The following is a 56,328-nucleotide window of genomic DNA, read 5'->3' on the forward strand; positions in this document are numbered from 1 at the left end:
TGGACGAGAGTCTAGTGGCAATGGCGGAGAGGACACACCCGTTCCCATCCCGAACACGGAAGTTAAGCTCTCCAGCGCCGATGGTACTTGGGCATGAGCCCCGGGAGAGTAGGTCGTCGCTAGGCTTTTCACTTTGGGGAGTCGCCAAGCGGTAAGGCAACGGACTTTGACTCCGTCATGCGAAGGTTCGATCCCTTCCTCCCCAGCCATACTTTTCAACTTGATTCTTTAATCAGGATCGTGGTATTCTAAATAAGCAATTTGCGGAAGTAGCTCAGCGGTAGAGCATCGCCTTGCCAAGGCGAGGGCCGCGGGTTCGATCCCCGTCTTCCGCTCCAATTTTCCTGTCTATTCGGGGCCCCCGCATAGCGTGACCCGGTGCTTGCACCGTGGCACGACTTGTACCCTGTGGGTGCAAGTCGCTAAGTGCAACTTTATGGGGTGTATCCGGGCCTATAGCTCAGTTGGTTAGAGCGGCCGGCTCATAACCGGTTGGTCCCAGGTTCGAGTCCTGGTGGGCCCACCAGCGAGTGTTGTATGAAATATCGGAGTTTAGCGCAGCTTGGTAGCGCGCCTCGCTTGGGACGAGGAGGTCGGGGGTTCAAATCCCTCAACTCCGACCATTTCTTTCCCAATAAACTTTTCCATTGCGGGCGTAGTTCAATGGTAGAACTCCAGCCTTCCAAGCTGGTCGCGTGGGTTCGATTCCCATCGCCCGCTCCACAGAAGAAAGACCCCTGATGGGGTCTTTTTTGTTTCCCAATCCCACAAAAGCAGATTCAGATTCGAATAAATTTGATGTAAGCGGCAAAAACCTCAGGAGATTGTTGTTCTTGACCGGTTTAACTTGTTTCAACAGGTTCCGCAACCGTTTGATTCAATTTGTCGTATGGTATAATGGACAAGTATTTTTAGATGGGATTTTGCAAAGGGTTTCGGTTTGAAAGGAGATATTCCATGAAACAGTGGTGGTATACGGTAGGCGGAGCGGCTGTTGGTGCCGCATTGGTCGGAGCGATTTGGTTCTTTCGTGCTGACGGTACGGTTCTTGCGACTGTTGGGGATCAAAAGATTACGCAGCAACAATTGCAAACCGAACTTGAAAAACTGGGCGGCAGCAGAGTGTTGCTCCAACTGATAAATGAACAAGTGGTGGAGCAGGCCGCCAAGAAAAACAAGATTGTTGTTTCGGATCAGGAAATCGAGCCCGAATTGGCAAGATTAAAAAAACAGTTTCCGTCAGAAGAACAATTCAAACAGTCATTGGAGATGGATGGAATCACGGTTGACCAATTAAAGGATCAGATTCGGTCCCATATCCTTCTGGTAAAGCTGGCCAGCAAGGATGTGCAGATCACCGAAGAAGATTTGAAGAAACATTACGAGGAACATGGAAAGGAATATGGTGAACAGGAGAAAGTAAAAGCCCGTCACATTCTGGTCGATACGGAAGAAGAGGCCAAAGCAATCCGGGATCGTCTGATCAAAGGGGAGGACTTTGCCAAATTGGCGAAAGAGAAATCCAAAGATCGGGTGTCTGCTGAAAAAGGCGGCGATTTGGGGTATTTTGAACAGGGTGTGATGGCACCCGAGTTTGATAAAGCGGCTTTCACATCCAAAGTGGGGGATCTGTCCGAACCGGTGAAAACCCAGTTTGGGTACCACATCATTCAGGTTGTGGAAAAGAAAGAGGCAAAAATACCTGCTTTTGAAGAAGTCCGATTTCAGATGGAACTGGGCGTGAGAAAGGAAAAGGGAATCCCAGCCGAACAATTGCTTCCCGAGCTTCATAAACAAGTCGACATTAAGATTTCTTCCGACCAATACAAAGATGTGCTCAATCAGCCATTGTTGCCTATTCAGTAGGGTGAGACCGATTTATAACCAAACGTAATATAGAATTAAAATTAATTCATCTTGAACCTGGTCGAACCCTCGCGAAAATTAAGTGATATTTTATTAAATGTTTGACATAATAAATAAGATCTTTATAATGGAAATAGGAAGCTTTTTTAACTGGGGGTTCGAAGAATGAAGATGACTTTGGGACAGAAGATAAAGGAGCTGCGTATCCGGAAAGGATTCACACAAAGTGAGTTAAGCGAAGGGCTTGTCACTCCCAGCATGATTAGTCAGATTGAATCTGACAAGGCGAATCCTTCCCATCAATTGTTGACTCAGATTGCGGAAAAGTTGGAAACGCCGATTGAATATTTCCTGACCGACGTGGAATCCCAGTTGGAAAAGATCAGTGCGTACAAACTCGCTCATGCGGTAATGCAAAAAGGGGATTACGAGGAAGCGATCACTTTGCTTTCCCAGATGGATGACGCACCCTCGACGCAAATTTCCGTCTTGGATATTCAATATGACCTTGCCTATTGTTACATGAGGATCGGGGAATTGGGAAAAGCTACTCAACTGTTTGAGGGGTGCCTGGATGCAGCCATTGTCAGCAAGGACCTGCTGCAAATGGTTCGGATCATGAACCAGTTGGGCTCCATTGCCATTGCCCAAAAGAATTACCCAATTGCCCTTCATTACCTGAAAAAAGCATATGACCTGGTCAAGAAAGAGATGGATTCCGATCCGTTCCTCATTGGGGATATTGCCTACCAATTGGGAAAAATACACAGTCAGGCTGCTGAGTGGGATCTGGCAAAGGAGTATTTTGAAGAGGCGTCCGCGGTCATGAAGGATTCTCATGATATCCGGCGAATTGCGGATGTATATCTGGAGCTGGCAAGAACCTATCGCGAGAGCGGGAACTTTGAACAGTCCCTGCATTATGCCCAATCCGCTTCCGGATTGTACCAGGCACTTGATGCGTTGCAAATAATCATTGAAGCCGAAGCCCAGACAGGAATAGTTCTTGGCGAAACGGGTGCCACCGATGCCGGCATCGAGGTTCTGGACCGCTGCATGACAATGTATGAGAATTACGGTTTCAAGAACAAAACCGGTTCTGTCCATGCGGCACTTGCCCGCGTTCTGTTTCAGGACAAGGAGTTTGAGAAAGCGATCCATCATTGTCAGAAAGCGCTTGAGTATACTGAGCCGGGCGATCTTGACAATGTAAGCATCTACCGGATGCTGGCAACAATTGAATTGGAGAGGGACAACTATCAGCAGGCTCTTCAGTGGATTGACAAAGCTGCGAAAATCGCTGAGAAGAATGGGGCGTCAGCGGAACTTGTCAAAGTGTTTGCCGTATACGGGGATATCTTCAAGAAGCAGGGCAAGTACAAAGAAGCGATGGAGTCGCTTGAAAAGATGAACAAAGCAATGGTTGAAGACCTGCGGGACCGCAAAGTGATGGTATAAATGTTACGCACCCAGGGAAGTGGCCTGTTCCTCCGAACGCCGCTTCCTTTCTTTTTGCAAAAGATCCTGTTTGATGCTGTTGGCCAATTTTCTGATGATCCAGCCAGCCAGGACCAAACCTGTTCCCAAAATGGACAGAACGAGTGCGTTCAGGAGCCGGAATTGCCAATCCTCCGCAGGCAAGAAAAAAGTGGTGCAAAGCAGAAAGACGGTCAAGAAAGAACCTGCGCTCATCGAGTACCATTTCCACTTGGGCTGAAACACGATACCAAAAGCAACCAGCCAGGCAGGTGAGAACAAAAAAAAGAAAACGGCCAGATAGAAGGAGAACAGGTTCAGAATCATAACCCATCCCACCATCGCATTCGACAAAATTACAAGTGAGCTTACCAAGGCGACCATCACCGTTTCCGAAATAAACTTCAGAACCGCTTTCTTCATCCCTATCCTCCCCACGGGTTTCCTATACATAAGTATGGGAAATTTATGGGAATATTAATCCTTTTTGGGGAAGTTCAACCGATTCAAACAATTTGTCTTTCTTTTCTTGCTTTCTATTGTCTGATACAATGGTAAAGCATTCAAGTTTGAAAGGGTTTCATGGGAGGAATCGGGATGCAACTGAATAAGCTTCGTGGTGACAAGACTTTGGAACAATTGTTTGAAGCCGTTCTGGCGCTGCAAACAGTTGAAGAATGCTACCAATTCTTTGATGATCTGGCCACTGTCAATGAGATACAATCCCTGGCACAACGTTTGGAAGTGGCCCGCATGCTGCGGAAAGGGCATACCTACAGCCAAATTGAAGCGGAGACGGGGGCCAGTACCGCAACCATCAGCCGTGTAAAACGATGTCTTAATTATGGCACGGACGGGTACACCTTGATCCTGGACCGACTGAATAAATGAGCGCACTGCAACATCCCTGGAGTACCTGGCGGCATGTGGTCAAACTGGATCCGGACAAGGAAATCGGAAATGATGAGCTGATTGAGTTGGGGCGTTCCGGAACGGATGCAGTGCTGGTCGGTGGCACACAGGGGATCACATATGAAAAATCGTTTCTGTTAATCAAGCGACTCCACCAGTTTGCACCTGACCTATGCGTATGGCAGGAAATATCCGATCAACACGCGGTAGTCCAGGAGGTTGACGGCTTTGCCATTCCGGTCGTACTGAATGCGGGATCTGCTGAATGGATCATCGGGCGCCATATCGATGCATTGGAGCGATTCGGGTCCATGGTCCCATGGCAGCGGGTGGTCCCGGAAGGATATGTGATTCTGAATCCGGAGGCAGCAGCGGCCCGGTTAACCGGTGCTTTATGTTCCTTGTCACCGGCGAAGGTAATCGCCTACGTGATGGCAGCTGAAAGGATTCTGGGAATGAGCACCATCTATCTGGAGTATAGCGGTATCTATGGGGACCCAAAGCTGATACGACAGGTGCGGCAGATCAGCGGTGCCCACCTCGTGTACGGCGGCGGGATCGATTCGGTGGAAAAGGCCGTTGAAATGGCGGAGATAGTGGATACGATCGTGGTTGGAAACGCAATCTACGACAAAGGAATTGACCTTGTAAGGGAAACTGTGCTTGCAGTACGAAGCCTAGACTTGTAAATCAAAACCCCGACATACGGTGGTATCTTGCACCTGCACCCCGTCATGACGGGGTTTTTGCTTGAGACGGAGTATTGGTATGCAATCGGTGGCTGGAATGCAAAAGTAAAACGGCCCACAACGACGGATGGTTCGCCATGGACCGTTACGCGGTCAACAAGTTATTGTTTCCTTATTGTGAAATTAATTTGAACACGTCTTGGAAAGTGACAATCACCATCAGGCCCAACAGGAACAGAATCCCAATCAGATTGATGGAAGCTTCTTTCTCCAAAGGAATTCTCTTTCCGCCACGAAGTCCCTCGAGGATCAGGAACATCAATCTTCCTCCGTCCAGACCGGGGATCGGCACAAGGTTCAAGACAGCCAGGTTGACTGACAACAGGGCCATGATATACAGATAGTTGGGGAGGCCTGCTTCCGAAGCTTTACCGGTAATCTGAATGATGCCTACAGGCCCGGCCATATCCTTGAAAGCAAACTGTCCGGTAATCAATTTCCCAAAGCCGTCAACCGTCAGATAGGTCAGAAAGCCTGTATGTTTGACCGCTTCGATGGTATTGGGAACAACGCCGCCAAATTGCTGGTAAACCGGGGTTCCACCGATGCTGATTCCTACCATGGGAGGCTTGTTCCCTTCCCGGACGGGAGTCAGCTGCAGATCCACCGTATTGGAATCGCGAAGTACTTGAAGGGAGACCAGCTTTCCTTCATTGGCCTGAATTTCTTTGGTAAAGTCTTCTTGGGTAACGATTTTCTTGCCGTTAATCGTGAGCAGGACGTCATTCTCACGCAGACCGGCTTTCTCTGCCGGTGAGCCACTGACCACCCCTGCCACGTAAACATTCTTGATCTTGTCGGTAGGCAGCCCGTAGAAATTGATCAGCAGGGCCAAGATGGCAATGGCACCGAGAAAGTTCATGATCACACCGGCGACAATTACCAGCATCCTGGCAGCAAGCGGCCGGTTATTGAAGTTATCCGGAGCGCTGGCCGCTTCCGGATTATCCTCGCCAAGCATTTTTACGTATCCGCCGATCGGGATCCAGTTCAGCCGGTAAAGGGTTTGTCCCCGTCTGAACTTGACCAGCGGACTTCCGAACCCTACTGCGAATTCTTCAACTCTGACTCCTGTGGCCCGCGCTGCCCAGAAATGTCCCAACTCATGAATGAAAATCAGGATCCCCAGGGCAAGCAACGCCATAAGTATATTCATTGGTTTGACTTCACTCCTTATCGAGTCTAGGGTGGACTCCGTTGATTCAATCTATGCACCATGCAAGATGGACATTCTGGCAAGAATTATATACGGTTAATAGTATACCATATGAGGGGGTGAGATGTATGGCTGCTGTCACACTGCGAATAGTGCCTTGCAGCAACAGACAAGAAATGGACAAAATCGTGGAAGCGGTAAAGGCACGGTTGGCGGCAGGAGAGCGGGTGGAGCTTGAGACCTGCTTGCATACTCCGAAATTGAGATCCCCTGTATACCAAACAGCAAGAAATTACGGCGGCATAATCAAAGTGGTTCTTCAGTTGGGTGAAATTGACCGTAAGTTGAAAATCCCCACTTATGCGGAAGATGTGGATCAGATTGAGGTCTCGGGCAACACGGTTGTTGACGAGGATGCAGCAGAATTCTTCCGTCGACACGAAAAGAACCTGATCAATGACCCGGTGAAGGTATTCAGGGACTTGCAGCAAAGCGGTCACCTGCTTCGCTATATACCGGAATACAAAGGGGCTATCGGTCTTGACCAGCACAGTCCCTATCACACGTACAGTGTTTTCGATCATATAATGGAAGCCACCGCCTATGTGGCGGGCACAAACCTGAAAATGGTCTGGTCCGTGCTGCTGCATGACATCGGCAAAGGGTATCCAGGCATCAAGCAATTCCTTGGCGTTGTAGTTGAACCATATGCATCCTATTCGAAAAAAGACCGTGTGGTGATTGAGAATGGCGAGCGGATCCGCGAAGGACTTGATTCGGGAGAATCCTACAGGGTAAACGGGGAGGCAATCCCCAAGCAGTATATCAGGACCGATCTCGTAGGACATTTCTACGACCATGAGAATGTAGGCGCACAGCTGGCGTTGCGAATACTCCCAAGAATCGGCTATACAACGGAGTTTGCCCATGAGGTCGCCGCACTTGTCCAACTGCACATGACGATGCCGCGGGATATGGACACGATCGCACCCAACGTGTTAAAAAAATGGTATGCCAAAGTGGGGCGGTATGCGTCCGATTTGATGATGATCCGGATGGCGGATGACAAAGGAAAATAAATGGGGTTCCCGGGCAGGACTGGGACCTTTTTTTGTTGAACTAATAATGCTACAATGAAATGTAACGCGAACGTTTGTTTGTGTCAATATAGATACAGGCGGTGGAGAAATGATTTCAACCGGTAACTCGGAAGCGATCCTGCAGGGACTGAATCCTGAGCAAAAGAAAGCAGTGCTGCACAAGGATGGCCCGTTGCTGATTCTGGCCGGTGCCGGATCAGGCAAGACCAGCACATTAACCAGGCGCATGGCGTATTTGATCCATGAACACCGGGCGGCACCCTGGTCGATCCTGGCCATCACCTTTACCAACAAAGCGGCCAGGGAAATGAAGCAACGGGTTGAAAAATGGGTCGGCTCCGCTGCGGAAGACATGTGGGTATCCACGTTCCATTCCATGTGTGTCCGAATCCTGCGCCGGGAAATTGAGAAAATCGGCTACACCTCTTCTTTCACCATTCTGGATTCGGCAGACCAGTTGACTGCCATCAAGCAATGCCTGTCCGATCTGAATCTCGATCCGAAGAAGTTCGAGCCGAGGTCCATCCTGGCCTCCGTTTCCGGAGCCAAGAACCGCCTGCAAGGCCCGCAGGCGTTTGCCAAACATGCGAAGGGATTGTTTGAACAGGTTGCGGCACAGGTCTACGAACGGTATCAGAAATTGCTAAGATCCAACAACTCATTGGATTTTGACGATCTGATCATGAAAACGGTGGAGCTGCTGGAAACGGATCCGGCAACACTTGAATATTACCAGAAGCGATTTCAATATATTCATGTGGACGAATATCAGGATACGAACCATGCCCAGTACAAGCTGATCAAACTGCTGGCGGGGAAACATCGCAACCTTTGTGTGGTGGGCGATTCGGATCAGTCGATCTATGGCTGGCGGGGAGCGGACATCTGGAACATCCTGAACTTTGAGAAGGATTATCCGGATGCGACTGTCATTAAACTGGAGCAGAATTACCGCTCCACAAAAAGGATTCTGGCTGCGGCAAACTCGGTAATCGAGAACAATACCCAACGGAAAGCGAAAAATCTCTGGTCGGAAAAGCCGGACGGAGAGCAGATTGTGCTGCACCGTGCCATGAATGAGCATGAAGAAGCGTACTTCATTGTCGACCAGATTCACAAGGCGCTTGATGAAGGGTTCAGCTACCGGGATTGTGCGGTTCTGTACCGAACCAATGCCCAGTCCCGGGTTCTGGAAGAAGTCATGCTCAAGTCCTCGATTCCTTATTCGATTGTCGGCGGCATTCGCTTCTACGAACGGAAGGAAATCAAGGATGTCCTTGCCTATCTGCGCTTGATTGCCAATTGGAACGACGATATTTCCCTGACCCGTATCATCAACGTGCCCAAACGCGGAATTGGGGACGGCACGCTGGATAAGATCCGCAACTATGCGGCATCACAGGGAGTCTCAATGTTTACCGCCATGATGGAAGTGGAACAGATCGGGTTATCGGGGAAGATTAAGAAGGCGATTCAGGATTTCGTGTTGATGATCCGGAACCTGGCGACACAACAGCAATACCTGTCCGTTACGGAACTGACGGAAGAGATGCTGAAGATGTCGGGGTACAGGGCCGAACTGAAGGCTGAGAAGACAATTGAGGCGGAAACCCGGCTCGAGAACCTGGACGAGTTCCTGTCTGTCACCCAGGAGTTCGAGCAACGCTATCCCGGTGAAGGATTGATCTCCTTCCTGACAGACGTTGCTTTGGTGGCGGATGTGGATTCGGTGACCGGAGATGCGGACTCTGTCATTCTGATGACCCTGCATTCGGCCAAGGGGCTTGAGTTTCCCATCGTGTTTCTGGCCGGGATGGAAGAAGGGGTCTTCCCCCACAGCAGAACACTGGATGATCCGGACGAGATGGAGGAAGAGCGGCGGTTATGTTATGTAGGGATTACGCGTGCGGAGGAGAGACTGTTCCTGACGACCTGCTTCAGCCGGACGTTGTTCGGGCAAACCCGCATGAATGCGGAGTCCCGTTTCCTGAAGGAAATTCCGCAAGAACTGGTTGAAGAGTTCGGAGCTGCCCGTTCCGCAAGAACGGCGGGAGGGTTTGCCGGAGTCTCACGGGGAGGATATGCATCCAGTGCCGGATATGGAACCAACACTGCCGGCGTCACCAGAACGCCCAGAACCGGCAGTATCGGAACGCATATTCCGAAAGGTTTCGGGGCCGATTTGTCGATTGCTTGGGAGATTGGCGACAAGGTAAGGCACAGGTCCTGGGGAGATGGTACAATCATTGAAACAACAGGTGATGGGGAAGACCTGGAGTTGACCGTTCAGTTTGCTCCGCCGACCGGTGTACGCAAACTGCTTGCCAAGTTTGCTCCTATCACCAAAGAATAGGGCTTGAATCCTATAAAACCAAGTCATTAAAGCGGGAATGTTGGAGGTAACTGCATGTCGCGCGAACAGGCAATTGCAAGAATCGATGAACTGAGATCCATCATCAAGCAGCATGATTACAATTACTATGTCCTTGATCGGCCCACCATCAGTGACGTTGAATATGACAAGCTGATGCGGGAACTGATTGCACTCGAAGTTGAACATCCTGACCTGATCACGCCTGATTCCCCCACACAACGTGTGGGAGGTATGGTGCTGGAAGGATTTGAGAAGGTAACGCACCGGACACCCATGCTGTCACTTTCCAACGCCTTTGGTCCGGATGAACTGAGGGATTTTGATCGCAGGGTGAGATCTCTGGTTCCCGGAGAAACATTCGGTTATGTTGCGGAATTGAAGATTGATGGACTCGCTGTGTCCCTCCTCTATGAGAACGGTGTTTTCGTTCGGGGCGCTACCCGCGGGGACGGGGAAGTGGGTGAAGATATCACGGCCAACCTCAAGACAATCAAGGCGCTGCCGCTGGTGCTTCCACGCCCCCTGACCATGGAGGTTCGGGGGGAAGCGTATCTGCCGAAACGGGAATTTGAAAGGATCAACCAGGAACGGGACGAGGCGGGGGAGCCGCCTTTTGCCAATCCGAGAAACGCAGCTGCCGGTTCCCTTCGCCAGTTGGATCCGCGTATTGTGGCCGGCCGCAACCTGTCGATTTTTGCATATGGAATCGGATTGATGGAAGGGGAGACTGTCACGTCCCATGCAGAGGCGCTAAACCTGCTGCATGATCTGGGGTTCAAAGTCAACCCGGAGCGACGGGTATTGGCGGACATTGAAGAGGTAATTGAATTCGTTCAATCCTGGACGGCAGAGCGGAGGGCGTCTTTGCCCTATGAAATTGACGGAATCGTGGTCAAGGTCAATCAAACGCAATTGTATCCCCGACTCGGGACGACGGCCAAGAGTCCACGTTGGGCCGTTGCCTACAAGTTTGCCGCCGAACAAGCGGAAACAACCCTGAGTGATATAATTGTCAATGTAGGACGCACCGGAGCCGTAACACCGACGGCAATTCTGGACCCTGTACGGCTGGCCGGAACCACCGTTTCCCGGGCGACCCTGCACAATGAAGATATTATCCGCGAATTGGGAGTCATGATTGGCGATACGGTAGTAGTGCAAAAAGCGGGGGACATCATCCCCGAGATCGTGCGAGTGGTAACAGAGCGAAGAACCGGCGACGAAAAGCCGTTTCAGATGCCTACCCATTGTCCGGAATGCAATGCGGAGCTGATCCGTTTCCCCGGGGAAGTGGCGCTCCGCTGCATCAACCCGCAATGTCCCGCACACAATCGGGAAGGGATCATTCACTTTGTTTCACGGGACGCGATGAATATTGACGGATTAGGGGAACAGATTGTAACCCAGTTGTTTGATAAAGGGTTGGTCCGTGACCCCGGTGATCTGTATTATCTGACAATGGACCATCTGCTTCCGCTTGAACGAATGGGGAAGAAATCGGCACAGAATCTGTTGGATTCCATTGAGAAATCAAAAAGCAATTCGGTGGAGCGGCTGATATTTGGCCTGGGGATCCGGTTCGTCGGGGAGAAAGCCGCCAAGGTACTGGCGGATTATTTCGATACTCTTGATAACCTGATGAAAGCTGCAACAGATGAACTGGTGGCCGTTCCGGAAATCGGTCCCAAGATGGCGGAGTCCATAAGGGAATTCTTTGAGCAGGACAGCGCCCGTCAGGTTATCGAAAAGCTGCGGACCGCAGGAGTGAATTTTGCATACCAGCGTCCGGTGGTTCTCGCGGCGGAAGATTCGCCATTTCTGGGGAAGACTTTTGTACTGACCGGAACTCTTTCATCGCTGGACCGCAAAGAGGCAGGCCGCCTGATTGAACAGAGGGGCGGTAAGGTAGCGGGATCTGTGTCGAAAAATACGGATTATGTGATTGCAGGCGAAAAGGCCGGTTCCAAGTTGAACAAAGCAAGGGAACTGGGCGTGGAAATATTGGACGAGGAGACGTTCCTGTCATGGCTGCAATAACAAAAAAAAACCACCTGAGAGGTGGTCAACGGGGAGATTACTTCTTGGCGGTTGCTTTCTTGGCAGCCGCTTTTTTTGCAGTGGACTTGGAGTTGGCTGTTGCAACTTTCTTGGTTGCTGTCTTAGTCGCAGTGGCCTTCTTGGTGGTTGCAGCAGTCTTCTTGTCCGCCGAGGTTTTCTTAGTACTGGTTGATTTGGCGGCCGGTTTCAGTGCAACAACCTTTGTTGCGGAAGATTTATTTGCGGTTTCGGCCTTCCTCGATGCAGTGGATTTGGTCGCGGTTTTTGCAGCAGATTTGGTCGGTGTCGTTTTCACAGCAGAAGAAGCTTCTTTCTTCGTAGTCGCTTTCTTTGTAACTGCCATTATTTGGTCACACCTCCTACCCCATTATTCGTCGGCTGGGAGGTGTTCACCTTTTTCTGGAAGGAAATAATTTATGTATAAGACATGCCCTCCTTCTGTTATCACCTTCTATCTTTTTTTGCTGTTTTGAAATTTGTTTGAGAACAATATGAGTGTCCCTGTAGCCACAGAGGCATTAATAAATACTATATTTTGGGGGATGGATAAAGTTGGATTCAGCTGAGCATATATAAGATGACATGAAAGAAGGGAGGATATTATGCATCTAAGTACCCGCAATCAACTGAAAGCGACGGTAAGGTCTGTTGAGCAGCAGGTGTATGGACGACTGATGTGCGGAAAGCCCACCGGGTTGCCCACGCATTGGAAGCCGGAACTGTTTGGGTAAACTGTTACAATGCGTTTGACGCAGCCGTTCCGTTTGGAGGTTATAAACAATCCGGCTTCGGACGTGAAATGGGAAGCTATGCGCTTGAATTGTACACCCAGGTTAAAGCGGTCTGAATGAATGTTGAATAATCAAATCTCGATGAACCTCCCCGTTCCGGTTGGAACGGGGTTATTCTCAATGAAGACGGTGTTCCGATCGTGAGGACGTTTCACTTTTTAGAATCTCAGCCACATAAGTGTGATAGCGGTTGTAAAGAGCCTTCCCAAAGAGGACGACAAAAAAATTCAGTTCTTGATCAAAAAGCTGCGCAAACGTTTTTCCAACAGTCCAACTGACATCTTCATCAGAGGAATTGTCAACAGCCTCCGCGTAAACGTGGAGACGGGACAGTAGTCCTTCCAGAACGACCGGTCCGGTTGGACTGGATGTGGCCGTATTTTTAAATAGTTCATAGTAGGCGTCGAGAATGGCATTCCTCTTTGGACTATCACCGAGAGTGACGGTAGTTATATAATCGACCGCAAATGCCCGTAAAAAAATGATTTCAAAGTAGGCTCTGTCGGTCAGAAGACCGTCCAGTATTTTTTGCAATCTCACAATTATGTCGCGGGTATCTTCCAGTGAAGAGAGAACAAATTGCAGAAGAATGCTGCCTTTTTCAATGACTTCGACTTCATTTTCAGTCGTCATGCCAGTCCCTCCTTGATTGGCTTTAACCCGACAGGATTATGACGGGATGGGATGGGTGCGCCAATGAGTCAAGAATTTGGTTACGTTTTCAGGTTGGGGAGTATGAAGCAATTCTGTCGGAGAACCCTGTGCGGCTATTTGTCCATTGATTAAAACAACGGCTCGATGAGTCAGCCGCTCTATATCGCGAAAGTCATGACTTACAAGAACGGCGGTGGTTTCGGTTGTACGCAGAATTTCAGCCAGATCTTCACGCAGAGATTCTTTTGTAGGAGCGTCCAATGCCGAAAACGGTTCATCCAGGAACAACACTTCCGGTTCAAGAACGAAAGCCCGGGCCAAGCTGGCCCTCTGCGCTTCCCCACCGGACAGGGAACGCGCATACTGTTTCTCAAGATGGGCAATCCCGAAACGGTCAAGCCAATTTTTTACACGAGGCTGAATCTCGCGTTTTGGCACCCCGCGTATTTTTAATCCTGCAGCCACATTTTCGAATACGGATGTGTTGAACAGCAGCGGTTCCTGAAAGACGATTGCGATTTGGCGCCGGAGGTTAAGCGGAACTTTGCCTGCAATCGATTTGCCTTGAAAATGGATCAATCCTGAGGACGGCCGTTCCAAGAAGGAGAGGATTTTTAGCAGACTGCTTTTTCCGGAACCGTTGGGCCCCACCAGCCCGACCAATTCCCCTTTTTTCAAATGAAAATCGATTCCCTGCAGAATCACTTTATCGCCCTGCTGCCAATGAATGTCTTGTGCGGTCAACAAAGTGCTACACCCCCCGTTGTTTCTGCTGCAGAAGTGTTAACCACAAGGTTACGAGGTACGCCAACAGGATGAGGATGACACTTAAAGCAATTGCCACATCAAAATTGCCTTTTGACACTTCCATGACTGTTGCAGTGGTCAGTACGCGTGTCTGTCCTTTGACATTGCCGCCCACCATCATGGAGGCTCCCACCTCGGAGACGACAGCTCCGAAGCCTGCAATCACAGCAGCCAGGAGAGAGAAGCGAGCCTCTTTTACAAGAAACCAGAGATATTGGATTCTTGTGGTTCCCAGCGCTTTAATCTGAAGACGCAATTTCGGATCTATTTGTTGAATCGCTGCTGCCGTTAATCCGATGATAATGGGGGAAGCGATCAAGGCTTGCGCAACCACTATGGCGTAAGGTGTATACAGCATTTTAAGCCAGCCAAGCGGTCCGGAGCGCCAGAGGAAAATCGTCACCCAAAGGCCGACAACTACAGGAGGCATCCCCATACTGGTATTCACCACGCTCATGAGGAATCGCCGTCCCGGAAATTGTGTTAAAGCCAAAAGGGTTCCCAACGGAACCCCAATTGCCAGACTGATCAAAGTTGCCGTGCCGGATACCTGAAGAGTCAAAAGGGTAATCTTAAACACTTCAGGGTCTCCGGTGATCAACATATGGAAGGCTTTCTTAAGTCCTTCCCAGATTAATTCCATGATGTCACGTCCTTACTTGCCGATGTCTTCTTCTTTCTTGCCTGCATCCGGGAAGAAGAGGGATTGCCCGTACTTGTCTTTGCCGAAGTCCCCGATTTTTTTCTGTGTATCCGGATTGATCAGGTAGTCAACAAACGCTTTGGCCCCGTCCTTGTTGACTTTTGAAAATTTCTCCGGATTCACCTGCATCACATGATAAATGTTCAAAAGCGATTTTTCCCCTTCGACAAGAATGTCCAGTTTCAGGTTCTTTTTCGTGGCCAGATATGTAGCACGGTCGGTCAGTGTGTATCCGCCTTTTTCAGATGCGACATTGAGAGTTTGGCCCATACCGGAACCGCTTTCCTGGTACCAGGCGCCTTTCGGTTCGATTTTTGCTTGCTTCCACAACGACTTTTCCATCTTGTGCGTGCCTGAATCGTCACCGCGGGAAACGAAAATGGACTGGCTGTCTGCAATGGCCTTCAATGCTTCGGCAGCTGTTTTCTTCCCTTTGATCTTCGCCGGATCAGCAGAGGGTCCGACAATCACAAAATCGTTGTGCATCACAAGTTGGTAGTTGGTGACATCTTTATTGTCAACCAATTTCTTTTCGGAGGATGGTGCGTGTGTCAGCAGAACATCGGCTTCGCCTTTTTCTCCCATTGTAAGTGCTTGACCGGTACCTACCGCAATGGTTTTGATCTTGTATCCGGTTTTCTTTTCGAAGTCCGGTACCAGTACGTCAAGCAAACCGCTGTCCTGCGTACTGGTTGTGGTTGCGAGGATGACATCCGGATTAGACGGTTTGGCTGGTTGGGCAGCCGGTGTTTCAGGTGCTTTCGGAGCTGCAGTGCCACAACCGGCAAGCATCAGCACAGCAGCTGATGCAGCAAGAAAGTTGCGTACTCGTGAAAAGCTTTTGTTCATGTTAGTTCCCCTTTCCATATCTATAAAAGTTTTTGTATTTTTTCATGTAAAAAACTGTCAGGCAAATGACATGATGGTACCCGTGAGAGAAGTGTCGTAACCCGCTTGACTTCGAACCGCATTGTGAAAAGCGGGAGAGCGCAAAACTGACAGGATCTGCTGCCATTCCGGGGAGCGGGTCGTTTCCCCCAAACAAACAAGATCGTACCTTTCATGGAACAGGGGTGCAAAATCGAGTCCCATCCGAATGGCGGCGGCCTGCACCCCGATTCCCCCATCTGCTTCTCCGTTGGCAATGCGGCAGGCGACGCCGAAATGGGTACTTTCTTCAATTTCGTATCCTTCAATGGCCGCCGGTGAAATGCCGGATGAACGCAGGTACGAATCGAGTCGCAGGCGTGTTCCGGATCCTTTTTGCCGGTTGACGAATCGAAGGCCGCGTTTGGCAATATCTTCCCAGGTTTGAAGTTTTAGCGGATTGCCGGGCTGCACAATCCACCCTTGTACGCGTTGAACCAAATTCACAACGGTGATAGGTTCGCCGGGGAGAATGTATTGAATAAACGGCAGGTTGTATTCTTCGGTTTTGTCATCCCAGAGGTGTACGCCTGCAATATCCGCTTTTCGCTTATAGAGAGCGATCAATCCTTCCATGCTTCCTGTAAAAGAAGAGGAAAGAGAGATTGGGACGGCAGAGTGCTTCAAAAACTCGATGAGCAGTTCAAGAATCGGATCGTGGCTGCCGATAAAACGCAAACCTTGGAGAACGGATGCGGGAAACTCATCCTTGGCGGACGATGTTCCAATCGGCCGAGTTTCTTGGGGGTTCCCCCGGAGATAGCGATCAAGTGAATCCGGGTCGATTCGAAGTTGGCGGCCAATTTTTTGCGCCGGAAGTTTCCCCCGCTTGACCAGCTCGTAGAGGGTGTATTTAGAAATCTTAAGGATTTGGGCCGCTTCTTCAGCTGTTAAAGGCGCCTTACCGGTCATGGGCTACCTCCTTTTCCAGAGAACTATTTTCAGTTTATGTGAATGCGAAATTGGAGTCAATCAGTTTTGTTTGGTTTAGTTGGTTTTGGTTTGGTTTAGTTGGTGTAAGTGTAATAGTTTACTTGACTGTTTCGGCCGGTGAGGGCATGTTAGAAAACGAACCGACAACCGTTTTAAAGCGGATTCGTTTTTATCTGGGCCGAACCCTAAAACACAAACAGCCCCCTTGTGAATTTGCAGAGCAGATACCACTGTCCGGCCATGCTCAACACCATCACCGGAATCCACCACCGCTTTTTCTCCAGCAGCAATCCCCAAATTACAAACAGCGGAAAGATCACAATCACGAACCGCGGGATGCTGTAAAAATAAGAGTGCTGCACGCTGGGAGACAACAGGGGCACAATGGCGGCAGCACCTGCATACAACAGGTAACTCCGGCGCATGCGAAGGCGCTCTTTCCATAACGACACAAGAAGCAATATCAGTTCCCAATAAACGGCAAACATTTCAATCTTACGGTTTACTCTCGGCCACCCCGTGCGGGGTCTGTCAAAAACATCCAATGTTCCCTGCCACAAGGTCTGCCACGGCCACATAAAGCTCCGGCCCCAATGTTTCTGGGCATGAACAAACCCGAGAGGATCCCCGATCCGTCCCCATAATAGCAACATGTAGCTTGCAATCCCCAGAGGAATCAATGAAATCCACAACAAGTCGCTCCGAATTTCCCTCCATTGAAACTTTCGTGCTGCCAAGTACTCATAGATGTATGGCAGTGCCAGAAGAATCCCCGTGTTCCGCGTCAAGGATGCAAGGAAACCGAAGGCGCCTGCCCACACCCATTTTCCCTGCCGGAGGGTATAGAAGCATCCGACCGTCCACAGGAGAAACAACGACTCCGTATAAGCGGCGGAAAAATAAAACGAGGTAGGAAACCCTATCAAAAGCAAGCCGGTCGTGAAAACCACCCGGGCTGAATAATCCTTCGCCAGAAGACGCACAAGTAAGTATAAAGCGAATAAAAAAGCTGCATTGGAGATAAACAGTCCGGCAGCATTGTAGGACAGGCCCGCCCCATCATGCAACAACCGTATCAGATATGGGTACAAAGGGAAAAAAGCTGCCGGCTGCTCATAATTGTATCCTTCCCTGGCAATTCGGACATACCATAGAGAATCCCAACGAACAAAGTTGTCCAGCAGGGCAAATTGCAAAAATCCGACCCCTTCGGGAATTGAAACAAATCTGCGGACAAACACTAAACTTCCACAGACCACGATGAATTTATGTGCGAGAAAAAGCGCAAAAGTATAAAGCCAAGCTTGTCGCCGGGTCACGTTGTTCACCTCATTCGCCAGATACACAGGAGGGCACCGATGATAAGTATCATCATACCCACTTATAATGAGAAAGCTAACATTCCCATTTTGTCCCGTCGCATTCGCGGGGCGCTGAACGGGGAAGCGTACGAGGTAATTTTTGTGGATGACAGTACGGATGATACGCCGGCTGTTCTTGCAGAGATAAGCGGACGGTATCCGGAATTCCGCTATATTCACCGCGAGCGGGAAACAGGGTTGGCCACCGCAGTGATTCGGGGGTTTGAAGAGGCGAAAGGGGAGATTCTTGCGGTTATGGATGCCGACCTGCAGCATCCGCCCGAGCTTCTGACGGAGATGCTGGCCAGTATCCAGCGGGGTGCCGAACTGGTTTTGCCCAGCCGCTTCCTGAGCGGTGGCGGAGATAAAGGCCTCCGGTTCCACAGGAAAGTGGTGGCCAAAGGGGCGCGTCTGATCGCGCAGCTTGCCCTGAAGCGGGTACGCAGGGTGACGGATCCAATGAGCGGTTTTTTTATGCTTCGCAGGCATGTTTTGCATGGAATTGAATGGAATCCCATCGGTTGGAAAATCTTAATAGAGATCCTGGTCAAAGGGCAGTATTCCTCTGTGGCCGAAATTCCCTATGAGTTTCAACAGCGTCAAGGTGAGCAATCAAAAATGAGTCTGCGAGAACAGATCAATTATTTGCGGCATGTGTATCGTCTTGTCAGGAACAGCCCGGAAGACCGGCGGCTGTTTATGTTCCTGCTGGTGGGGCTGTCGGGTGTGGCTGTCAATCTGTTTAGTTTTGGGATTCTGTATTCGATAACTCGTTTCTCCGCTTTGTGGTCAGGCTTTCTCTCATCTTTGTTTGCCATGACTTCCAACTTTCTGCTGAACGATACGTTTACGTGGCCAGGGGACAAGCTGGGATCAGCAATCGTTAGATACATCAAATACGTTCTGATCTCCACAGTTGGAATCGGGGTGAATCTTGTGACCTTGTATCTTTTGCACTCAAGGTTTGGCGTGAATGCTCTGGCATCCAACGCGATCGGAATTGCGGTTGCCACCGGATGGAACTTCGGGATGAACAGCATATGGACCTGGCGGGAGGCGCTTAGACATGTCAGAATTTAACGTAATTGTGATGGCAGGAGGCAAAGGGGAGCGATTCTGGCCGCTTAGCCGGACGCAGTGGCCCAAGCAATTTTTGACGATTGCCGGAAACCGGTCGATGCTGCAGATGACGGTAGACCGTCTGCGCAAACTGGTTCCGTTGGATAAGATCCACGTGGTTACCAATTCCAACTACCGAAATCTTGTACTGCTGCAACTGCCGGAACTGCCTGAAGCGAATATCCTGCTGGAGCCGGTCGGACGGGACACAGCCGCCTGCATCGGGCTGGCCGCTTACAAGATTGCCGCCTTGTATCCGGACAGCGAACTGTTGATTGTTCCGGCAGATCATTATGTGGAAGATGAAAGGGAATTTGTCCGAAGCATTGAAAAAGGGCGCAGTGTGCTAAGGGCTACCCGAGGCATTGTAACCATGGGGATTAAACCTACGTATCCAGAAACGGGGTACGGGTATATGCAGGTGTCGCTCCGGGATGAGGACCGTTTTTTCTCGTCGTTCAAGGTGGAGCGCTTCCTGGAGAAGCCCAACCGGGAAACGGCCGAATACTTTATTGACCAGCCGGATTATTTCTGGAACAGCGGGATGTTCCTGTGGCATACGGATACGATCAGAGACATGATTGGCCGATTTTTGCCCGACTTGTACAAGGGTTTGGAAACCATCCGCCCGGCTCTCGGCACAAAGAACGAGCAAGCGGTGCTGGAGCAGGTGTATCCCCGGCTGCCGGCCATCTCCATCGATTATGGCGTTATGGAAAAAGCGGACAACATCCGGATGGTCCCCTGCGATTTCCGTTGGAACGATGTGGGCAGCTGGGGGGCTTTGGAGAAAATCTCACAGCGCGACATGCACGACAATGTGATTCAGGGAAACGTGGTGAATCTCGACACCTATGACTGCATCATTCACAGCAAAGGGAACAAGCTGATCGCCACGTTGGGAATCCAGGACATCATTATCGTGGACACGGAAGACATTACACTGGTGTGCTCCAAGTACCGGTCCCAGCATATCAAAGAGCTGATCAAGGAATTGAAGAGGCAGAAGATGGAGGCGTATCTGTGAGGAACTTGTCCGTATCCATGGCACACCCCCTTTTGCTTCCAGTTCAATGCAGGAAACAAAAAGGGAGGGTGTCCGGGTTACTTGCCGCGGATGAATTGCCGCACGCTTTGGCGGTAGCGGGGACGGACCCGCACAAATCGATATCTGGCCGAATACCTTCCAAGGTAAAAGAAAACAGGAATGGAAATGAGTGCAAGAGCCAGTTCCACCTTCATTTGGTCGCCCTCCTCCTCAGACACGGGTATGGATGTTAGAGCATATGTTGGGGATATTTAAAATATACCTACTTTAATCGCTGTCGGCTGTCTGATATAATGGTAGGGATTATCAGACTGAGGTGGGAGGCCAGTTCAATATGCAGCACGTATTCACGTTCACTCTTGCCTTTCTCATCGTCTATGCCCTTGTTCCCGTTATGCGCAATCTCGCACTGAAGACAGGATTTGTTGACGTGCCGAACCAACGGAAAATACATAGAGATCCCATCCCGCTGCTCGGAGGAGCGGCTATGTTTGTGGGCTTTTTTGCCACCACCATGGTGATGGGAGAAATTAACCGGGAGTATATTGGATTGGCTTTGGGAGCCCTGGTGATTTTTCTGGTGGGGCTGGTGGACGACTACGCCAAAACCAGGGGCAAGGATTTTCCGGCGCTGCCCAAATTCGTGGGACAGTTGCTGGCCGCTACTGTCCTGATCTCTTTCGATATCCGGATTGAGGGAATCACCGTCCCTTTTGGCAGCGGGGCGGGTTATTACGAATTTGATACTTGGCTGTCGGTAGTGGGCACCCTGCTTTGGGTTGTGGGAATCACCAACATGTTCAATTTCCTCGACGGAGTTGACGGGTTGGCGGGCGGCATTGCTGCCATTTCAGCCACAACGCTGCTGTTCATATCCCTGTTAAAAGGACAAACCACAAGTGCCATGTTTGCCGTAACACTCATTGCCATTTCGCTGGCTTTTCTGCGCCACAATTTCCATCCCGCCCAGATTTTCATGGGGGATTCGGGTGCGACATTCCTGGGATTCACCCTGGCTGCGATTGCGGTGGAAGGGGCATTCAAGGCGGCGACGCTGGTGTCGGTAGCCGTTCCCGTCCTGGCGCTGGGTGTGCCGATCTTTGATTTCTTCTATGTTACGATCAAACGAATCAAGGAACATCGGCCCATTCACAAAGCGGACAAAGCCCATACTTTCCACCAGTTGATGCGATCGGGCATGAACCAGATTCAAACGGTGGCGTTCCTGTATCTGCTGGGAATCTGTTTCTCTCTCGCATCGATTATTGTGGTGTTGGTCAACAGGTGAAGGTGATTTCAATGGAATCAGCATTACGGAAAGCGGCGAATGTGTTGATTGTGGTACTGGCGCTTGCGGTGATAGGGGGACTGGCCTACTGGATCTGGTGGGGCAGTACCCGGTTGCCGGTTATCGAAAGAGCGCCAAACTGGACCCTTGCCAATATTGAAAGCGGACAACAGGAGTCGCTCCAGTCATTGGGCAACAAAGTCAAACTGGTGGAGTTCATTTTCCTGAACTGTCCCGATATTTGTCCGACCACAACCGTGAATATGGTCGCCATGCAGGAGGAATTGAACAAACGGAAACTGTTTGGTTCCGATGTGGTATTTGTGGGAATCACCTTTGATCCGGGACGGGACACACCGGAAGCGATCAAGAAATACGCCGACACCATGCAGGTTGACTGGAAGGGTTGGAAGTTCTACAGGGGAACGGAAGCGGAGACGCAGAAAGTTCTGGCGGATTACAAGATCTTTGCAGAGAAACAGCCGGACGGAAGCTACGTCCATCCTGTAAGGTCCCTGTTCCTGATCGACCGCAACAACAATATTCGCAAGATCTACTCCATGGGAGAGAAGATGGATAAAGAAGAGGTTTTGAAAGACATCAGGCAGTTGGCTAAGGAATAACATCCATTCAGAGATGTGGGGCTGTCCCAATATGGGACAGCCCCTTCGTTTGTTTTGCCGCTTTTCTTAGTTGACAATCTGAACCAACTCGCATATTCTAACATTAAAATAAATGTTTGAATGAATGGTGGCGAAATGGATGAGTCAATACCAGCCAACAGATGTTTGTGAGATTTTTTGTTATGACGAGGCAAAAGTGAACAGACTGCGCGGTCAAACTGAGGTTCCGCAGGGCATCTCATCGATTTTCAAAGCGTTGGCGGATGATACCCGCTTTCGCATTGCATATGCCCTTTCGCTGGAAGATGAATTGTGCGTGTGCGATGTGGCGAATATTATCGGAACAACGGTCGCCAACGCGTCCCACCACCTGCGGGTTTTGCGGAACAACGGTCTGGCAAGCCACCGGAAAGAAGGGAAGATGGTGTTTTATGCCCTTGCTGACGCTCATGTGAAGACCATAATCCGCATGGCCTTTGACCATTCTCAGGAGATGCGCCCCAACGCGCACCCGGCAGGAAGATAGGGGGACATTGTGTTGAGACTTCATGAGGATCGTCACGACCACGATCATCACAATGACCATGAACACGGCCACGATCATCACCATCACCATCATGGATTTGGGCATCATCGCCACGGTGGGGACGACAAGCGGTCTTTGACAATCGCGTTGACCATCACCAGCATCATTCTGGTGGCGGAGGTAATTGGAGGTTTTATCACCAACAGTTTGGCTCTTTTGTCAGATGCCGCCCACATGTTCAGTGATGTGGCTGCCTTGGGACTGAGTTTGCTTGCCCTTTGGTTTGCCGCAAAGCCTGCGACCATGGAACGGACCTTTGGTTTCTACCGGGCGGAGGTGCTGGCCGCTTTACTGAATGGGATCACACTGATTGTGGTATCGCTGTTTATCTTTTGGGAAGCGTATGAGCGCTTTCTCCATCCGCCACAAGTGCAGAGCGGCTTGATGATCACTGTGGCAACCATTGGTTTGGCGGCCAATCTGGTGAGTGCGTGGGTGCTTTCCCGGGGAGACCGGCATCACCACAACCTGAACGTTCGGGGTGCTTTTCTGCACGTTCTGGGTGATGCGTTGGGGTCGGCAGGGGCCATAGCGGCGGGAGTTATTATGCTGGTAACCGGTTGGTATTATGCGGATCCGATTATCAGCGTAATGATCGGGCTGTTGGTGCTGATCAGTTCTTACCGTTTGTTGCGGGATACGGTGCATGTGCTGCTTGAAGGAACTCCCACCCATATTGACCTGCGGAAGGTAAAACAGACGATGTCTTGTGTAGCCGGAGTTCAACAAGTTCACGATTTGCATGTCTGGACCGTTTCCTCCGGTTTCATCAGCATGAGCGGGCATGTGGTAATTGACAAAGAACGGGACAGCCAGGCGGTACTTCATGAATTGGGGGCCGTGCTCAGGGAAAAATTCGGTCTCGCCCACACGACCATCCAGATTGAGACAGAGAATCTGCACCCTGAGAAGGATCATTGCACCCATTGCTGACGGAACGCATAAAGACTGTTCGATGAAGAACCCAACGGGGGTGGAGAGAATGGCAACTGCAGAGGGAATTCAAAAACAATATCGCCTGACAGGTCTCTCCTGAGCGAGTTGTGCCGCGAAGATCGAGCGGCATGTCCGGGCGTTGCCTGGCGTCAAGGAAGCGAATCTGAACTTTGCGGCAGCCAGATTGTCGGTGGTGGGAACCATCTCGGATAAGGAACTGCAAAGGGAAGTAAAGAAAGTGGAAGACGTCACCCTCAATCCGGTGGGAGCCCCTCAATCAACAGAGAAGCGAACCTTTTGGGAAGAGAATCGCAAGGCTGTTACCACAGGGCTTTCGTTGGTGGCGCTGGTACTGGGATTCGTATTGGGAGCCGAAGGGGGGGCAGGGAAGGGGTTATTGCTTGCGGCAGCCGCAGCAGGCGGCTATGCAGTGGCTCTTAAAGGAATTCGCAATCTGCTCCGGCTGGAGTTTGACATGAATGTGCTGATGACCACCGCCATCACAGGGGCGATCTGGATCGGGGAATGGAAAGAAGCGGCTGTCGTGGCCTTCCTGTTTGCCGTCAGTGAGATGCTCGAGTCCTATTCCATGGAGAAAGCACGGCAATCGATCCGCTCTCTCATGGATATCGCCCCGAAGGAGGCGACGGTGATCCGCAACGGAGAGGAAATTCCAATACCGGTTGAAGAACTGGCGGTTGACGATACGATCCTTGTCCGACCGGGAGAAAAAATCCCCATCGACGGGATCATTATGGAAGGACAGTCTTCTTTCAACGAGGCGGCCATTACAGGAGAATCAATGCCGGTTGAGAAATCGGCAGGAGATGCCGTATATGCCGGAACCCTGAACCAGCAAGGGGCTATTCGTGTTCGAGTAACAAAACTGGCAGAGGACACAACGATCGCCAAGATCATTCACCTGATGGAGGAAGCACAGAACCAGCGGGCACCGGCGCAAGCCTTTGTCGATAAATTCGCCAGGTACTACACACCGGCGGTGATTGTCCTGGCTGTTGGGATTGCCCTTATACCGCCCCTGTTCTTTGCGGGGGAATGGAACAAGTGGATCTATCAAGCATTGGCGCTGCTGGTGGTTGCCTGCCCCTGTGCGCTGGTAGTGTCAACGCCCGTTGCCATTGTGTCGGCAATTGGTTCGGCAGCCAAACATGGCGTGTTGATCAAGGGCGGGGTGTTTCTGGAGGAAGCGGGAAACCTGAGGGCCGTGGCGTTTGACAAAACAGGCACATTGACCAAAGGGGAACCTGTTGTTACAGACCTTCTTCCGTTTGATGGATGGCACGGGAAGGAACTCCTTCGCATTGCCGCCAGCTTGGAAAAGCTATCGGAGCATCCACTGGCGAAAGCTGTCGTGAGACAAGCGGAGGCACAAGGGATCACCCTGCAACCGGTCCTTGAGTTTGCCGCCATCCCCGGGAAAGGAGCAGCGGGAACCATTAGCGGGGAATCTTATTATATCGGGAACCCCCGCTTGTTTGAAGAAATGCATGTCGATATCTCACCGATTCAGGAGTCTGTTGCCTCTTTACAAGCCCAAGGCAAAACGGTTATGATTCTTGGAACCGGCACCCGGGTTCTCGGCTTGCTGGCGGTGGCTGATCAGCTCAGGGAGAACGCAAAGCATACCGTTGACGAGTTGAAACAGGCTGGCATCAAGCAAACGATCATGTTGACCGGGGACAACCGGAGAACAGCGCATGCCATGGCGGAGCAAGCAGGTGTGGATGAACACTACGGAGAGCTGCTTCCGGAGCACAAGCTCGCGATGGTGAAGCAATTACGGGAAGCATACGGCAAAGTCGCCATGGTGGGCGATGGCATCAATGACGCACCGGCTCTTGCAACCGCAACTGTAGGAATTGCGATGGGAGGTGCCGGAACCGATACGGCGCTGGAAACGGCCGACATTGTGCTGATGGCCGACGATCTGTCGAAACTTCCGTTCACAATCCGGTTAGGGCGTCGTGCTGTAAGGATCATCAAACAAAACATCACCTTCGCGCTGGTTACCAAATTGCTTGCGGTTCTGCTGGTCTTCCCGGGTTGGCTGACGCTCTGGCTGGCGATACTGGCCGATATGGGAGCCACGATTCTTGTGACATTAAACGGTATTCGCTTATTGAAGAACAGGTAAGAGGGGCGGTTGCCCCTGACTTTTTTCTGTGTTGGGAGGCATGTGCGGTGCAAGTTCGTGTGTACACAAATGTTCCGGCAGCTCTTGGGGCCGATTTTTTGAAGGAGAAGAAGGATCTTGTGCTGCTGGATGTCAGGCAGCCGGAAGAGTATGAGGCAGGGCACATTCCAGGTGCGGTGCTAATCCCGCTTGGTGAGCTGGAATCCCGGATTGACGAGTTGGACAAGGAAAAGGAATATTTGGTGATCTGCCGCAGCGGCAGACGCAGTGTGATGGCGTGCCATCTGTTGAATGAACGGGGGTTCGACAAACTGTTCAATCTGCAGGGGGGCATGCTGGAATGGACAGCGGAAGTGACAAGAAGCCAGAGATGATTCCTCCGACTTCACCTTTTCCAAAAGTTTGGTGGGATGTTTCTATGACCGTGGTTCGGTTTACATAATACATCCAATGAAAAATAGGACTGAAAGTCAGCCTTATTTTTGATTATTTGATTTTCACATCAAGAATAGGGGGGATTTTCAGTCTTATTCGGGTGAGTTTCGAGGTGTAAAAGTAAAAACTAGCATATAGGACTGAATAAAAGTCCTATTTCTGGGTGTTCCTTTGTCTCGACAAGATAAGCCTGATATTCAGTCCTGTTTTTTCTTGCCTTTGCAGTTGCGAGGCAATCACAGCACACCGAACCCTCCCTCACAACAGACAAATACTCAAAAACCGGGTTCGGAATTGGGTCAGAACGGGTTCGATCCCGGTAAAGATGTAGAATAAGAGCGCCGCCCTTGGCGGCTTTTTATGTCGATATTTCTCGGGAAATGGAGAAACAGAAGCAAGGATTTGGACGCGATCCCTCGAATATGATTATTGACAGAACAGGGGGCGGACATATGGCGAACCAACCGGATATCTGGGGACCTTCCGGGGTTGCATGGCTGGAAGCAAACATTGGATACGATTGGCCGGAATCCCTTGTCCTTGCTTTGGAACAGAAATGGGAACAAAGTGAGGAATGGATTCTGCAGTGTCATCCCTGGAAAGCGTTTCTGCTGATTTTGCGCAATTATCTGACGGGGGACTGGGCCGTGGCGGAAGGCAGGCTTCGTCGATTGATCCCTGTGTTGGCAAGGTACGGAAATGCGAATCAAATGGCTGCTTCTCTTTCCTTGTTGGGCTTGCTTCGTTTGGATCTCCAGGGATGGGAACCCGAACTGGAAGCTTTGCACACGCAATTGAAGGATGAACAGACTGCAGGGGGAGATCTGGGCGAAATACTGGCACGGTTTTTCTTTGCCCAGGCCGCCGTTATAAACGGGAGATTGTCCGATGCAGACGATTTTTACAAAAGAATGTTGCACGGGGAAGCAGTAACGGACGAGGCTGCCAAATGGGTCTTGGGCCGCGTATTCGAAAAAATGGGCTTGTACCTGTTGAGAACGGGTACCCATCCAATGAAAATGGAATGGCAATTGGCAACAGACCAGTGGATCAAACAATTCCCTTCCTCCTTGATCACAGACAGATTGCAACGCTTAGATTGTCATCCGGTTATGGCATGGCGGGACTCAACAGCAGCGCAAACCCTGACTGGAAATCTGGCAGGGATCTTGATCGACCGGGAAACGGAAGTGGCCAGGGAGATTCTTGAAGCAAAGAATTCCTTGCTCCCCGAGAAAGTTGCATTGGCGAAGTTTCTGGCCAAATCCTACGGAGATCCTTTTTGGATCGGTCAGGCCGATCGATTGACCGCATCGGAAGCGCCCCGGCCTTCTATTGAGACGGGCTCCGGCAAGATGGAATGCCGGTTTACTTTCTTTGGCACGTTTCAGGGGTATCTTTCCGGTGGAGAGGAGCTGTTTCCCCGCCGTTACGGCCGCAAGAAAGTAAAACAACTGCTGGCGCTGCTCCTGCTGCAGCCGCGTTACCGCATGGTCAAGGACGTACTGACAGACCGGCTATTCGCCGATGAAGAGAATATTCATTCCGGCAATTATTTGCATGTGCTTATGCACCGGCTGCGGGAATTGTTCGCCAGAGCAACGGGTGTCCCAGACAATTGGGCGATGATTCTGGACGGAATGGTTGCGCTGAATGAGAACCGGATTGGCGGAATCGACGTGGAGGAATACCGGAAACGGGCATCGGTGGGCCATCAGTTGTGGTTTGACGATCCTGCGGCCGCATCCGAGTTGTATGACAAGTCGATTGGGATGTACAACCCCGTTGTGGCACCCGAGTTTGAATATGAGGACTGGATAGCAACGCTGCGTGTGGAACTGGCCAACCATCAGAAACGCATGCTGAGAAGGTTATGGGAATATGCCAGGGAAAACGGGCAAATGGAAAGGGCTGTCCACTACGGCGAACTGTTGCTGGCGGCCGATGAGTGGGATCTGTCCGTTCTCCGACAGCTTTGCAAGGATTGGCTGCTGGTTGGAGACAGAAAAAGGATAGCGGATACATGTGAACGCTACATCCACTTGTTGGAGAGGGAATCGGAAGAGATTCCCGTCTGGGTGCTGGAACAGGCCAGGAGTGGGCAGGGCAGGTAGCCGGTTGTGAGATGGGTAGGGAGAGTAGGGGGAGAACATCCGTGGGCAAGTTGCAAATTCAATTTCTCGGGCTCTTTGTCAAGGTGGCAGCCCTGGGGGCGATCATATCCGCCATCGGGTTGTTAAACGGGGACAGTCTCGAGTACATGCTGCTGTACAGTTTCAAAATGATCAGTCTGTCGAGCATCGGCTTTGTTCTGATTTTCATGACGATTGTCAAATTCTTGCTGGGCAGTCTGTTTGACGCATTTGAACAGAAACTCTCCGCCAAAGATATTTATTCACCTGAACAAACAGTCAGAATGGCTCAGGTTTGTATCCGTTTCCCCTTCAATCTGTTTCGCGGATTCCTGACTTTCGGAATCCTGTTCGCTGCTCTGTATCTGGTGGCCGAATGGTGGGTGAACAATTCCTACCTTCATTACCGGGAGTGGGAATGGGCCTGGTTCTTCAAGAACTTCCTGTTCAAGACCGCACTGGTATGGCTGTTGGCTTTGATGCTCTATAACGGATCCCGCAACATCTTGCGGCCCGTACTGTCATGGTTGGCCGAAGCCAACCCGGTAGGTTTGGGATTGACCATGTCCTTTCGCTGGCGAATCATTGGCGTGATGACTTCCCTGACGGTCATGATGGGCATGCAATACATGTATCTGCAGATTGGCCTTGCAGGCAACGAACGTCTGCTGCCTGCTTTGTTGGGTTTCTTTCTGCTGTTTCTGGTGCTTTCCTATGCTTTTGCCCGGTCGGCGGTGGATGATGTGGTGAAGGATATCGACCAGGTGCGAACCAGTCTGGCGGAGTTTAACCGCCTGGATTTCCCGCAATCCACCCGGCGGTTGAAAGTGGAAAGCGCCGACGAAGTGGGTGATCTGAAGGTTCAGTTTAACTCGCTGCAGGAAAAAGCGGAGCAATACTACGAGAGAATGTCGCAGGAGTTGGCTCTTGCCAACCGGGTGCAAACTTCCTTGCTGCCGTCCTCTCCGCTAGCCGCGGGGTTAGTGAGGGTGGAAGGACGTTCCGCAAGCGCGGCCGACCTGGGCGGTGATTTCTTCGATTATGCGATGGTAGACGAACAAACGGTGGTGGTGATCATTGGTGATGTGTCAGGCAAAGGGTTGCCCGCCGCCCTTGTGACGTCAACCGTGTTGGGATTGTTTCGGGCGGAACTCCAGCATGGCGGGACACCTTCCGACCTGCTGGACAGAATGAACAGTTCCATCAGCGATGTGCTGATGCCTGGAATGTATGTAACAGCGGGTATTCTGGCGATTCATGCAGAATCGGGGGAGTACAGTTATGCGAGTGCCGGCCATCTGCCACCTCTTCTCTTATCGGCCAAAGGGCTGACCGAATGGGAGACATCTTCCCTGCCGCTTGGGATCGACCGGCATCCTCCAATTCCCGAACTTACAGGTGTCTTGGAACCGGGTGACCGCGTGGTGTTCTATACAGACGGTATACTGGAGGCGAGATCGCCATCAGGGGAACTGGCAGGATTTGAAACGGTACGCCAATGGGTGCAAGCGGGGAGTCGGACAGCCGGGAATTTGCTTCAGGTGGTTGCAGACGCTTTGGACACACATCGTTCCTCGGCGATCCGACAGGACGATGAGACGATTGTGGTGCTGCATTTTGGCGGCTGAAACCAGGATCGGGGAAACAGTAAGTCAATGGTTAGCGAGCCTCGATATACTCAAGACAAAATGGTTTGAGGCGGAGGTAGGGGTTGTGGAACAGAAAGCCAAAAAGTGCATACAAACCTCATTTCCCAGCCGGCTTGGAACGGAAAAAACGGCCATGGAGCTGATTGAACCCTTCTTGCAACAAGCGGGAGCCAGCTTGAGCCGTTTGGAAGACATCAAAACTCTGGTGTCAGAGGCGTGTCTGAATGCAATTGAGCATGGCAACGCCATGGATGAAAGGAAAAGCTATCGTTTGGAACTGCAATACGAAGACAATTGTCTGACGATAAGGGTTGAAGACGAGGGCGGACGGAGCAGGTGGAGCAAATCGCCGCAGTTTCAGCCGATTGACCGTGTGATGGAGACTGATGGGGAACCCCGGGGATGGGGGCTGCAAATCATTGACCAGTTGGCGGACGCCTGGCAATATCACGTTAGTGACCACGGAACACGGTTTGAGATAACAGTAAACATGCAGGCAGAAGGGGGAGGCGGTCTCTCTGAATACCGGAGTTAGATTGAGTACGGAACACAAAGGGGATATCTGGGTCATTCGCATTCAGGGTGAATTGACGCGAAATGAGGAACAGCCGTTTTTTCAGGTGTATCCCTGGTTGAACCAGACTGAGGACACCAAATACATTCTGTTTGACATGACGGGCCTGCAGTATATCAACAGTGCGGGGATTTCTCTGCTGATCCGGTTTGTCAGGGAAGCGCAGCAGCGCCAGCATTCCTCGTTTGCGTTTGGAGTATCCCCCCATTATCAGAAAATCTTTCGCATAGTCGGTTTGACTGCCTACATGGAGTTGTTTCCGGACGAGTACAGCGCCATGGAAACGCTCAATGCCCGAAGTTCCTTTGAACAGTAAGCGAAAGGATTGCCCTGGTGTTGACCGGGGTTTTTTTGTGTGTTCGGTAAGTCAACGGTAACTGGCTGGTAATTTTCTGCCTTTATACTTCCTTTAGATTTAAAAAAATTATCATATATTGGAAAGGAGGGTAAAACTCTTGCTGACACTGCTGATTGTCATTCACGTACTGGCAGCGGTCATCGGAACCGGTCCGGCTTCGCGTTTCCATTGATCATGCAATTTGCGAAGACGGGGGATCAAATCCGATGGGCCTACCAACTCTTGTTTAAGCTTGAAAAATTCCCGAAAACAGGTGCAGTTCTGCTGCTGGCAAGCGGCATCGGAATCATGTGGATGTCCAACACCGGATTTCAACACGGATGGCTGAATGTCTCGCTTGGATTGTTTGTGTTGCTTGAGATCCTTGCAATTGGCATTGTCCCAAGAAAGATGAAACGGATCGCTGAATGTGTGCTGGCAAGCACCGGTGAGCGGATTCCGGACGGGTATGAAAACTTGGTGAAGGAAGCCCGCCCCTACCTGATGTCTGTACATTTGCTGGCTGCTCTGATCCTGGTTCTGATGATCAGCAAACCATTCTAGGGGAGGATTCACAATGAGAAAAATGATTCTGTCTTTCACGTTTGCAGGACTGTTGTTGGGAAGTATTTCCAATCTTGGAGCCGCCCATGAAGGGCAAATCCATCTCAATCTCAATGGTACCAACGTGGATGACGCATCGGTTCACATGATGCCAAACAACCGGATTTACGGATCAGTTGAAGCATTTGCCAGACATTACAATGCATCATTTGAATGGAAGGAAGCGACAAAGACCCTTACACTGAATGGAAAAACGGTTACTGACAAATACGGGGCGGCCCATGTGGTAAAAGGTGTAGTGACCGCACCCATCCGGGCGCTGGCGGAAACGCTTGGCGAAGACCATTTTGCAATCGGTTGGGATGAGGCCAAGACCACTGTCAACGTATCGATTCTTCCTGCAGGAGTAAAACCGCTGGATGGAGGTTATGTGGTTCCGCAAATGGGGGAACATTGGGCGGATCCGAAAAACCTTCCGCTGGGACCGATTTTTGGCATCCATAACGGAAAACTTGTCTTCTTGGAATACATGCCTGACAAGGAACTGAACAAGACGGTCAAGGATATACCGGGAACCGGCGGCGTACCGATTCCTTCTTCCGTGGATCATGCGGACATCGACTGGAATCCCAACGGACATCCAGGGTTTCTGGTTCCCCATTACGATATCCATCTGTATTTTATTCCCCGTTCCGAGCAGGATCTGATTGGCAAATAGCAACTCCTGGCTGCCGCGGTTTGACCGCGGCAGTTTCTTTTGGGCAGGTCGAATCGCATGAAACGGTAAGAACCGGGTAAGTGACCGGTAAGCCTGCGGTAATTCAATGATTCTATACTGCGGATGTGAACTGTGAAGAGCAGATCTGCAATGGGGTAAGCAAGACAACAAGGGCAAGGAGGAGAAACAGGCATGGTGAGAAAGAAGTTTTGGGCTGCCATGTTGGCGCTGGCAATGGTTTTTTCCATGATCCTGCTGCCGGCCCCGGCAAAAGCGGCCGAACAGATCCAATGGGGGGAAGTCCAAAAAGGGGTCTATGATCCGTTGCATCCCTACACCCTTTTGTGGTCGGGAGATGTGCTTTCGCAAGGCGGACTTAACCTGAAAACAATGAAGTATTCGAGCAAATCCAAAGAAGTGGATATTGTGATGAACCAGTATGGGGACTTGGGAGCCACCGGGATCCTTGAACTGGAGGGCCAGGACCTGGAAGATCCCACAGACAGCGATCTGGCCGGTTACACCAACAGTGTGGACATGCAACAGGGGAAAGTGTATCTGATAGTTCTGCAGGACGGGTCTTTGGCCAAGATTCGGATTGACCGGATGACCCTGCCGACCAAAGTCTATTTTTCCTATGTGTTTGAAAAGCAAGGCGGTGACAACAACCAGGGTTCCAACGACAACCAGGGCGGTAATCAAGGCACTTCAGGCGATGAGATTCCCACCTATTACTTCGAGGAAGGTTCCGCCATCGAAATTTCCTGGAAGCGCTACTCCAACGACAGTTACTACATTCTGTACCGTTCCGACAACGGTGCCGATTATGTGAAGCTGACCGACTTTAATCTGTACGAGAACAGTTTCGTCGACAAATACGCTCTGGCCGATCATACGTACTATTACCTGATCTACTCATATGACGCAAACAACAAGTATATTGGAAAAGTGGGCCCCATGCGCGCCATCATCACCAAGAAGTCCGGTAGCGGAGGCAGCGGTGCATCCTCCCAAATCATCCTTCAGATTGGCAGCTATACAGCCAGGGTCAACGGTGTGGAGAAGTCGCTGGATGTAGCTCCCTTTATCCTCGACGGCAGAACGATGGTTCCCATCCGGTTTATCGGGGAAGCGCTGGGTGCACAGATTGACTATAACGCTGCGGAGCAGCGGGTGACTCTGACGCAAAACAACGGGAACACCATCATGCTCTGGATCGACAAATCGGAAGCGAGTGTCAACGGGAAAACCGTATACATGGACGTACCGGCCAAGGTCATCAATGGCCGGACCATGGTGCCGATCCGCTTTGTGAGCGAAAACTTCAATCAAACGGTTTCGTTTGACAGTGCGACGCAAACCATCACCATCAGCGGCCAGGGTGGTTCCGTTCCGCAAAATAACGGCAACAACTCTTCCAACAATGGTGTCAACACAATCGATCTCAGCTTCTTTTACGGAACCTGGAGTCTCTGGACACCGGGTGCTGCAGTGGGAGGGCAATACTCGCCCGGTGCCAATGCTGGGTACATCACCATCAAAAGCGATGGAACCTATGAATGGTCCAGCGTTTTGGATGGCGATTTGACCGGCGAATGGAAGAAAACCGGGAAAAGCTCAGAAATCATGATCATGAACGGAGAAAGCGAAGATAATTGGACAGCCCGCAAGCAGGACGACGGAACCATTATGGTGTTCGATTCCGTAGGAGTTTATCACATCGGAACGAGGGTGACAAACTAACGCATAGCGCAGGCCGGGTCAGACCGCTCAGGGTTGGTTTCCTGAAGAGTCTGGCCCGGCTTGTTTGTTCCCTTGCCCGGGTGGGCAGGCAGCACCGCCATATTTTTGATCTCCACTTTTTCCGAAGATTCAGGGATAATTAGAATAACACCGATGGCGTTTCCAAATGAATTGCTGACTTAATATAACAGACTGGATTTCCAACAGGAAAGGGTGGTCAGAATGAAAGTGACAGTGGTGGGAGCCGGAGCGGTTGGCGGTTATTTCGGCGGAAGGCTGCAGGAAGCCGGGTTTGATGTTACATATCTGGTCCGGGAAAAAAGGGCCCAACAGCTTAAGGAGACCGGTCTTATCATCCGAAGCCCGTTTGGGGATGCGGAACTGGTCCCGAAGACGGCTCTTGCGGCAGAGGAGATTGAGGCGTGCGATCTGGTCATTCTCGGAGTGAAGAACTACCATTTGAAAGAAGCGATTGAATCGATTCGTCCGTTGTTTGAAAAGGGAGCCAAGGTGCTGCCCTTGCTGAACGGTATTGAACACTTTGACATTCTGCAGCGGGAGTTTGGAGAAGAAGCGGTGTTGGGGGGCATTTGCCAGATTATCTCAACCCTTGACCGGGAAGGAAGAATCCTTCATACCAATCAGATGCATGAAATCACTTTCGGGCCGTTGACTCCCGGGCAGGAAGAGTTCTGCCGCCAACTGGAAGAGGCGGTGGAAGGCGCAAACATGAAGCTGAAATTAAGCAAAGATGTTCGCGTTGACATGTGGAGCAAATATGCCTTTATCACGGCATTTTCCGGGGTGACTACCGCCAGCCGGCTGCCGATCAATGAAGTCCTGATGCATGAACCGACGCTGGAAGTATTCCGCCTGGCACTTTCGGAAATGCGGGATCTGGCAGGCGCGAAAGGAGTAACGCTTTCGGAGCGGTTTGCCGACAAGACGGTTGACAACATGTACCGGCTGCCGGAAGGGGCCACTTCATCCATGCACCAGGATTTCCGCAAAGGCCTGCCACTGGAAGTGGAATACCTTCAGGGAGCGGCAGTCCGGATTGCCCGGCAGGCCGGCATCGAAGTGCCGACCGTCAGGACCTTGTACGGTTTGATCAAGCCTTATGAATACGGGGGTGCCAAGTAGGCCGAGAAGGGGGGCCATCCTCCTACGGCAGGTCTATCAACATAAACTCAGCGCCTGTACCGGTTGCCAGATGGAGGTCTGCAACCTGCTGGATTCTGGCCGCATCGCCTTGAGCCATTTTGTCACCGTTCAATGTCAGTGAGCCGTCAATTACAAACAGGTGAGTCCGGCGGTCGGTTTGTGTCGTGTAGTTGATTTCGGAACCGGCTTGCAGCGTGGACAGATAGATGGTCATATCCTGATGAATGTGAAGATTGCCGTCATATTGGCGATTGGAGACGACAGGCAGCAGTTTGTCGATTCGCGCTTCCCGGTCGAATCCTTTCTGTTCGTAAGAAGGGGTGAGTCCCCGGGTCTCCGGCAAGAACCACATCTGCAGCAGGTGAACCGGCTCCTCCGCCGACGGGTTCACTTCTGAATGAAAGATTCCCGTTCCGGCACTCATGCGTTGAAGCTCGCCGGCCCGCAGCACTTCCCGGTTGCCGGTGCTGTCCTCATGCTGCAGTTGGCCGCTGATGACGTAAGTGACAATCTCCATTTCCTTATGCGGATGCATGCCGAAGCCCGTGCCGGGTTGAATGATGTCGTCATTCTGCACCCGCATGGGGCCGAAGGACAGATTGGCCGGATCGTAATATTCGGCAAAGGAGAAACTGAAGCGGCTGGTCAACCAGCCGTGTTCTGCAAGATAACGCTCATTGGAGCGGATGATGCGGATCATGGGATTTCCTCCTTTTGGTTACGGTTTGGTTGTTTAGTTACTTACTTTATTATAGTATAATATTTGTAAAGAATTCAACACGCTACATTGTGTTATGATGAGGCATAGAGGTGATCAGGATGGATTACACAACGATGTGCCCAAAGTACGAAGCCGGAATTGAGATACTTGGCAAACGCTGGACCGGTTTGCTGATCCGGGTTCTGTTGGGCGGCCCCAAGCGGTTTCGGGACATCAAGGAAATTGTTCCCGAAATGAGCGATAAAATGCTGACGGAACGTCTCAAGGAACTGGAGGCTGCCGGAATTGTCGTTCGCAACGTATATCCCGAGACACCGGTGCGGGTGGAGTATGAACTTACCCCCAAAGGAATGGACTTGAAGAACGTCGTTGAATCGATCCAGGCCTGGTCGGAAAAATGGATTTGATTGGCGGCGCTGTCGCCCTTATGGTATAATCTGAAAATGATTTTTCGGGGGTGAACCTATGTCCATAACGACCCAAGATGTGGCGCACGTCGCGAATCTGGCGCGGCTTGCCCTGACGGATAACGAAATGGAGCAATATACGAATCAGTTGAACAAGATCCTCCAGCATGCGGAAGAACTGCAGAAACTCGATCTGGAGAACGTACAGCCCACCAGCCACGTGCTGCCGATCCACAATGTGATGCGGGAGGACAAGTCCCGTGTGTGGCTCACCAACGAGCAGGCACTGGCAAATGCACCGGACAAGGATGCGGGCCAGTTCCGGGTACCGGCTGTGATGGAGGGATAACATGAGCATACTGGACGTATCGATTCGTGATTTGCACACAAAGATTCGCGACAAGGAGATCAAGCCTTCCGAACTGACGGAAGTCGCCCTCCAGCGAATTGAGGAAACGGACGGAACCATCAAAGCGTACCTGACCGTAACCGCTGAAGAGGCTATGGCCCGCGCGAAAAAACTGGACAATCTGCCAGAAGGAAACCTGCCTTTGTTATACGGAATCCCAGGCGCCTTGAAGGACAACATGTGTACCGAGGGTGTAAGAACCACCTGTGCCAGCCAGATTCTTGCCAATTACATTCCGCCTTATACCGCCACTGCTGTGGCGAAACTGGAAGAACATAACTACGTTCTGGTCGGAAAAACCAACATGGACGAATTTGCGATGGGTTCCTCGACGGAGAATTCTTCCTTTTTCAAAACGGCGAATCCCTGGGATCCGGAACGGGTGCCGGGCGGTTCCTCCGGCGGTTCGGCTGCCACTGTCGCTGCGGGGCATGTTCCGTTTGCGCTTGGTTCTGACACCGGCGGCTCCGTGCGTCAACCGGCTTCCTATTGCGGGGTGGTAGGCCTTAAACCCACTTATGGCCGTGTATCCCGCTTCGGATTGGTGGCGTTTGCCTCCTCCCTGGATCAAATCGGCCCCATTGCCCGGAATGTGGAAGACGCAGCAACCGTACTCCAAGCGGTTGCCGGCTATGACAAGATGGATTCCACATCGGCCAATGTGGAAGTTCCCGATTATCTGGCCGCTTTGACCGGGGACATCAAGGGGCTCCGCATCGGGATGCCGAAGGAATATTTTGCGGAAGGACTCGATCCGGAAGTGGCGGCACGGGTGAGAGAAGCGATCCAAACGCTGGAATCCCTTGGTGCCGTTGTTGAAGAGGTAACACTTCCGCACACCCAATATGCTGTTTCCACTTACTACCTGATCGCACCGGCAGAAGCTTCTTCCAACCTGGCCCGCTATGACGGGGTCCGTTACGGGGTCCGCGTGGAAGATGCGGAGGCCCTGTTGGATATGTACAAGAAGACACGGGCCCAGGGCTTCGGTCCGGAAGTGAAGCGCCGGATCATGCTGGGCACTTACGCTTTGTCCTCCGGCTATTACGATGCGTATTATCTGCGGGCGCAAAAAGTCCGTACCCTGATCAAGCAGGATTTTGACAAAGTGTTTGAGCGGTTTGACGTGGTCGTGTCGCCGACAGCTCCGACTGTGGCTTTCAAGTCCGGAGAGAAAATCGACGACCCCATGACCATGTACCTGAATGATATCTATACGATACCCGTGAACCTGGCAGGGCTTCCCGGAATCTCGGTGCCGTGCGGTTTGGCGCAAGGAATGCCTGTCGGGCTCCAGATTATCGGCAAAGCATTCGATGAGTCCACTCTCTTGAAGGTGGCTCATGCATATGAGCAGCAGGCGAAGTTGGATCTCCGTCCTGCATTGGCAGGAGGTGTACGGGCATGACACAGGCGACAGTTGCCCAATTTGAGACGGTTATTGGTCTGGAAGTCCACGTTGAGATGAAGACCCGGTCCAAGATCTTCTGCGGGTGTCCGACGCATTTCGGTGCTCCTCCCAATACCAATGTATGTCCCATTTGTCTTGGACATCCGGGTGTGCTTCCGGTTCTCAACCGTCAAGCGCTGGAATTGGCAATCAAAGCGTCAATGGCGTTAAACTGCAGGATTGCGGAAGAAAGCAAATTCGACCGCAAAAACTATTTCTATCCCGATTTGCCGAAGGCTTATCAGATCTCCCAGTATGACAAACCGGTGGGTGAACATGGCTGGATCGAGATCGAAGTGAACGGGGAGACCAAGCGGATTGGCATTACGCGGGTTCATCTGGAGGAGGACGCGGGCAAATCCACCCATGCCCCGGATGGAACCCATACGCTGGTCGATTTCAACCGGGTGGGCGTGCCGTTGATTGAAATCGTGTCGGAGCCGGATATCCGGACTCCGGAAGAAGCCCGGGCTTACCTGGAGAAGTTGAAAGCGATCATGCAGTATTGCGAGATCTCGGACGTGAAGATGGAAGAGGGATCGCTGCGCTGCGATGCGAATATTTCCCTCCGCCCCTACGGGCAGAAAGAGTTCGGCACGAAAACGGAGCTCAAGAACATGAACTCTTTCCGCAACGTCCAGCGGGCCCTTGAATATGAACAGTCACGGCAGGCAAAAGTGCTGAGTGAAGGCGGTACCATTGTCCAGCAAACCCTTCGCTGGGATGATGCAAAGAATGAAACCATTGTCATGCGCTCAAAGGAAGAAGCGCATGATTACCGGTACTTCCCGGACCCGGATCTGGTCACGATGGTTATTGGCCGGGAGTGGGTGGAGGAGATTCGGACCACCATTCCGGAACTCCCCGATCAGCGCAAAACCCGGTATGTGGAACAGCTTGGATTGCCATCCTATGATGCGGGAGTTCTGACTTCGGCCAAGGAAATTTCCGACTTCTTTGAAGAGACCCTGAAGCATACGGATAACGCCAAAGCGGCGTCCAACTGGATCATGGGCGAATTGATGGGCCACTTGAACGAAGCCGGACTTGAGATCAAGGACTCGAAAGTAAAACCGGACCAGCTTGGGAAATTGATTGGCTTGATTGACAAAGGAACGATCTCGACCAAGATTGCCAAGACGGTGTTCGAAGAGATGTTTGAAACAGGCGGCGATCCGGAGAGAATCATCCAGGAAAAAGGCCTGGTTCAGATCTCGGATGAGGGCGAACTGGCCAAGATTGTGGAAGAAGTGATCGCCAACAACCCGCAATCGGTTGCGGACTATAAAGCGGGCAAGGAGAAAGCGATTGGCGCTCTTGTCGGCCAGGCCATGAAAGCGACAAAGGGCAAGGCGAATCCGCAAATGCTGAACAAGCTGATACTGGAGCGGATTCAATAGTGCAGTTTCCTATGCGAAAACGGGCTCGACTCATCTACAACCCCTCTTCCGGAAAAGAAGCCATGCGCCAACACCTGCCCGAAATTCTTGACATTCTGGAGTTGGCCGGGCTTGAGACGTCCTGCCATATGACCAAAGGGTCGGAGGACACGATTCAGGCTGCCATGCAGGCGGCGGAGGACAGGTTCGACTACGTGATTGCCGCTGGCGGTGACGGCACTGTCAACGAAGTGGTAAACGGTTTGGCGCAAGCGGAGAAGCGGCCGGTGCTGGGAATTCTGCCGGCCGGGACCAGCAACGATTTGGCGGGAGCTTTGGGGCTGCCCCGGGATTTGCTGGAAGCGGCCCACCAGTTGACCCGGTTTCAGATTCGACCTCTGGATGTCGGGCAGGCCAACGGCCAATTTTTCATCAATATAGCCGGTTGTGGAAGGCTTACGGAAATTACCTACGAGGTGCCAAGCAAGCTGAAGACCGCATTGGGCCAGTTGGCTTACTACATGAAGGGGCTGGAGAAAATCCCTCAATTAAGGGACATTCACCTGGAAGTGGAGGCCGAGAACTTCGGGTTCTCAGGGAAAGCCATGCTGTGCCTGATTATGAATTCCCGACGGGTGGGCGGGTTTGAAAATCTGGTCCCTGATGCCAAGATGGATGACGGGTTGCTGGATGTGATCATCGTAAAGCAATCGACCATTCCGGATATCATCAGGCTGGCCACCCAGGCGCTCCGGGGAGAGCATATACACAGCAACCGCGTGATTCATTTCCAGGCGGATCGTTTGACAGTCAGATCCCGGGAACATGTGGATCTGAACCTGGACGGAGAGCATGGTGGCACACTCCCGGCCGAATTTGTGGTCCTCAGACATCATTTGCAGGTGTTGGCATAGTTCTAATTCGGGTTTGTCCCCCATAGACATAGAAAGAGCCCTCAGGCGGGTTGGATGGGCCTGTGGCGCGCAGTCGGGGGGGATGGGCATGCAGGACTTTCTCGCGAGGTATTACGAACTGGATCAACTGAAGAAGCTGATTGAGGCGGAACTGGAAAAGATGCGGCGGAAGCTGCTGGATACCTTTCCGGGACCCACCGAGCAGCAATACGGTCCCTATCAGTTGAAAATCTATCTGCAGGACCGGGGTTCATTTGACCTGAGGAAGGTTTTCCCGCTTCTGCCAAGCGAGGAGTTGCGTTATTACATATCGAATCCCAACAACGCCAACATAAAGGAGCTTGCCAAGCAGGGAGTCCTGCCGGCAGAGAAGCTGGAAGGCACTTACGTGTCAAAGCCGGTTCCGGTGATCACGGTGAAAGAAATAGGGGAGTAATAAGCAAAAGGATGGGCCCTCGCCCATCCTTTTGCTTACATAGGTGGCATTGGCGTTGTGGGAAGTTTCATCTCGACTGCATTTTTTGCCTCTTCCGGCAGTTTGATGGCTTGGACTTTGTTGTAGTTTTTGACGTTTCCGTCAATGACGTATTTGATGGCTCCCATGCCTGGAAGGTTCATTTGAAACTCCAGACTGAATTTGGATTGCAGGTAGGTGGACTTGTCAAGTTCAACAGACATTCTCATGGTTTTGATGGCCTCCAACGCTTGCGGGTTTTGCTCGGGGGGCTGAACGGCCGATTTTTCCATCAGTTTCTTGATGCCCGCTGCGTTGAAGTTATAATTCACCATATAGGAATCGGAAGTTTCCTTCAAAGTTGCGAAAGGCAGGATCAGGTCGGCTTGAGCCGCTTGGAGTTCGCTGTTCGATCCGGTGGACATTTTGACGAATTGGTCCCACTGTTCCGGCTTCATGAATTGCGTTTTCATCCATTGTTTGCTGGTCGGTTCGAAGAAGTACACGTAGCCGTCCATCAGGTACATTTCAAATTCCGCAGTTTGCTGTTGCAGGAGGGTTCCGCCTTGCATCGATCCCTTGCCGTGCAGGACAAACGGATTCTTGGTATAGTCAAACAACGCGTTCCCTTGAACTGTGACTTTCAGGGTGTTGGTCGGAATTTCGGCCGACAGGTTCATGTCGAACTGGTACGAATCCTGCTTATTGGTTTCTTCAGTCGACTTGAGCAGAATCTCTTTGATCTTCTGGCGCATTTTCATGGTGGACTCGGTTGGGAATACGGTGACCGTATTGGTGGAGCCATTCCAATCCACATTGTTGCCGAAAGCCTGGGAGATGAAGCGGATGGGAACCATGGTGCGACCATTGACAACCTGCGGGGCCGGATCCATGGTCACAGGTTCGCCATTCTTCGTTACGAGACCGGTTTTGAAGTCAAGAAACAGAGTAATGTCCTCTTTCTTGATGGTGGCAGTGTCAGTTGCGGCATCATATGTAACTTCAGCGCCCAATCCTTCCGCTAACGCTCGAAGCGGAACCATAAGACGGTCTTTCTGCAAAAATGGTTCCTGGTCAAACGCAATCGCCTTGTCTTCGACAATGATGTTATATTTGGTTTCGGCTTGAACAACACTCGACATTCCTGTGAGTCCGCTCAGGAGCAGGGAGCCTGCCACCAGAGCAGAAAGGGTTCTCTTCTTCATGGGGTCCTCCTAAAAAATGTAATGACTATACAACACTACTATATCGGGTTCAATGTTCAAATGCAATTTGATCCATGTTAAAGTTTGACGAACTGCCGATCCTTTGGGAGTTCTCGCTTTCTTGGGTTTCTCCCTCACGGGAGAACCGGCCATATTTGGTGTATACTAGGAAAGCGGAAGAGGGTGTACGGATGGAGTATAAGAATTGTTCTCTCATAGATTTTTGCAAGGAAGTCGGCCGCCCCGAGATTCCCAGTCCTGCGGGCGGTGCTGTAATCGGTGTCGTGGGAGCCTTATTGGCAAGTCTTACAGAATTGATTGCGCGGGTGTCAATTAAACATTCGGCCTGTGGAGGGCCTCCTGTTTGGTCGGCAGTGGCGGATGCGGCAGGTGAATTAAGTGAAAATCTTCTGCGCTTTGCCGAGGAAGATGTACAGGAAGCCGCCCGACTGATTCGGGGAGAGGGACCGGCCTGTGTCCGAAAGCAGATTGCCGCGCCTGCCAAGATTGCCTCCTCTCTTGTAAAGGTGCTGCGTCTAATGGAAGGGGTTGCGGATCAGGCGGCCAGTTCCGTTCGTGCCGATGTGCGGGTGATTGCTCATTTGGGGCGTGGGGCGGCAGACGCTATTTATGAGATTGAGCGGACGGATATTGAGTGGGGTGGCGGCGGAGATGAGGTTCTCCTGGAGCGGATTGAGGAGTGGCGCATCCAGGCCCACGAGGCTGCCTGCCGAATTTTGAATAAGGCAAGGGACGAATCATGGCAAAAGTAAAAGCACAACTTCCGGTAGAGAAAAATCAATACGTGGAACTTGATATAACAGGGCAGGGGCACGAAGGGGAAGGTGTAGGTCGCTATCAGGACTACACCCTGTTTGTGCCGGGGGCCATCAGAGGGGAACGGATCAGGGCGAAGGTGACCAAGGTCAACAAGAACTATGGTTTTGCCAGATTGGTTGAGGTGCTGCAGGCTTCGGAATTTCGGGCAGAACCGCCCTGCCCGATTTATCACCGCTGTGGGGGATGTAATCTGCAGCACATGACCTATGAGGGACAGCTTGCCCATAAAAGGCAACTGGTGGTGGATGCCCTGGCACGGATTGGAAAACTGGAGGATGTTGAAGTTCTTCCCGTGCTTGGCATGGACGAGCCTTGGAAATACCGAAACAAGTCGCAAGTGCCGGTGGGGCTTGTCAACGGCAAGGTAGTCGCGGGTTTCTACGCTCCCCGCACCCACGAAATTATCGACATGGAAGGCTGTTTGATCCAACATCCGTATAGTGACGAGATTGTGGGGAAGGTCAAGCGGGCTCTGGTGGACCTCGGGATCCCGGTATATGACGAGGTCAGCCATCAGGGACTCGTTCGGCATATCGTCGCCCGCGTTGGCTATCACACAGGTGAAACCATGGTGGTGCTGGTGACGAACGGTCGCAAGATTCCTCGTGTGGAGGAGCTTGTGTCTCGTTTGCGGATGGAGATTGGCCACCTGGTATCCATTATTCAGAACGTGAATACGGCGGTCACCAATGTCATTTTTGGACCTGATACCTACACCCTGTGGGGCAAGGATCGGATTGAGGACCGGATTGGCGATGTCCGATTTTCCATCTCGGCCCGTTCGTTCTTTCAGGTGAATCCGGTTCAGACAGAGGTCTTGTATGGGAAGGCTCTGGAATATGCGCAATTGACCGGGAAGGAGACTGTCATTGACGCTTACTGCGGGATTGGCACGATATCGCTGTTTCTGGCGCGGAAGGCCAAGCATGTCGTGGGCGTGGAAGTCGTCGAGGCGGCCATTGAGGATGCCAAGCGGAATGCGGAACTGAACGGAATTGAGAATGTGGGGTTCCTGGAAGGCGAAGCGGAGAAAGTGATTCCCCGGCTGTACGAGGAACGGGGTCTGCGGGCCGATGTGGTCGTGGTCGACCCACCCCGCAAAGGCTGTGACGAAGCTTTGTTATCGACAATTGTGGATATGCGACCAGAGCGGGTTGTCTATGTAAGTTGCAATCCTTCCACGCTTGCCCGCGACCTGCGGTTCCTGGAAGACCGGGGGTACAAGACGCAAGAGGTTCAGCCGGTGGATATGTTCCCGCATACGTATCATGTGGAGTGTGTAACCTTACTAACCTTGAAATAATAAGATTTTTCGGATTGAAAAAATGTGATTCACCACATTTTGACCATATTACGGGCGGTTGAGTTGGCATGCCGGTATTTCACGGTGCTGCCAGGGGGCAAACATTAGGGGACCGGAAACAGTCTCTTTTCTGTTTCTTGACTTTTGTACAGTTTCTTGTCAAGATACTATTATAAGTTACTTATGTGGCATATTATAAAAACGACCGCAGGTGCTGGTAACATACGGTCAGGTACAATAGTCGCCCTCAAAGGGCCACGGCTCAATTGTGGAGCAGGTAGAAGCAAGGTCACCCGGACTTCCCCAAAAAGTTCAAGGGTGACCTACTTCTTTTTATTCTGAGACAGTTTTGTAGCAATCAAAATCCCGAATGCGATCATCAGGGACAATGCTTCATATACTGTCATGGCATCACCCCCTTTCAAAGGGGATCAGCCGCGGCCACCCTTGAAGCGCCGGTTCTATTGTACAGGGATATTATACCAATCAACTTATTTCCCTACAATCATCTGAATGAGGAATCATCTGAATGAGGAAGTGACATCCTACAGTAAAGTTGAATCGAGTTTCAATAAGTCAAGCAGACAGCGTATATGAAGAGAGTACATCGAACAGATATGGGGCAGGCCAAATCATATATCCCCGAATCGGACAAGGGATTTTTAAGATTATGGTAACAGAGGCCTATCATCGGCGTTGTGCCATATCAGGAGAGAAGACATTGCCTGTATTGGAAGCGGCCCATATCAAACCTTACTCTCAAAACGGACCCCACAGCACGAGCAATGGCTTATTGCTGAGAAAGGATCTTCATACGTTATTTGATAGAGGATATATAACCATCAATGAAGACTTGCACATTGAGGTAAGCAAGAGGATAAAGGAAGATTACGGAAACGGCAAAGAGTACTATGCTTTCCATGGTAAAAAGTTAGCTGTGATACCTGACAATATACAAGAAAAGCCGTCATCCCAATTTTTAAGATGGCATAATGAAAATGTTTATTTGGCATAGTTGTGGAACTTCCTGTGATGGAGGTTCCTTTTTTGCGATCATACACTTCCTGACAGACGCTCGAATCCATTCTCTCGGACATTCCTTCTTTGACGTTTGTATCGATAGTCTCTTTTAAAATGCGGTGCTGATTCAGGATTGATGCCGAATTATGGGAATTGATTCGAGCGAACTTGTCGTATGTCTGCAAATTCACAACATCACGTGCATAGCCCGAAGTATCAGCTTATTCTTTTTTCGCCAGTTTACTCACCTCTTCGATGACCCTTTTGAATATTTCACTGCCATAAGGCCAGTGAGTTAATGAGTGAGAGCCACCTTGTTAATAAAATAGAGCCACGACGTTAATCCATGAGAGCCACCGCTGTTTCATCCGGTACAATGGAGGAATGCGTCTCTAAAGCAGAGCGCAAATAAACAGCGGGAGGGGTCACCCAATGACCAAGTATCGAGAAATTCTGCGGCTAAGCGGCATGGGCTTAAGCCAACGTAGCATTGCGTCCAGTTGTCAATGCTCGCGAAACACCGTATCCGAGGTATTGAAGCGTGCGAAGGAGAAAGATCTGTCATGGCCACTGCCAGAAGACGTGGCGGATGCCGATCTGCAGTATCTGTTATTCCCCGAAAAAGCGCAAGTTTCTTCACGCAAGATTCCGGATTGCGAGTACATCCATCGCGAATTAGCCAAGAGCGGCGTCACCCTTAGCCTACTCTGGAGTGAATACTGCGAGATGTGCCGTCTAAGTCAAGAAATTCCCCTGAAGTACACCCAATTCTGTAACTACTACCGCAAGTATGCCGCGACCACGAAAGCCACAATGCATATCCAGCGTAAACCCGGCGAGCAAATGGAAGTCGATTGGGCAGGCCAAACCGCTTCGTTAGTGGACGCAGAGACAGGAGAATTGGTGCCTGTGTACATCTTTGTTGCAGCCTTATCCTGCAGCCAATATGCCTACGTGGAAGGCTTTCTGTCTCAGAATCAGGAAAGCTGGATTGCGGCTCATAACAACGCCTTTACTCATTTTGGCGGTGTTCCAAAATTCTCGTACCCGACAACCTCAAGACCGGTGTTGAACAATCCTCATGGTATTCCCCTGTCATCAACAAAACCTATCATGAAATGGCCGAGCACTATGGCACGGCAGTGATTCCAGCACGCGTCCGAAAGCCCAAGGACAAGCCTAGTGCGGAGGGGACGGTCGGAATCATTTCCACCTGGATTATCGCTGCTTTACGGAATCAGACATTCTTCACGCTGACTGAACTTAACGCGGCCATCGCTGAAAAACTCGCAGCGTTTAATAAGCGCCCTTTTCAGAAGAAACCGGGCAGCAGGCTCAGTACGTTTCTTGATGAGGAGAAACATACCCTGCAACCGCTGCCAGCTTCCTTGTACGAATGCGCCACCTGGAAAGTCGCCACCGTACAGTTTAATTATCACATAGCCGTCGACAAGATGCATTACAGCATCCCCTATGAATATATCAAGCAAAAAGTAGATGTTCGCATCACCAAAGGTGTCATCGAAGTATTCTACAACCATCATCGCATTTGTTCTCATCCCAGGCTCTACGGACGTCCTGGACAATATCATACGGTGGCGGATCATATGCCGGACAAACATAAGCAATACGTTCAATGGAATGCCGAGCGCTTTGTGTCATGGGCACAGCAAGTCGGTCCTTACACCACTGCAGCGATTCAAGCCATTCTGACCGGCCATCGTGTCGAACAACAAGGATACAAGGCTTGTATGGGCGTTCTGAAACTAGCAGACCGCTACTCGCTCGTTCGTGTGGAGGCCGCCTGCGCCAGGGCGCTCAGCTACACCCCACACCCTAGCTACAAACACATTAGCACCATTCTTAAATCCGGTCAGGATCTCATAGTTGACGAGCAGGCGGCGACAACGGAAACCGAATCCGCCAACCGTTCCAGTCAACATGGCTTTACGCGCGGCGCAACTTACTACGGGAGGAAATAACTATGCTTAACGAAACGACCATGAACAAACTCATCAGTATGCGACTCAGCGTGATGGCGGAGTCTCTTCGGGAGCAAATGCAGACGCCTTCTTACTCCACACTGTCCTTTGAAGAACGGCTCGGATTACTCGTGGATGCAGAATGGGCCAGACGCAAGAACAATCAACTGGATCGACTCATCAAAAAGGCGACATTTCGCTATCCAAATGCATGCGTTGAAAACATTGAATATCATGCGGATCGGAAATTGGATCAAGCGCAAATCTTGCGTTTATCCACCGGCAATTTTATTCACGAGAAACATAATGTCATTCTCATGGGGGCATCCGGTGCTGGAAAAACCTATATTGGCTGCGCACTCGGCATTTCCGCATGCCGGAATTTTCTCGCCACCAAGTACATCCGTTTGCCAGAGCTTTTGACCGATCTTGCAATTGCCCGGGGAGACGGAACATATAAGAAAGTGATCGCTCACTACAAGAAAGTTCGCCTGTTGATCATTGATGAGTGGTTACTCGTTCCGCTCACAATGACCGAATCCCGCGACCTGCTAGAAATCATCGAGGCGCGCCATCAAAATGCCTCCACAATCTTCATTTCCCAGTTTTCACCGGAGGGGTGGCACGAGAAAATCAACGAACATACCATGGCGGATGCGATCCTTGACCGCATAGTACACAACTCGTACCATATCCTCATCGATGGAGAAGATTCCATGCGAAAGAAAAAAGGGCTTCAGGTATAATTACACTACTAAAGAGCTGCCTCATATCGGGGTGGCTCTCCAAATTAACATTATGGCTCTATATCCTTAACAGAGTGGCTCTCATTCATTAACCTAGCGGCTCCGGCGCATCGAAATATTCACGGAAATCAATTATCAAAAAGCCCGTCACATCAAGGCTTCTGCGGATTGCAACAGATTACATCCCAGGTAAGAATGTTTCCTCAAACGGGGCATATCGAGACGGTTTGTTCCTTGATATATAAGGGTTTGAGTGAGTGGTTAGGGGAGTTGGGGACGAATTGGGGACGTGCGTAATGCACGTCCCCTTTTCAGTGTTATTTGAAGTTTGCCGGATACATTTGCATCCGATGAAGGTCGATGATCATGTTGCCGCTTGTCAGAATATCCAATCCGATTAGGCCGTTAATGTAATTAATATCCTCATGAAATACACCGAAATCTATTCTGATATCCTTTATCACCAAATCGCCAAGTTCGTACAAGCCTATCGCCGTTTTCGAATTTGATGCCGATTTCTGTTACGATATCAGAGGATAAGAAGGAGTGCGCAGCACCAGTATCAATCACTAAGTTATCGATTGTTAAGGATCGCCCTCTGTAACAAATCGTCATTGATGTTTGCAGCAGATCATCGATCAATTGGATCTGAACCTTAGCGGCTCCTGTAGAAAGGATTTTTTCTGAGTTCTATAGCTATTTTTTCTTGGCCGGTGTGATAGACGATGTTGTTGTTTTTACACTTCAAGAGTTCTCTAGTTGCTTCGTCAGGATCTTGGATTGCTCTGATCAAAGCGACTTCGTCAACGTATTGAACAGTATCTTCTATATGAGAATTCAAAATTTCGAGTAGGACATACTGATCAGGGTAAATGCTTCGAACTTCTTGCCATTGCATAATCCAACACCTCACTAATGGTACTTCACATTTAATTATATCATAATTTGATTCTCCAGTTAGCTCAGGAACCTCTATGAATACGAACTAACGTTTGGTATAATAAAATCAAACATCCGTTCGGGAGTGAGTGTTCATGGCTAAGCAAGAGTCTATCAGCCTGATTCAATTTCAGAAGAAGTTTAAAACTGAATCAGACTGTCATCAGCATTTGTTTAAGATGAAATGACCCGATGGATTCTGCTGCCCAAATAAGGCACGTAAACAGGAAATGGATGCTGAAACGTATGGATGTACAATGGGAGAAACGTGTGTCGGATATTTTGGGAGAGGAAGAATAAGACATTAAAATAAGCGAACACCGCATGACAAATGATGGGAGCTGTAAGCGCTGCTTAAGGCCCGACCGGATTCAGGGATGCAGAGGGAAACCTCCTTGTCACCAGCGCGTTCCCTCCAGCAAAATTGGTAAGCGATTTACGAAAATATTCTGTTTCGCTGGTAATGTGCGGCCATAAGCCCGACAGGCGTATTGTGGATCATCGTTTATAAAATTTTATTCCAACTCTATCAATATGTTCTTTTAATTCCTTGTGATTCAAAGAATTATAGTCTATTACATCCACCGTATAAGGGATGGGCAATTCCTCATTAATATAGGATTGTAATGTCAGAGCTAGACTCGCTGAACATTCTTCTCCCTTAATTGCTAAATCAATATCGCTTCCTTTTTTATAATTGCCTTTTGCTCTGCTGCCGAAGAGGATCACTTCTTCCACTTGAGTATAATGTATAAAAGTATCCAGCAATAACTGAAACGATTTATCTGATATACCAAATTGATTCATTGTTCCGCTCCCAGATTCAGCAAGACTTGTCTCAAAGCGGCATAGTATTGATCAGCAATCAGACTGTAAGCGAGTTCTGCCAAGGCTTCATCGTAAGTGTGTGCCATGAAATTTCTTTTTTGCAGCATATCCAGCCATAATTCACCATCTTCTATTATTTCATATTTAAATGCTTCCTTGATGGTGTCTCTAGGGAATTTTACCGAAATACCTTTTTCTTCCAAATAATCTTTGGTCGTCTTCCATGCCAACTCGAAGGTAAACTGGTAAATCTGAATGACTCCGGCTTTTTCTAACTTGGAAAGTTCCGTTTTAGCCAGGGCCTCTTCTAAATTTTTGAACGCTTTTTCAAAGTTATGAAAGCGTTGTTTCCATCTTATATCGGTGCTCATCATTCATACCTCACTTTTTTTCGTATGTTTTTGGAAAAAATTAATCAAGGACAACAATTCGACCTCAAAGGTCTTGCTTCTCTATAGTATCCTTTTACAAGTAACTTGTAAGATCAATAGGTTCACGTGTTTTTCCGTGCGAATCTATACATAAATTATACCACAAAACCAATACGTACTAACCGGGTAGGCCCCGTTGATCGGGAGCAATAGGAAACTAAGCCCATCCTACCTATCTAAACCGGATTTCGTTATGTTATAGTTTCAATTCTTAAAGTGGGAAGAGGATCTTCATTATATGTGTCTCTTGGAGAAAGAACGGTTTTAGATGGAGGGAATAAAAGCCGGGGTTCGGCTTCTGCTGTCACTGTTTTCCAACGGGTCGTCATAGCACAAGATGATTTACCTCTATTTTGGTATAATGAACATGAGGTGATGGTCTTGGAATTGTTAAGTGATCAAACTGAAGAAGAGCTATTAAATGCACTGAAAGAGAAACAATCCGGATTATTCGTGATTAATGGCAATCTTGTTTCCGTTGAAGGGGAGAACTTTGAAACCAACGAAGAAGACGTTCAGAATATAGATTTACCGAAGAAATCGAAGAATGTATCTGGATCATCCTGATACGAAACGATATACAGCCAGCGAACTCAAGGAGTAACGCAAGAGAGTTAAAAAATAGAATTAAATGCAGCGGCACACCTCGTTGTCATTATTGAACATTTCACACATGTGGAGTGATGTCTTAATCCTGAATGCTCCGAAAGAATACGAGGAAGTTCTCACTGCCTTCGATGCAGAAGTCCATAAAGAGATCAAGAATGAATTCTACCTTTTTGTGCAAGTATTTGGGACAAGCAATGAACAAATCCAGACGCTGGCCCGCAAAGGAGTAGAGGTCCTTGGGGAAGATGGGCTTCTGTGGCTGTCCTACCCCAAGAAGTCTTCCAAAGTCTATAAAGGATCGGATTGCAGCAGGGAAACGGTAGCGGTTCTTCTTGGGGATGAAGGGTATGAGCCTGTATCTCAGGTGGCAATTGATGAAGATTGGTCCGCTTTGCGCTTCCGGAAGGCAGAGAATATCAAGACCATGACCCGGAAGTCGGCTGTGACTGAAAAAGGGAAGCAGAGGATTGGACAATGAAGGGCTTGGATTCGATTTACAGTGAATTGATAAGAATCGACGAAATCTTTGCTTATCTTTCAACTCAATATACTTTAAAGAAGTACAAACCATGGGCTCGCAGAGGTTTAAGGGATAGTCAAAAGCTCTTGCCGTTTCTGGGAAGCGAGATTTTTGAGGAGCCTTGGCTGTCAGTCCGATACAACTGGGAGTGGTTTGACCGTAAGGATTCAAATGGAATCTCGTTTGGGGAACATCTTCTTTTGTCAGACCCAAAGCTGCCCCATCGCTCCGTTCTTGAAAAGATGCTGTCCACCCGGATTGGGGTGTATCAGGTAACCGGCATTCCCAACAAGCAGGAAATGATTCTCAGAGATTTCTTGACTGGCCTTTACTATACTGTTCCGGTAATCAATCCTTCTGAGCTTTGTCTGCCTTGGAGTCTGTTGATTACCAGATTGTATTCCATAGGCAATCGCTGGCTCCTGGTTGAGTATCCGTTTCAGTTGTCACCTGCTTATTCCATCCACTTTCGCGATGTTCGAAAAGAATGGACAGAGAAATCCAGCGGATTGCAGCTTTATTACGAAGCCGCCATGGTGCACAACTCACCGGAAGTGGAAGAACATCTTCAAAAATTGAATTTATTTTTCGACTATTACCACGAGTCGCCGGAAAAGTACAGGGAATTATTGGATAAAGTTGAGGACAGATCTTTTAAACTGGATATTTATCAGACTCTTCATCATGCTATGTGGAAGGAATCTATTGAAACCAAGCGTTGGCCCAACTCCTTTGAACAGGAGTTTCGCTCTTTGGGACTGGCCCCTTTTTTTCGATGGGACTTGGAAATTGCCTCCAACCTGGAGAACCAAGACAGCTATTCAGAGGATGGGTTGGAATTCCTTTGGGATGACGGAGAATTGAGCGATCGTGAAATGATAGACAGGATCAGTCTTTTCCTGGATGAGTTATCCCATATGGGAATTCTGTCGGACAAAGTAAAAGAATTGCTTCTCAAGTGGGAGGAAGGAGAAGAACTTAACGAGTTTGAGTGGCGACTTTTGCAGAACGAAATGAAAAGAGCGGAAAAAATTGCGGGTGAACAGGCTGACCTGGAGGAAAGACAGCTGGTTTCCAGATTGAAGGCCGCGGAGGAGATACAAACCCAAACGGATTTTAACTGGTTCGGGGATACAGTGGACTTGTTTATGCAGGAAGAGATGAAAGAAAAATCGGAGTCAACAAAACGCAAATACATGGATATGTTTGTACGATTTCGAGCCTATCTTGAAAGCTATGCCCCTGCCGATTCCAGTTGGGAGACTCTGAATCGTGAACAGATTGAAGAATTTGTCTGTTGGTGGTATATCCGAAAAGATATGAGCAGTTCCAAAACAGGAGCTGAAAATCTGGTGGGGGCACTGACGAAATTCCTGAAGTGGCTGCACAAACAAGGCTGCAGAGAGTTATGGATCCAGTGCGAACCGCTTTTGAAGGAATGGAAAGTGACCTTGCCGCAATGCTTCAGGATTATGGATTATTTTCACAGGCCCAATATTCAACATCTGGTAAGGATTAATGGGGCATCGGACGGACTTGAAGGATATTTTCAAATCATGGAGCGAAAAGGGGACAAGCGATGGAGGATTACCGATCTGTTTGGTGACCGGTCGTATACAATACATGTATCGAATGAATTGGATCAGTATCTGAGTCCTGGATTCACTTTTTCCGGATTGATTGTAAAAAAAGGGAATCGGTATCTGATGGGGGACCTGTATTTCGTTCATCCTCCCAGTGACAAGTGATTTGAATTAAATCACAAGCCCGAACTTGGGTAAAGCAAAGCATCGTGGCAAATAATTTAGAGAATTTCTTGAAGGGGCGAATAATTGGCACAGGAACAAGAGAGGCACCATGCTGCCTCTCTTGTAATTTTCCGTGCCCATTTTTGCGATCATACACTTCCCGACAGACGCTCGAATCCATTCTCTCTGCCATTCCTACTTTGACGTTTGTATCGATAGTCTCTTTTACAATGCGGTGCTGATTCAGGATTGCCGAATTATGGGAATTGATTCGAGCGAACCTGTCGTATGTCTGCAAATTCACAACCTCACGTGCATAGCCTCGATGTATCAGCTTATTCTTTTTCCGCCAGTTTACTCACCTCTTCGATGACCCTTTGTCCGTCAAATGGTTTTACAAGAAACCCCTTTGCTCCAGACTGAATCGCTTCTATCACCATTGCTTGTTGCCCCATCGCCGAGCACATCAAAATTTTGGCTGCAGGATCCAGTGCAATAATTGCTTGTACCGCTTCGATCCCAGTCATGTCCGGCATGGTGATATCCATGGTCACAACATCGGGGCGAACCAGCCTATACTTTTCCACTGCGTCTCTCCCGTTTACTGCCTCGATGACTGCAAAACCTGCGTCACTGAGAATTTTTCTAAGCATCATGCGCATAAAAGCGGCATCGTCAACAATAAGCACTTTCTTGGCCATAGAGCACCCCTTCAATTCTCTTCTAAAATGAGAGCGATAAAAATTTGAGTATAGTTTTCAGTGCACTCGTTCCAAGTCCGACAACAGTCGGTCCAAGTTCGCCACAACCTGCTGCGACGCTTGTTCCAGTTCAACCAAACGTTTTTCTGCTTCTGCACGGTTGCCTGCGAGGATCAGCCGTTAAATTTCCGTCGCCAGCCGGTGAACCTGCTGGTGCGGTTCCTCGATGGTGCAACATTGTGGCCTCCCCCTTGATTACATGTTTAAGACAAAAAACGACCAATATCCATCAAGATATTGGCCGGTTGCGCTACTCGCTCCTAACTGTCCCAAGCGCCCAGATTCCAGACAGTTTTTCATCGCTTCCAGTTATTAAGTTATTCGTTGTAAAGGTTTCACTTAATTATTATGAGAGGAAAACATGTATTGTCAACTTCTTTTGAAAAAGTTAATTCATAATCTTCTTCCATTCATTATTTATATCAACTCCCCTAAACCCGCGGTAACTGCATCCGTACTTCTTTCCCCCTAATCCACTTGCTGTAAAGGTAGAAGATTTTGCTTCGAATGGATGACTCCCGCAAAAGTGACTTGGCGATTTGCCTGATCGAGGAATGCCGCTTCACTTTCCCATCTGACAAATACAGTCCCAATAACCCGTCCACAGCAATCGAATGAATCGGGGACAGGTCAAACATCAAACCCGCTTCTTGTCTGGACCGTTCCGCAATCCAATGCAGCCGCTTGCTTGCTTCCTCCTGACTTGAATAATAAGCGACGAAGTTCAAATCCCCGCCAATTTGGTCCTCTTCGTAATCTACCAGATAATCCAACAAAATATGAGTAGCCGCAATCCATGGAAAATAGGCCTGCTGTAAGCGAGAAATTGAATCTTTCGCTGCGGAGGCTTGTGCAGCAACTGAAAACAACGCAAATATCCCCAATGTCGACCCGGTCGCAGCGGCAAACTCATACCACCGCAATTCAGGGAAACGGGATTGATGAGCTTCCCACCATTGTATCAGCCTTTGCTCACGATCCTTTGGATGTACATGCTTATGCACTTGCAAGTCCCGATACAAACTTACCCACTCGAAAATCTGGCCTTCCACCAAATGATAATTGGGCAATTTCGAGATCTGTTTGCGGCAGGTGCGGACCAATTTTTCCAGATAGCCATCGTCTTCACAGGGTTCTCCCGAAAGTCTGCGCACCTGATAGTAATCATGCAAAGGAGTCATGAGCGAAACAGCATCCAGCATGGATTGATGCAAACAATGAAAATCCTCGGGGTCAAGAGACGTGCTGCGGTCACAAAGATTGTCCAAATAATCGCTTATGGTCTGGAACGCTGCGATCAATTGGATAAGGGATTCAGCGGCAGTTGTTGTGACCGCATAAATAGAACCTCCCTCACAATGAAAAGTCTTATTCCGAATACTTTCCAGCGCCTGGTGGCGCAACTCTGGATCAGGAATCCGGAGAGCCTGCTGCTTCCAGAAATCCAACTCTTTATGCACAACGGGCAATATCCGATTTTGAATTTGAAACAGAAACTTCCATGTGGAAAGCTTCACTCCAGCCCCTCCTGCACTCGTCCTTTTTCTGCAATAGTACCTCTAATGGCCTATGAATTCCAGGAAGAATATGTAACAATCCAGCAAAAATGATACACTGAGGGCATGTGTGAATTGACAAAACGTAAAGGAACGGTGAGTATGTCGACAGAAGGGACGAAAATTTAAAGAAAGGGAATTTTGTCCAGGTGTTGAACTACTTATAAAGGTGGTGTTATTGGATAAAAAGAATAATCCGAAACTGAAGGTGGTCTTTATGCATACTACAATTTCTTCAGGCATTGCAGGGTTAGACTACATTTTGGACGGCGGATTTCCCGAAAGTTCCTCGATTATTCTCGAAGGGGCACCTGGAACGGGAAAGACCACTCTGGGACTGCAATTCCTTTATCGGGGAGCTGTTTTCGACAATGAGCCCGGAATTTATATTACATTCGAAGAGTTGCCGGAACAACTGTATAAGGAAATGGCGGCATTCGGCTGGGATCTACGGCAATTGGAAAAAGACAACCGAATCCGGGTGATTTGCATCTCCCCCGAGGTGTTGTTGGAGCAGATGATGACGCCGGGCGGTTTGTTTGAGCAAATCGTGAATGAAATTCAATGCCGTCGTGTAGTGATAGACAGTATCAGTTTGTTTCAATACGGGAAGAACAATCAGGATTTGCACCGGAAAACGATATACAGTCTGCGCAACATTTTACGCAAATTTTCATTAACTTCCCTGTTGATCCGTGAACAAGACTCGATCGGTTCCGGTGAAGTGCCGTTTGAAAATTATGTGGCGGACGGGGTAATCCGCTTGTCACTGCAGGTTCATCTGGAGAAATACCGGAAGCGTACTTTGGAAGTATTAAAGATGCGGGGAAAAAAGATCCTGGAAGGTGAACACATCTACAAATTTACACAGGAAGGTATCCACTTGATCCCTGCCTTATCGATGGTTGAGGACAAGACATTAGCGAACGATCCCAATGTAATTGCAACCGGTTTTTCCGCATTGGACAAGGCGCTTTCAGGTGGGATTCGAGGGGGATCCGTATTTATCCTGGATACCAACAGCAAAGCGAATTATAAATATTTGCTAGCTTCGATTTACGCTAACAGGATCCTCGCAGGAGAAAGAACTGTTGCTCTGCTTGCAAGCTCAACAACAATTTCCGATCTTCAGCATTTGATCCAACTGTATGGAGTGTCATTGGAAGAA

The 56,328-nt window shown here is 49.9% G+C and carries 57 protein-coding genes, 5 tRNA genes, 1 rRNA gene, 1 pseudogene and 1 riboswitch (1 of these 65 only partly in view); of the genes and pseudogenes, 47 read left to right on the forward strand and 17 right to left on the reverse strand.

Annotated features, from left to right (window positions below):
- Nucleotides 1-10 precede the first annotated feature (10 nt).
- The 8 genes from rrf to EFBL_RS14805 all read left to right on the forward strand — a co-directional run bounded on the left by rrf (nt 11) and on the right by EFBL_RS14805 (nt 3,324).
- Nucleotides 11-125: ribosomal RNA gene (gene rrf / locus EFBL_RS14765) — 5S ribosomal RNA — on the forward strand.
- 9 nt (nt 126-134) lie between these two features.
- A tRNA-Gln gene (locus EFBL_RS14770) sits at nt 135-209 on the forward strand.
- 54 nt (nt 210-263) lie between these two features.
- Nucleotides 264-338 (forward strand) — tRNA-Gly (locus tag EFBL_RS14775).
- Nucleotides 339-449: 111 nt separating this feature from the next.
- Nucleotides 450-526, forward strand: a tRNA-Ile gene (locus EFBL_RS14780).
- Nucleotides 527-546: 20 nt separating this feature from the next.
- Nucleotides 547-623: transfer RNA gene (locus tag EFBL_RS14785), tRNA-Pro, on the forward strand.
- A gap of 26 nt (nt 624-649) precedes the next feature.
- A tRNA-Gly gene (locus EFBL_RS14790) sits at nt 650-723 on the forward strand.
- Nucleotides 724-957: 234 nt separating this feature from the next.
- On the forward strand, nt 958-1,866 hold the full coding sequence (locus EFBL_RS14800; RefSeq protein ID WP_165912409.1) for a peptidylprolyl isomerase: 909 nt from the start codon (nt 958-960) through the stop codon (nt 1,864-1,866).
- Between the two features lie 165 nt (nt 1,867-2,031).
- Nucleotides 2,032-3,324, forward strand: coding sequence for a helix-turn-helix domain-containing protein (locus tag EFBL_RS14805; RefSeq protein WP_096182860.1), 1,293 nt, complete (start codon nt 2,032-2,034; stop codon nt 3,322-3,324).
- 3 nt (nt 3,325-3,327) lie between these two features.
- On the opposite strand, the gene EFBL_RS14810 is transcribed toward EFBL_RS14805, so the two are convergent.
- Nucleotides 3,328-3,765, reverse strand: coding sequence for a hypothetical protein (locus EFBL_RS14810; RefSeq protein WP_096182861.1), 438 nt, complete (start codon nt 3,763-3,765; stop codon nt 3,328-3,330).
- A 174-nt stretch (nt 3,766-3,939) separates the two neighbouring features.
- Between EFBL_RS14810 and EFBL_RS14815 the strand changes: the two genes are divergently transcribed.
- Nucleotides 3,940-4,233 carry a YerC/YecD family TrpR-related protein gene (locus EFBL_RS14815; protein ID WP_096182862.1) on the forward strand — a complete coding sequence of 98 codons (294 nt, stop codon included), beginning with the start codon at nt 3,940-3,942 and terminating at the stop codon, nt 4,231-4,233.
- Entirely contained in the window at nt 4,230-4,943 is a 714-nt protein-coding gene (locus tag EFBL_RS14820) for a geranylgeranylglyceryl/heptaprenylglyceryl phosphate synthase (RefSeq protein ID WP_096182863.1), read from the forward strand. The genes EFBL_RS14815 and EFBL_RS14820 overlap by 4 nt, the downstream gene beginning before the upstream one ends.
- Before the next feature lie 172 nt (nt 4,944-5,115).
- Here the strand turns inward: EFBL_RS14820 and rseP are convergent, their stop codons facing one another.
- Nucleotides 5,116-6,159, reverse strand: a complete 1,044-nt coding sequence (gene rseP, locus EFBL_RS14825; RefSeq protein WP_096182864.1) for an RIP metalloprotease RseP — start codon at nt 6,157-6,159, stop codon at nt 5,116-5,118.
- A 128-nt stretch (nt 6,160-6,287) separates the two neighbouring features.
- Here rseP and EFBL_RS14830 point away from each other — a divergent pair, with 128 nt between their 5' ends.
- The 5 genes and pseudogenes from EFBL_RS14830 to EFBL_RS14850 all read left to right on the forward strand — a co-directional run.
- Nucleotides 6,288-7,238: a hypothetical protein gene (locus EFBL_RS14830; protein WP_096182865.1), complete on the forward strand. Its 951-nt coding sequence runs from the start codon at nt 6,288-6,290 to the stop codon at nt 7,236-7,238.
- Between the two features lie 109 nt (nt 7,239-7,347).
- On the forward strand, nt 7,348-9,612 hold the full coding sequence (pcrA, locus tag EFBL_RS14835; protein ID WP_096182866.1) for a DNA helicase PcrA: 2,265 nt from the start codon (nt 7,348-7,350) through the stop codon (nt 9,610-9,612).
- 54 nt (nt 9,613-9,666) lie between these two features.
- Nucleotides 9,667-11,670 carry an NAD-dependent DNA ligase LigA gene (ligA, locus tag EFBL_RS14840; RefSeq protein ID WP_096182867.1) on the forward strand — a complete coding sequence of 668 codons (2,004 nt, stop codon included), beginning with the start codon at nt 9,667-9,669 and terminating at the stop codon, nt 11,668-11,670.
- Entirely contained in the window at nt 11,658-12,104 is a 447-nt protein-coding gene (locus EFBL_RS20360; RefSeq protein ID WP_131927623.1) for a hypothetical protein, read from the forward strand. Before ligA ends, EFBL_RS20360 begins: the two co-directional genes overlap by 13 nt.
- A 239-nt stretch (nt 12,105-12,343) precedes the next feature.
- Nucleotides 12,344-12,538, forward strand: a pseudogene (locus EFBL_RS14850) (aldehyde dehydrogenase family protein); the annotation flags it as partial.
- Between the two features lie 61 nt (nt 12,539-12,599).
- Here EFBL_RS14850 and EFBL_RS14855 read toward each other — a convergent pair.
- The 6 genes from EFBL_RS14855 to EFBL_RS14880 form a co-directional block, all read right to left on the reverse strand.
- On the reverse strand, nt 12,600-13,115 hold the full coding sequence (locus EFBL_RS14855) for a hypothetical protein (protein ID WP_096182869.1): 516 nt from the start codon (nt 13,113-13,115) through the stop codon (nt 12,600-12,602).
- A 36-nt stretch (nt 13,116-13,151) separates the two neighbouring features.
- Nucleotides 13,152-13,883: an ABC transporter ATP-binding protein gene (locus EFBL_RS14860; RefSeq protein ID WP_096182870.1), complete on the reverse strand. Its 732-nt coding sequence runs from the start codon at nt 13,881-13,883 to the stop codon at nt 13,152-13,154.
- Between the two features lie 4 nt (nt 13,884-13,887).
- Nucleotides 13,888-14,586, reverse strand: a complete 699-nt coding sequence (locus tag EFBL_RS14865) for an ABC transporter permease (RefSeq protein WP_096182871.1) — start codon at nt 14,584-14,586, stop codon at nt 13,888-13,890.
- Nucleotides 14,587-14,598: 12 nt separating this feature from the next.
- A complete protein-coding gene (locus EFBL_RS14870) occupies nt 14,599-15,495 on the reverse strand; it encodes an ABC transporter substrate-binding protein (RefSeq protein ID WP_096182872.1) in 897 nt (298 codons plus the stop codon).
- Nucleotides 15,496-15,552: 57 nt separating this feature from the next.
- Entirely contained in the window at nt 15,553-16,485 is a 933-nt protein-coding gene (locus EFBL_RS14875) for a substrate-binding domain-containing protein (protein WP_096182873.1), read from the reverse strand.
- 206 nt (nt 16,486-16,691) lie between these two features.
- On the reverse strand, nt 16,692-17,825 hold the full coding sequence (locus tag EFBL_RS14880; protein ID WP_165912410.1) for a mannosyltransferase family protein: 1,134 nt from the start codon (nt 17,823-17,825) through the stop codon (nt 16,692-16,694).
- Nucleotides 17,826-17,864: 39 nt separating this feature from the next.
- Here EFBL_RS14880 and EFBL_RS14885 point away from each other — a divergent pair, with 39 nt between their 5' ends.
- Both EFBL_RS14885 and EFBL_RS14890 read left to right on the forward strand, forming a co-directional pair.
- Nucleotides 17,865-18,947 carry a glycosyltransferase gene (locus EFBL_RS14885; RefSeq protein WP_096182874.1) on the forward strand — a complete coding sequence of 361 codons (1,083 nt, stop codon included), beginning with the start codon at nt 17,865-17,867 and terminating at the stop codon, nt 18,945-18,947.
- Nucleotides 18,934-20,013: a mannose-1-phosphate guanylyltransferase gene (locus EFBL_RS14890; protein ID WP_096182875.1), complete on the forward strand. Its 1,080-nt coding sequence runs from the start codon at nt 18,934-18,936 to the stop codon at nt 20,011-20,013. The genes EFBL_RS14885 and EFBL_RS14890 overlap by 14 nt, the downstream gene beginning before the upstream one ends.
- Nucleotides 20,014-20,090: 77 nt before the next feature.
- Here the strand turns inward: EFBL_RS14890 and EFBL_RS20650 are convergent, their stop codons facing one another.
- Complete coding sequence (locus tag EFBL_RS20650; protein ID WP_165912411.1) at nt 20,091-20,228, reverse strand: hypothetical protein; 138 nt, start codon at nt 20,226-20,228, stop codon at nt 20,091-20,093.
- Nucleotides 20,229-20,368: 140 nt separating this feature from the next.
- Here EFBL_RS20650 and EFBL_RS14895 point away from each other — a divergent pair, with 140 nt between their 5' ends.
- The 14 genes from EFBL_RS14895 to EFBL_RS14960 all read left to right on the forward strand — a co-directional run bounded on the left by EFBL_RS14895 (nt 20,369) and on the right by EFBL_RS14960 (nt 34,917).
- Nucleotides 20,369-21,322, forward strand: a complete 954-nt coding sequence (locus EFBL_RS14895) for an MraY family glycosyltransferase (RefSeq protein ID WP_096182876.1) — start codon at nt 20,369-20,371, stop codon at nt 21,320-21,322.
- A gap of 11 nt (nt 21,323-21,333) precedes the next feature.
- Complete coding sequence (locus EFBL_RS14900) at nt 21,334-21,945, forward strand: SCO family protein (protein WP_096182877.1); 612 nt, start codon at nt 21,334-21,336, stop codon at nt 21,943-21,945.
- Nucleotides 21,946-22,084: 139 nt separating this feature from the next.
- Nucleotides 22,085-22,471, forward strand: coding sequence for an ArsR/SmtB family transcription factor (locus tag EFBL_RS14905; RefSeq protein WP_096182878.1), 387 nt, complete (start codon nt 22,085-22,087; stop codon nt 22,469-22,471).
- A 12-nt stretch (nt 22,472-22,483) separates the two neighbouring features.
- Complete coding sequence (locus tag EFBL_RS14910; protein ID WP_096182879.1) at nt 22,484-23,464, forward strand: cation diffusion facilitator family transporter; 981 nt, start codon at nt 22,484-22,486, stop codon at nt 23,462-23,464.
- A gap of 49 nt (nt 23,465-23,513) precedes the next feature.
- The gene (locus EFBL_RS14915; protein ID WP_096182880.1) at nt 23,514-25,622 is read left to right on the forward strand and encodes a heavy metal translocating P-type ATPase; all 2,109 of its coding nucleotides are present in this window, start codon (nt 23,514-23,516) and stop codon (nt 25,620-25,622) included.
- 47 nt (nt 25,623-25,669) lie between these two features.
- Nucleotides 25,670-25,996, forward strand: coding sequence for a rhodanese-like domain-containing protein (locus EFBL_RS14920; protein WP_096182881.1), 327 nt, complete (start codon nt 25,670-25,672; stop codon nt 25,994-25,996).
- 513 nt (nt 25,997-26,509) lie between these two features.
- Nucleotides 26,510-28,171 carry a bacterial transcriptional activator domain-containing protein gene (locus tag EFBL_RS14925; protein WP_131927625.1) on the forward strand — a complete coding sequence of 554 codons (1,662 nt, stop codon included), beginning with the start codon at nt 26,510-26,512 and terminating at the stop codon, nt 28,169-28,171.
- Nucleotides 28,172-28,212: 41 nt separating this feature from the next.
- The gene (locus EFBL_RS14930) at nt 28,213-29,817 is read left to right on the forward strand and encodes a PP2C family protein-serine/threonine phosphatase (RefSeq protein WP_165912412.1); all 1,605 of its coding nucleotides are present in this window, start codon (nt 28,213-28,215) and stop codon (nt 29,815-29,817) included.
- A gap of 85 nt (nt 29,818-29,902) precedes the next feature.
- A complete protein-coding gene (locus EFBL_RS14935; RefSeq protein WP_165912413.1) occupies nt 29,903-30,373 on the forward strand; it encodes an ATP-binding protein in 471 nt (156 codons plus the stop codon).
- Between the two features lies 1 nt (nt 30,374).
- The gene (locus EFBL_RS14940; protein WP_165912414.1) at nt 30,375-30,728 is read left to right on the forward strand and encodes an STAS domain-containing protein; all 354 of its coding nucleotides are present in this window, start codon (nt 30,375-30,377) and stop codon (nt 30,726-30,728) included.
- A gap of 264 nt (nt 30,729-30,992) precedes the next feature.
- On the forward strand, nt 30,993-31,313 hold the full coding sequence (locus tag EFBL_RS14945; RefSeq protein ID WP_216640730.1) for a DUF2269 family protein: 321 nt from the start codon (nt 30,993-30,995) through the stop codon (nt 31,311-31,313).
- Nucleotides 31,314-31,326: 13 nt separating this feature from the next.
- Complete coding sequence (locus EFBL_RS14950; protein WP_096182887.1) at nt 31,327-32,031, forward strand: hypothetical protein; 705 nt, start codon at nt 31,327-31,329, stop codon at nt 32,029-32,031.
- Between the two features lie 192 nt (nt 32,032-32,223).
- Entirely contained in the window at nt 32,224-33,774 is a 1,551-nt protein-coding gene (locus EFBL_RS14955) for a copper amine oxidase N-terminal domain-containing protein (protein ID WP_096182888.1), read from the forward strand.
- Between the two features lie 222 nt (nt 33,775-33,996).
- Nucleotides 33,997-34,917, forward strand: a complete 921-nt coding sequence (locus tag EFBL_RS14960) for a ketopantoate reductase family protein (RefSeq protein ID WP_096182889.1) — start codon at nt 33,997-33,999, stop codon at nt 34,915-34,917.
- A gap of 22 nt (nt 34,918-34,939) precedes the next feature.
- Here EFBL_RS14960 and EFBL_RS14965 read toward each other — a convergent pair whose 3' ends face one another.
- Complete coding sequence (locus tag EFBL_RS14965) at nt 34,940-35,638, reverse strand: pirin family protein (protein WP_096182890.1); 699 nt, start codon at nt 35,636-35,638, stop codon at nt 34,940-34,942.
- A gap of 119 nt (nt 35,639-35,757) precedes the next feature.
- Between EFBL_RS14965 and EFBL_RS14970 the strand changes: the two genes are divergently transcribed.
- From EFBL_RS14970 to EFBL_RS14995, 6 genes are all read left to right on the forward strand, one after another.
- On the forward strand, nt 35,758-36,066 hold the full coding sequence (locus tag EFBL_RS14970) for a winged helix-turn-helix transcriptional regulator (protein ID WP_096182891.1): 309 nt from the start codon (nt 35,758-35,760) through the stop codon (nt 36,064-36,066).
- Between the two features lie 58 nt (nt 36,067-36,124).
- Nucleotides 36,125-36,415 carry an Asp-tRNA(Asn)/Glu-tRNA(Gln) amidotransferase subunit GatC gene (gene gatC / locus EFBL_RS14975; protein WP_096182892.1) on the forward strand — a complete coding sequence of 97 codons (291 nt, stop codon included), beginning with the start codon at nt 36,125-36,127 and terminating at the stop codon, nt 36,413-36,415.
- A gap of 1 nt (nt 36,416) precedes the next feature.
- The gene (gene gatA / locus EFBL_RS14980) at nt 36,417-37,883 is read left to right on the forward strand and encodes an Asp-tRNA(Asn)/Glu-tRNA(Gln) amidotransferase subunit GatA (RefSeq protein WP_096182893.1); all 1,467 of its coding nucleotides are present in this window, start codon (nt 36,417-36,419) and stop codon (nt 37,881-37,883) included.
- Nucleotides 37,880-39,325: an Asp-tRNA(Asn)/Glu-tRNA(Gln) amidotransferase subunit GatB gene (gene gatB / locus EFBL_RS14985; protein WP_096182894.1), complete on the forward strand. Its 1,446-nt coding sequence runs from the start codon at nt 37,880-37,882 to the stop codon at nt 39,323-39,325. The genes gatA and gatB overlap by 4 nt, the downstream gene beginning before the upstream one ends.
- Nucleotides 39,326-39,336: 11 nt before the next feature.
- Nucleotides 39,337-40,218: a diacylglycerol kinase gene (locus EFBL_RS14990; protein ID WP_096183047.1), complete on the forward strand. Its 882-nt coding sequence runs from the start codon at nt 39,337-39,339 to the stop codon at nt 40,216-40,218.
- A gap of 88 nt (nt 40,219-40,306) precedes the next feature.
- Nucleotides 40,307-40,654 carry a hypothetical protein gene (locus EFBL_RS14995; protein WP_096182895.1) on the forward strand — a complete coding sequence of 116 codons (348 nt, stop codon included), beginning with the start codon at nt 40,307-40,309 and terminating at the stop codon, nt 40,652-40,654.
- Between the two features lie 35 nt (nt 40,655-40,689).
- Here the strand turns inward: EFBL_RS14995 and EFBL_RS15000 are convergent, their stop codons facing one another.
- The gene (locus EFBL_RS15000; RefSeq protein ID WP_096182896.1) at nt 40,690-41,877 is read right to left on the reverse strand and encodes a copper amine oxidase N-terminal domain-containing protein; all 1,188 of its coding nucleotides are present in this window, start codon (nt 41,875-41,877) and stop codon (nt 40,690-40,692) included.
- A gap of 191 nt (nt 41,878-42,068) precedes the next feature.
- On the opposite strand from EFBL_RS15000, the gene EFBL_RS15005 reads away from it, so the two are divergent.
- Both EFBL_RS15005 and rlmD read left to right on the forward strand, forming a co-directional pair.
- A complete protein-coding gene (locus EFBL_RS15005) occupies nt 42,069-42,650 on the forward strand; it encodes a cyclodeaminase/cyclohydrolase family protein (RefSeq protein WP_165912415.1) in 582 nt (193 codons plus the stop codon).
- Nucleotides 42,638-44,020: a 23S rRNA (uracil(1939)-C(5))-methyltransferase RlmD gene (gene rlmD / locus EFBL_RS15010; RefSeq protein WP_096182898.1), complete on the forward strand. Its 1,383-nt coding sequence runs from the start codon at nt 42,638-42,640 to the stop codon at nt 44,018-44,020. Before EFBL_RS15005 ends, rlmD begins: the two co-directional genes overlap by 13 nt.
- A gap of 323 nt (nt 44,021-44,343) precedes the next feature.
- Here the strand turns inward: rlmD and EFBL_RS21940 are convergent, their stop codons facing one another.
- Complete coding sequence (locus EFBL_RS21940; RefSeq protein ID WP_369690108.1) at nt 44,344-44,427, reverse strand: putative holin-like toxin; 84 nt, start codon at nt 44,425-44,427, stop codon at nt 44,344-44,346.
- 263 nt (nt 44,428-44,690) lie between these two features.
- Between EFBL_RS21940 and EFBL_RS15015 the strand changes: the two genes are divergently transcribed.
- The 4 genes from EFBL_RS15015 (at nt 44,691) to istB (ending at nt 47,768) form a co-directional block, all read left to right on the forward strand.
- Nucleotides 44,691-45,035, forward strand: coding sequence for an HNH endonuclease (locus EFBL_RS15015; RefSeq protein WP_096183048.1), 345 nt, complete (start codon nt 44,691-44,693; stop codon nt 45,033-45,035).
- A gap of 437 nt (nt 45,036-45,472) precedes the next feature.
- Nucleotides 45,473-46,186, forward strand: coding sequence for an integrase catalytic subunit (locus EFBL_RS21395; RefSeq protein WP_231705822.1), 714 nt, complete (start codon nt 45,473-45,475; stop codon nt 46,184-46,186).
- The gene (locus EFBL_RS21400; protein ID WP_231705823.1) at nt 46,159-47,022 is read left to right on the forward strand and encodes a Mu transposase domain-containing protein; all 864 of its coding nucleotides are present in this window, start codon (nt 46,159-46,161) and stop codon (nt 47,020-47,022) included. Before EFBL_RS21395 ends, EFBL_RS21400 begins: the two co-directional genes overlap by 28 nt.
- A 2-nt stretch (nt 47,023-47,024) precedes the next feature.
- A complete protein-coding gene (gene istB / locus EFBL_RS15025) occupies nt 47,025-47,768 on the forward strand; it encodes an IS21-like element helper ATPase IstB (protein WP_096182899.1) in 744 nt (247 codons plus the stop codon).
- A gap of 655 nt (nt 47,769-48,423) precedes the next feature.
- On the opposite strand, the gene EFBL_RS15035 is transcribed toward istB, so the two are convergent.
- The 3 genes from EFBL_RS15035 to EFBL_RS15045 all read right to left on the reverse strand — a co-directional run bounded on the left by EFBL_RS15035 (nt 48,424) and on the right by EFBL_RS15045 (nt 49,909).
- Entirely contained in the window at nt 48,424-48,666 is a 243-nt protein-coding gene (locus tag EFBL_RS15035) for a hypothetical protein (protein ID WP_096182900.1), read from the reverse strand.
- 539 nt (nt 48,667-49,205) lie between these two features.
- The gene (locus EFBL_RS15040; RefSeq protein WP_096182901.1) at nt 49,206-49,514 is read right to left on the reverse strand and encodes a nucleotidyltransferase family protein; all 309 of its coding nucleotides are present in this window, start codon (nt 49,512-49,514) and stop codon (nt 49,206-49,208) included.
- Nucleotides 49,511-49,909, reverse strand: coding sequence for a nucleotidyltransferase substrate binding protein (locus EFBL_RS15045; RefSeq protein ID WP_207907548.1), 399 nt, complete (start codon nt 49,907-49,909; stop codon nt 49,511-49,513). Before EFBL_RS15045 ends, EFBL_RS15040 begins: the two co-directional genes overlap by 4 nt.
- A 297-nt stretch (nt 49,910-50,206) precedes the next feature.
- Between EFBL_RS15045 and EFBL_RS20365 the strand changes: the two genes are divergently transcribed.
- The 3 genes from EFBL_RS20365 to EFBL_RS15060 all read left to right on the forward strand — a co-directional run bounded on the left by EFBL_RS20365 (nt 50,207) and on the right by EFBL_RS15060 (nt 52,843).
- Nucleotides 50,207-50,533, forward strand: a complete 327-nt coding sequence (locus EFBL_RS20365; RefSeq protein ID WP_131927627.1) for a hypothetical protein — start codon at nt 50,207-50,209, stop codon at nt 50,531-50,533.
- Nucleotides 50,534-50,597: 64 nt separating this feature from the next.
- On the forward strand, nt 50,598-51,053 hold the full coding sequence (locus EFBL_RS15055; protein ID WP_096182904.1) for a DUF3052 domain-containing protein: 456 nt from the start codon (nt 50,598-50,600) through the stop codon (nt 51,051-51,053).
- On the forward strand, nt 51,050-52,843 hold the full coding sequence (locus EFBL_RS15060) for a site-specific integrase (RefSeq protein WP_096182905.1): 1,794 nt from the start codon (nt 51,050-51,052) through the stop codon (nt 52,841-52,843). The genes EFBL_RS15055 and EFBL_RS15060 overlap by 4 nt, the downstream gene beginning before the upstream one ends.
- A gap of 335 nt (nt 52,844-53,178) precedes the next feature.
- Here EFBL_RS15060 and EFBL_RS15065 read toward each other — a convergent pair whose 3' ends face one another.
- Together EFBL_RS15065 and EFBL_RS15070 are read right to left on the reverse strand one after the other, a co-directional pair.
- The gene (locus EFBL_RS15065) at nt 53,179-53,544 is read right to left on the reverse strand and encodes a response regulator (RefSeq protein ID WP_096182906.1); all 366 of its coding nucleotides are present in this window, start codon (nt 53,542-53,544) and stop codon (nt 53,179-53,181) included.
- A 290-nt stretch (nt 53,545-53,834) separates the two neighbouring features.
- A riboswitch (cyclic di-GMP riboswitch) is annotated at nt 53,835-53,920 on the reverse strand.
- A gap of 115 nt (nt 53,921-54,035) precedes the next feature.
- On the reverse strand, nt 54,036-55,121 hold the full coding sequence (locus EFBL_RS15070; RefSeq protein WP_096182907.1) for a tetraprenyl-beta-curcumene synthase family protein: 1,086 nt from the start codon (nt 55,119-55,121) through the stop codon (nt 54,036-54,038).
- A gap of 256 nt (nt 55,122-55,377) precedes the next feature.
- Between EFBL_RS15070 and EFBL_RS15075 the strand changes: the two genes are divergently transcribed.
- On the forward strand, nt 55,378-56,328 hold the 5' portion of the coding sequence (locus EFBL_RS15075; protein WP_096183049.1) for an RAD55 family ATPase. 477 nt of this gene lie beyond the right edge of the window; only the first 951 of its 1,428 coding nucleotides appear in the window; its start codon is at nt 55,378-55,380; the stop codon falls past the right edge of the window.

The sequence above is a fragment of the Effusibacillus lacus genome (assembly GCF_002335525.1).
GTDB lineage: Bacteria > Bacillota > Bacilli > Tumebacillales > Effusibacillaceae > Effusibacillus > Effusibacillus lacus.

Coding starts and splice junctions, on each gene's coding strand:
- ligA (WP_096182867.1), top strand. CDS start 9,667: ATGTCGCGCGAACAGGCAATTGCAAGAATCGATGAACTGAGATCCATC.
- EFBL_RS14830 (WP_096182865.1), top strand. CDS start 6,288: ATGGCTGCTGTCACACTGCGAATAGTGCCTTGCAGCAACAGACAAGAA.
- pcrA (WP_096182866.1), top strand. CDS start 7,348: ATGATTTCAACCGGTAACTCGGAAGCGATCCTGCAGGGACTGAATCCT.
- EFBL_RS14800 (WP_165912409.1), top strand. CDS start 958: ATGAAACAGTGGTGGTATACGGTAGGCGGAGCGGCTGTTGGTGCCGCA.
- EFBL_RS14990 (WP_096183047.1), top strand. CDS start 39,337: ATGCGAAAACGGGCTCGACTCATCTACAACCCCTCTTCCGGAAAAGAA.
- EFBL_RS15060 (WP_096182905.1), top strand. CDS start 51,050: ATGAAGGGCTTGGATTCGATTTACAGTGAATTGATAAGAATCGACGAA.
- EFBL_RS14970 (WP_096182891.1), top strand. CDS start 35,758: ATGGATTACACAACGATGTGCCCAAAGTACGAAGCCGGAATTGAGATA.
- EFBL_RS14955 (WP_096182888.1), top strand. CDS start 32,224: ATGGTGAGAAAGAAGTTTTGGGCTGCCATGTTGGCGCTGGCAATGGTT.
- EFBL_RS14965 (WP_096182890.1), bottom strand. CDS start 35,638: ATGATCCGCATCATCCGCTCCAATGAGCGTTATCTTGCAGAACACGGC.
- EFBL_RS14870 (WP_096182872.1), bottom strand. CDS start 15,495: ATGAACAAAAGCTTTTCACGAGTACGCAACTTTCTTGCTGCATCAGCT.
- EFBL_RS15055 (WP_096182904.1), top strand. CDS start 50,598: ATGCAGCGGCACACCTCGTTGTCATTATTGAACATTTCACACATGTGG.
- istB (WP_096182899.1), top strand. CDS start 47,025: ATGCTTAACGAAACGACCATGAACAAACTCATCAGTATGCGACTCAGC.
- EFBL_RS15035 (WP_096182900.1), bottom strand. CDS start 48,666: ATGCAATGGCAAGAAGTTCGAAGCATTTACCCTGATCAGTATGTCCTA.
- EFBL_RS14900 (WP_096182877.1), top strand. CDS start 21,334: ATGGAATCAGCATTACGGAAAGCGGCGAATGTGTTGATTGTGGTACTG.
- EFBL_RS14810 (WP_096182861.1), bottom strand. CDS start 3,765: ATGAAGAAAGCGGTTCTGAAGTTTATTTCGGAAACGGTGATGGTCGCC.
- EFBL_RS14875 (WP_096182873.1), bottom strand. CDS start 16,485: ATGACCGGTAAGGCGCCTTTAACAGCTGAAGAAGCGGCCCAAATCCTT.
- EFBL_RS14925 (WP_131927625.1), top strand. CDS start 26,510: ATGGCGAACCAACCGGATATCTGGGGACCTTCCGGGGTTGCATGGCTG.
- rlmD (WP_096182898.1), top strand. CDS start 42,638: ATGGCAAAAGTAAAAGCACAACTTCCGGTAGAGAAAAATCAATACGTG.
- EFBL_RS15000 (WP_096182896.1), bottom strand. CDS start 41,877: ATGAAGAAGAGAACCCTTTCTGCTCTGGTGGCAGGCTCCCTGCTCCTG.
- gatA (WP_096182893.1), top strand. CDS start 36,417: ATGAGCATACTGGACGTATCGATTCGTGATTTGCACACAAAGATTCGC.
- EFBL_RS14890 (WP_096182875.1), top strand. CDS start 18,934: ATGTCAGAATTTAACGTAATTGTGATGGCAGGAGGCAAAGGGGAGCGA.
- EFBL_RS15040 (WP_096182901.1), bottom strand. CDS start 49,514: ATGAATCAATTTGGTATATCAGATAAATCGTTTCAGTTATTGCTGGAT.
- EFBL_RS14855 (WP_096182869.1), bottom strand. CDS start 13,115: ATGACGACTGAAAATGAAGTCGAAGTCATTGAAAAAGGCAGCATTCTT.
- gatC (WP_096182892.1), top strand. CDS start 36,125: ATGTCCATAACGACCCAAGATGTGGCGCACGTCGCGAATCTGGCGCGG.
- EFBL_RS14805 (WP_096182860.1), top strand. CDS start 2,032: ATGAAGATGACTTTGGGACAGAAGATAAAGGAGCTGCGTATCCGGAAA.
- EFBL_RS21940 (WP_369690108.1), bottom strand. CDS start 44,427: ATGACAGTATATGAAGCATTGTCCCTGATGATCGCATTCGGGATTTTG.
- EFBL_RS15005 (WP_165912415.1), top strand. CDS start 42,069: ATGGAGTATAAGAATTGTTCTCTCATAGATTTTTGCAAGGAAGTCGGC.
- gatB (WP_096182894.1), top strand. CDS start 37,880: ATGACACAGGCGACAGTTGCCCAATTTGAGACGGTTATTGGTCTGGAA.
- EFBL_RS14960 (WP_096182889.1), top strand. CDS start 33,997: ATGAAAGTGACAGTGGTGGGAGCCGGAGCGGTTGGCGGTTATTTCGGC.
- EFBL_RS20360 (WP_131927623.1), top strand. CDS start 11,658: ATGGCTGCAATAACAAAAAAAAACCACCTGAGAGGTGGTCAACGGGGA.
- EFBL_RS20650 (WP_165912411.1), bottom strand. CDS start 20,228: ATGAAGGTGGAACTGGCTCTTGCACTCATTTCCATTCCTGTTTTCTTT.
- EFBL_RS14885 (WP_096182874.1), top strand. CDS start 17,865: ATGATAAGTATCATCATACCCACTTATAATGAGAAAGCTAACATTCCC.
- EFBL_RS14865 (WP_096182871.1), bottom strand. CDS start 14,586: ATGGAATTAATCTGGGAAGGACTTAAGAAAGCCTTCCATATGTTGATC.
- EFBL_RS15045 (WP_207907548.1), bottom strand. CDS start 49,909: ATGATGAGCACCGATATAAGATGGAAACAACGCTTTCATAACTTTGAA.
- EFBL_RS14815 (WP_096182862.1), top strand. CDS start 3,940: ATGCAACTGAATAAGCTTCGTGGTGACAAGACTTTGGAACAATTGTTT.
- EFBL_RS14905 (WP_096182878.1), top strand. CDS start 22,085: ATGAGTCAATACCAGCCAACAGATGTTTGTGAGATTTTTTGTTATGAC.
- EFBL_RS14895 (WP_096182876.1), top strand. CDS start 20,369: ATGCAGCACGTATTCACGTTCACTCTTGCCTTTCTCATCGTCTATGCC.
- EFBL_RS14820 (WP_096182863.1), top strand. CDS start 4,230: ATGAGCGCACTGCAACATCCCTGGAGTACCTGGCGGCATGTGGTCAAA.
- EFBL_RS14950 (WP_096182887.1), top strand. CDS start 31,327: ATGAGAAAAATGATTCTGTCTTTCACGTTTGCAGGACTGTTGTTGGGA.
- EFBL_RS21395 (WP_231705822.1), top strand. CDS start 45,473: ATGACCAAGTATCGAGAAATTCTGCGGCTAAGCGGCATGGGCTTAAGC.
- EFBL_RS15015 (WP_096183048.1), top strand. CDS start 44,691: ATGGTAACAGAGGCCTATCATCGGCGTTGTGCCATATCAGGAGAGAAG.
- EFBL_RS14995 (WP_096182895.1), top strand. CDS start 40,307: ATGCAGGACTTTCTCGCGAGGTATTACGAACTGGATCAACTGAAGAAG.
- rseP (WP_096182864.1), bottom strand. CDS start 6,159: ATGAATATACTTATGGCGTTGCTTGCCCTGGGGATCCTGATTTTCATT.
- EFBL_RS21400 (WP_231705823.1), top strand. CDS start 46,159: ATGGCCGAGCACTATGGCACGGCAGTGATTCCAGCACGCGTCCGAAAG.
- EFBL_RS15065 (WP_096182906.1), bottom strand. CDS start 53,544: ATGGCCAAGAAAGTGCTTATTGTTGACGATGCCGCTTTTATGCGCATG.